The 57,671-nt window shown below is 53.1% G+C and carries 56 protein-coding genes, 1 riboswitch and 1 other annotated feature (1 of these 58 running past the window's edge); of the genes, 52 read left to right on the forward strand and 4 right to left on the reverse strand.

All coding sequences use genetic code 11. The annotated features are described in order from the left end of the window. Nucleotides 1-172 precede the first annotated feature (172 nt). The 7 genes from JUF11_RS08155 to JUF11_RS08185 all read left to right on the forward strand — a co-directional run bounded on the left by JUF11_RS08155 (nt 173) and on the right by JUF11_RS08185 (nt 8,911). The gene (locus tag JUF11_RS08155; RefSeq protein ID WP_204119162.1) at nt 173-1,021 is read left to right on the forward strand and encodes a glycosyltransferase; all 849 of its coding nucleotides are present in this window, start codon (nt 173-175) and stop codon (nt 1,019-1,021) included. Continuing rightward, nucleotides 1,014-1,277, forward strand: coding sequence for a hypothetical protein (locus tag JUF11_RS08160; protein WP_204119163.1), 264 nt, complete (start codon nt 1,014-1,016; stop codon nt 1,275-1,277). Before JUF11_RS08155 ends, JUF11_RS08160 begins: the two co-directional genes overlap by 8 nt. After that, nucleotides 1,274-2,233 (forward strand): glycosyltransferase, encoded by a 960-nt coding sequence (locus JUF11_RS08165; RefSeq protein ID WP_204119164.1) that lies wholly within the window; start codon nt 1,274-1,276, stop codon nt 2,231-2,233. The genes JUF11_RS08160 and JUF11_RS08165 overlap by 4 nt, the downstream gene beginning before the upstream one ends. Before the next feature lie 15 nt (nt 2,234-2,248). After that, the gene (gene asp1 / locus JUF11_RS08170; protein WP_204119165.1) at nt 2,249-3,109 is read left to right on the forward strand and encodes an accessory Sec system glycosyltransferase Asp1; all 861 of its coding nucleotides are present in this window, start codon (nt 2,249-2,251) and stop codon (nt 3,107-3,109) included. 202 nt (nt 3,110-3,311) lie between these two features. After that, nucleotides 3,312-6,059, forward strand: a complete 2,748-nt coding sequence (locus JUF11_RS08175; RefSeq protein WP_204119166.1) for a YfhO family protein — start codon at nt 3,312-3,314, stop codon at nt 6,057-6,059. Between the two features lie 9 nt (nt 6,060-6,068). After that, on the forward strand, nt 6,069-7,064 hold the full coding sequence (locus JUF11_RS08180; protein ID WP_204119167.1) for a hypothetical protein: 996 nt from the start codon (nt 6,069-6,071) through the stop codon (nt 7,062-7,064). A 74-nt stretch (nt 7,065-7,138) separates the two neighbouring features. Continuing rightward, nucleotides 7,139-8,911, forward strand: a complete 1,773-nt coding sequence (locus JUF11_RS08185) for a glycoside hydrolase family 2 protein (protein WP_204119168.1) — start codon at nt 7,139-7,141, stop codon at nt 8,909-8,911. A 124-nt stretch (nt 8,912-9,035) separates the two neighbouring features. Here JUF11_RS08185 and JUF11_RS08190 read toward each other — a convergent pair whose 3' ends face one another. Further along, nucleotides 9,036-9,593: a TetR/AcrR family transcriptional regulator gene (locus tag JUF11_RS08190; protein WP_204119169.1), complete on the reverse strand. Its 558-nt coding sequence runs from the start codon at nt 9,591-9,593 to the stop codon at nt 9,036-9,038. 122 nt (nt 9,594-9,715) lie between these two features. Here JUF11_RS08190 and JUF11_RS08195 point away from each other — a divergent pair, with 122 nt between their 5' ends. The 10 genes from JUF11_RS08195 to JUF11_RS08240 all read left to right on the forward strand — a co-directional run bounded on the left by JUF11_RS08195 (nt 9,716) and on the right by JUF11_RS08240 (nt 18,684). Continuing rightward, complete coding sequence (locus JUF11_RS08195) at nt 9,716-10,585, forward strand: SDR family oxidoreductase (protein ID WP_204119170.1); 870 nt, start codon at nt 9,716-9,718, stop codon at nt 10,583-10,585. A 337-nt stretch (nt 10,586-10,922) separates the two neighbouring features. Further along, nucleotides 10,923-11,792 (forward strand): NAD(P)H-binding protein, encoded by an 870-nt coding sequence (locus JUF11_RS08200; RefSeq protein ID WP_204119171.1) that lies wholly within the window; start codon nt 10,923-10,925, stop codon nt 11,790-11,792. Nucleotides 11,793-12,196: 404 nt separating this feature from the next. Beyond that, on the forward strand, nt 12,197-12,439 hold the full coding sequence (locus JUF11_RS08205) for a hypothetical protein (RefSeq protein ID WP_204119172.1): 243 nt from the start codon (nt 12,197-12,199) through the stop codon (nt 12,437-12,439). A 100-nt stretch (nt 12,440-12,539) separates the two neighbouring features. Then, nucleotides 12,540-13,445 carry an ABC transporter ATP-binding protein gene (locus JUF11_RS08210; protein ID WP_204119173.1) on the forward strand — a complete coding sequence of 302 codons (906 nt, stop codon included), beginning with the start codon at nt 12,540-12,542 and terminating at the stop codon, nt 13,443-13,445. 12 nt (nt 13,446-13,457) lie between these two features. After that, nucleotides 13,458-14,351: an ABC transporter ATP-binding protein gene (locus JUF11_RS08215; protein ID WP_204119174.1), complete on the forward strand. Its 894-nt coding sequence runs from the start codon at nt 13,458-13,460 to the stop codon at nt 14,349-14,351. A 37-nt stretch (nt 14,352-14,388) separates the two neighbouring features. Further along, nucleotides 14,389-15,108, forward strand: a complete 720-nt coding sequence (locus JUF11_RS08220) for an ABC transporter permease (RefSeq protein ID WP_236000495.1) — start codon at nt 14,389-14,391, stop codon at nt 15,106-15,108. Nucleotides 15,109-15,185: 77 nt separating this feature from the next. Then, nucleotides 15,186-16,394: a sensor histidine kinase gene (locus JUF11_RS08225; protein WP_204119175.1), complete on the forward strand. Its 1,209-nt coding sequence runs from the start codon at nt 15,186-15,188 to the stop codon at nt 16,392-16,394. After that, a complete protein-coding gene (locus tag JUF11_RS08230) occupies nt 16,391-17,014 on the forward strand; it encodes a response regulator transcription factor (RefSeq protein ID WP_204119176.1) in 624 nt (207 codons plus the stop codon). Before JUF11_RS08225 ends, JUF11_RS08230 begins: the two co-directional genes overlap by 4 nt. A 320-nt stretch (nt 17,015-17,334) precedes the next feature. Next, nucleotides 17,335-18,255, forward strand: coding sequence for an SDR family NAD(P)-dependent oxidoreductase (locus tag JUF11_RS08235; protein ID WP_204119177.1), 921 nt, complete (start codon nt 17,335-17,337; stop codon nt 18,253-18,255). Nucleotides 18,256-18,264: 9 nt separating this feature from the next. Then, nucleotides 18,265-18,684: a MarR family winged helix-turn-helix transcriptional regulator gene (locus JUF11_RS08240; RefSeq protein WP_204119178.1), complete on the forward strand. Its 420-nt coding sequence runs from the start codon at nt 18,265-18,267 to the stop codon at nt 18,682-18,684. Nucleotides 18,685-19,055: 371 nt separating this feature from the next. On the opposite strand, the gene rpsD is transcribed toward JUF11_RS08240, so the two are convergent. Both rpsD and msrC read right to left on the reverse strand, forming a co-directional pair. Beyond that, complete coding sequence (gene rpsD, locus JUF11_RS08245; protein ID WP_204119179.1) at nt 19,056-19,667, reverse strand: 30S ribosomal protein S4; 612 nt, start codon at nt 19,665-19,667, stop codon at nt 19,056-19,058. 174 nt (nt 19,668-19,841) lie between these two features. Beyond that, complete coding sequence (gene msrC, locus JUF11_RS08250; RefSeq protein WP_204119180.1) at nt 19,842-20,324, reverse strand: free L-methionine (R)-S-oxide reductase MsrC; 483 nt, start codon at nt 20,322-20,324, stop codon at nt 19,842-19,844. 194 nt (nt 20,325-20,518) lie between these two features. Between msrC and ezrA the strand changes: the two genes are divergently transcribed. From ezrA to thiT, 23 genes are all read left to right on the forward strand, one after another. Continuing rightward, nucleotides 20,519-22,222, forward strand: coding sequence for a septation ring formation regulator EzrA (gene ezrA / locus JUF11_RS08255; RefSeq protein WP_204119181.1), 1,704 nt, complete (start codon nt 20,519-20,521; stop codon nt 22,220-22,222). 103 nt (nt 22,223-22,325) lie between these two features. Continuing rightward, complete coding sequence (locus JUF11_RS08260) at nt 22,326-23,486, forward strand: cysteine desulfurase family protein (protein WP_204119182.1); 1,161 nt, start codon at nt 22,326-22,328, stop codon at nt 23,484-23,486. Nucleotides 23,487-23,498: 12 nt separating this feature from the next. Further along, nucleotides 23,499-24,716, forward strand: coding sequence for a tRNA uracil 4-sulfurtransferase ThiI (gene thiI / locus JUF11_RS08265; RefSeq protein ID WP_204119183.1), 1,218 nt, complete (start codon nt 23,499-23,501; stop codon nt 24,714-24,716). Nucleotides 24,717-24,729: 13 nt separating this feature from the next. After that, entirely contained in the window at nt 24,730-25,188 is a 459-nt protein-coding gene (locus tag JUF11_RS08270) for a GNAT family N-acetyltransferase (RefSeq protein ID WP_204119184.1), read from the forward strand. Nucleotides 25,189-25,310: 122 nt separating this feature from the next. Next, complete coding sequence (locus JUF11_RS08275) at nt 25,311-25,982, forward strand: redox-sensing transcriptional repressor Rex (protein ID WP_125581127.1); 672 nt, start codon at nt 25,311-25,313, stop codon at nt 25,980-25,982. A gap of 28 nt (nt 25,983-26,010) precedes the next feature. Then, nucleotides 26,011-26,216 (forward strand) — a binding site (T-box leader). 500 nt (nt 26,217-26,716) lie between these two features. Continuing rightward, nucleotides 26,717-29,359 (forward strand): valine--tRNA ligase, encoded by a 2,643-nt coding sequence (locus JUF11_RS08280; protein WP_204119185.1) that lies wholly within the window; start codon nt 26,717-26,719, stop codon nt 29,357-29,359. 117 nt (nt 29,360-29,476) lie between these two features. Further along, a complete protein-coding gene (locus tag JUF11_RS08285) occupies nt 29,477-30,013 on the forward strand; it encodes a TetR/AcrR family transcriptional regulator (RefSeq protein ID WP_204119186.1) in 537 nt (178 codons plus the stop codon). Continuing rightward, nucleotides 29,997-31,052, forward strand: a complete 1,056-nt coding sequence (locus JUF11_RS08290) for an ABC transporter permease (protein WP_204119187.1) — start codon at nt 29,997-29,999, stop codon at nt 31,050-31,052. The genes JUF11_RS08285 and JUF11_RS08290 overlap by 17 nt, the downstream gene beginning before the upstream one ends. A gap of 2 nt (nt 31,053-31,054) precedes the next feature. Further along, the gene (locus tag JUF11_RS08295; RefSeq protein WP_204119188.1) at nt 31,055-31,735 is read left to right on the forward strand and encodes an ABC transporter ATP-binding protein; all 681 of its coding nucleotides are present in this window, start codon (nt 31,055-31,057) and stop codon (nt 31,733-31,735) included. A 133-nt stretch (nt 31,736-31,868) separates the two neighbouring features. Further along, nucleotides 31,869-33,227: a L,D-transpeptidase family protein gene (locus JUF11_RS08300; protein WP_204119189.1), complete on the forward strand. Its 1,359-nt coding sequence runs from the start codon at nt 31,869-31,871 to the stop codon at nt 33,225-33,227. A 57-nt stretch (nt 33,228-33,284) separates the two neighbouring features. After that, nucleotides 33,285-34,580 (forward strand): bifunctional folylpolyglutamate synthase/dihydrofolate synthase, encoded by a 1,296-nt coding sequence (locus JUF11_RS08305; protein WP_204119190.1) that lies wholly within the window; start codon nt 33,285-33,287, stop codon nt 34,578-34,580. Then, nucleotides 34,573-35,193 (forward strand): HAD family hydrolase, encoded by a 621-nt coding sequence (locus JUF11_RS08310; protein ID WP_204119191.1) that lies wholly within the window; start codon nt 34,573-34,575, stop codon nt 35,191-35,193. Before JUF11_RS08305 ends, JUF11_RS08310 begins: the two co-directional genes overlap by 8 nt. Nucleotides 35,194-35,218: 25 nt before the next feature. Further along, nucleotides 35,219-35,866 carry a RadC family protein gene (gene radC, locus JUF11_RS08315; protein ID WP_204119192.1) on the forward strand — a complete coding sequence of 216 codons (648 nt, stop codon included), beginning with the start codon at nt 35,219-35,221 and terminating at the stop codon, nt 35,864-35,866. Nucleotides 35,867-36,066: 200 nt separating this feature from the next. Further along, nucleotides 36,067-37,071 (forward strand): rod shape-determining protein, encoded by a 1,005-nt coding sequence (locus JUF11_RS08320; RefSeq protein WP_125581107.1) that lies wholly within the window; start codon nt 36,067-36,069, stop codon nt 37,069-37,071. A 98-nt stretch (nt 37,072-37,169) separates the two neighbouring features. Beyond that, entirely contained in the window at nt 37,170-38,030 is an 861-nt protein-coding gene (gene mreC, locus JUF11_RS08325) for a rod shape-determining protein MreC (RefSeq protein WP_204119193.1), read from the forward strand. 1 nt (nt 38,031) lies between these two features. Beyond that, nucleotides 38,032-38,562 carry a rod shape-determining protein MreD gene (gene mreD, locus JUF11_RS08330; RefSeq protein ID WP_204119194.1) on the forward strand — a complete coding sequence of 177 codons (531 nt, stop codon included), beginning with the start codon at nt 38,032-38,034 and terminating at the stop codon, nt 38,560-38,562. Between the two features lie 16 nt (nt 38,563-38,578). After that, entirely contained in the window at nt 38,579-39,238 is a 660-nt protein-coding gene (locus JUF11_RS08335; RefSeq protein ID WP_204119195.1) for a septum site-determining protein MinC, read from the forward strand. Beyond that, a complete protein-coding gene (gene minD / locus JUF11_RS08340; RefSeq protein ID WP_204119196.1) occupies nt 39,238-40,029 on the forward strand; it encodes a septum site-determining protein MinD in 792 nt (263 codons plus the stop codon). The genes JUF11_RS08335 and minD overlap by 1 nt, the downstream gene beginning before the upstream one ends. A gap of 460 nt (nt 40,030-40,489) precedes the next feature. Further along, nucleotides 40,490-41,146, forward strand: coding sequence for an amino acid ABC transporter permease (locus JUF11_RS08345; RefSeq protein ID WP_204119197.1), 657 nt, complete (start codon nt 40,490-40,492; stop codon nt 41,144-41,146). Between the two features lie 12 nt (nt 41,147-41,158). Beyond that, nucleotides 41,159-41,800, forward strand: coding sequence for an amino acid ABC transporter ATP-binding protein (locus JUF11_RS08350; protein ID WP_204119198.1), 642 nt, complete (start codon nt 41,159-41,161; stop codon nt 41,798-41,800). Beyond that, a complete protein-coding gene (locus JUF11_RS08355; protein WP_204119199.1) occupies nt 41,797-42,606 on the forward strand; it encodes an amino acid ABC transporter substrate-binding protein in 810 nt (269 codons plus the stop codon). The genes JUF11_RS08350 and JUF11_RS08355 overlap by 4 nt, the downstream gene beginning before the upstream one ends. 226 nt (nt 42,607-42,832) lie before the next feature. Continuing rightward, nucleotides 42,833-44,266, forward strand: a complete 1,434-nt coding sequence (gene cls / locus JUF11_RS08360; RefSeq protein WP_204119200.1) for a cardiolipin synthase — start codon at nt 42,833-42,835, stop codon at nt 44,264-44,266. 380 nt (nt 44,267-44,646) lie between these two features. Next, nucleotides 44,647-44,745, forward strand: a riboswitch (TPP riboswitch). 48 nt (nt 44,746-44,793) lie between these two features. Next, entirely contained in the window at nt 44,794-45,402 is a 609-nt protein-coding gene (gene thiT / locus JUF11_RS08365; protein ID WP_204119201.1) for an energy-coupled thiamine transporter ThiT, read from the forward strand. Nucleotides 45,403-45,468: 66 nt separating this feature from the next. Here thiT and JUF11_RS08370 read toward each other — a convergent pair whose 3' ends face one another. Beyond that, nucleotides 45,469-45,585, reverse strand: a complete 117-nt coding sequence (locus JUF11_RS08370) for a DUF4044 domain-containing protein (protein ID WP_164507893.1) — start codon at nt 45,583-45,585, stop codon at nt 45,469-45,471. A gap of 194 nt (nt 45,586-45,779) precedes the next feature. Here JUF11_RS08370 and JUF11_RS08375 point away from each other — a divergent pair, with 194 nt between their 5' ends. The 12 genes from JUF11_RS08375 to JUF11_RS08430 form a co-directional block, all read left to right on the forward strand. Further along, a complete protein-coding gene (locus tag JUF11_RS08375) occupies nt 45,780-46,106 on the forward strand; it encodes a DUF3397 domain-containing protein (protein WP_125581084.1) in 327 nt (108 codons plus the stop codon). Nucleotides 46,107-46,305: 199 nt separating this feature from the next. After that, the gene (mraZ, locus tag JUF11_RS08380; RefSeq protein ID WP_125581168.1) at nt 46,306-46,737 is read left to right on the forward strand and encodes a division/cell wall cluster transcriptional repressor MraZ; all 432 of its coding nucleotides are present in this window, start codon (nt 46,306-46,308) and stop codon (nt 46,735-46,737) included. A 3-nt stretch (nt 46,738-46,740) separates the two neighbouring features. Continuing rightward, on the forward strand, nt 46,741-47,679 hold the full coding sequence (gene rsmH / locus JUF11_RS08385) for a 16S rRNA (cytosine(1402)-N(4))-methyltransferase RsmH (protein WP_204119202.1): 939 nt from the start codon (nt 46,741-46,743) through the stop codon (nt 47,677-47,679). 5 nt (nt 47,680-47,684) lie between these two features. Next, nucleotides 47,685-48,071: a cell division protein FtsL gene (locus JUF11_RS08390; RefSeq protein WP_204119203.1), complete on the forward strand. Its 387-nt coding sequence runs from the start codon at nt 47,685-47,687 to the stop codon at nt 48,069-48,071. Beyond that, a complete protein-coding gene (locus JUF11_RS08395) occupies nt 48,072-50,237 on the forward strand; it encodes a penicillin-binding protein (protein WP_204119204.1) in 2,166 nt (721 codons plus the stop codon). A gap of 20 nt (nt 50,238-50,257) precedes the next feature. Next, on the forward strand, nt 50,258-51,220 hold the full coding sequence (gene mraY, locus JUF11_RS08400) for a phospho-N-acetylmuramoyl-pentapeptide-transferase (RefSeq protein WP_204119205.1): 963 nt from the start codon (nt 50,258-50,260) through the stop codon (nt 51,218-51,220). A gap of 51 nt (nt 51,221-51,271) precedes the next feature. Then, nucleotides 51,272-52,645: a UDP-N-acetylmuramoyl-L-alanine--D-glutamate ligase gene (gene murD / locus JUF11_RS08405; protein WP_204119206.1), complete on the forward strand. Its 1,374-nt coding sequence runs from the start codon at nt 51,272-51,274 to the stop codon at nt 52,643-52,645. Continuing rightward, nucleotides 52,646-53,743, forward strand: coding sequence for an undecaprenyldiphospho-muramoylpentapeptide beta-N-acetylglucosaminyltransferase (murG, locus tag JUF11_RS08410; RefSeq protein WP_204119207.1), 1,098 nt, complete (start codon nt 52,646-52,648; stop codon nt 53,741-53,743). A 31-nt stretch (nt 53,744-53,774) separates the two neighbouring features. Next, nucleotides 53,775-54,608, forward strand: coding sequence for a cell division protein FtsQ/DivIB (locus JUF11_RS08415; protein ID WP_204119208.1), 834 nt, complete (start codon nt 53,775-53,777; stop codon nt 54,606-54,608). Between the two features lie 124 nt (nt 54,609-54,732). After that, on the forward strand, nt 54,733-56,025 hold the full coding sequence (ftsA, locus tag JUF11_RS08420; RefSeq protein ID WP_204119209.1) for a cell division protein FtsA: 1,293 nt from the start codon (nt 54,733-54,735) through the stop codon (nt 56,023-56,025). 22 nt (nt 56,026-56,047) lie between these two features. After that, nucleotides 56,048-57,262, forward strand: coding sequence for a cell division protein FtsZ (ftsZ, locus tag JUF11_RS08425; RefSeq protein ID WP_204119210.1), 1,215 nt, complete (start codon nt 56,048-56,050; stop codon nt 57,260-57,262). A 117-nt stretch (nt 57,263-57,379) separates the two neighbouring features. Further along, a protein-coding gene (locus JUF11_RS08430) for a cell division protein SepF (RefSeq protein ID WP_204119211.1) crosses the window boundary here: on the forward strand, nt 57,380-57,671 show its 5' portion. The gene runs 173 nt beyond the window's last position; only the first 292 of its 465 coding nucleotides appear in the window; it begins with the start codon at nt 57,380-57,382; its stop codon lies off the right edge, out of view.

The following is a 57,671-nucleotide window of genomic DNA, read 5'->3' on the forward strand; positions in this document are numbered from 1 at the left end:
CCGCACTGAACCATCGTCCCAGACGTATTCTGAACTATCTTCGCCCATGCGATTACTACCGATGCATGGCGTAACAGACTAGACCACTATCAAGAATTCGTTATCATCGTTGCACTTGACTTGAAAATTGAGGGATATTGAAGTCGCGCTTATCGGCGATGGCGTGGCGGCGATGCCAAATGATTTATTCCAAGCGCCACGCGGATTGGTCGTGCGTCAGCTGAACTATCAGCCCAGTCGTGGGGCTGGGGTGGCTCGGCAAGTCGGTATTGACCACACAGCAGGTAACTATTTTATGTTCATTGACGCCGACGATGAGCTTAGTGATGTTTTCGCGTTGAGAGACATGCTGGCGCCGACGCGTGAGCATGATCATGACCTGATCATTGCGCGCTATACCAAGCAACAATACCGGCGAGATGGGTTTAATTATGCGCTGTCAGCTAAATACGATTGGAAAGCGGCCTATGGCAAACTGTATCACCGCGAGTACATCAAGCGGATTGGGCTTACTTGGCACCCAGATTTGCGGATCTTCGAGGATACCTATTTTGTGGGATTGGCCTGTGAGCTGGCCCAGGATCGCTTTTATCTAGACAAACCGGTGTATGTCTGGCTGTGGAATCCTAAATCAACCGTGCGTAAAAATGGTCACGAATTCGATCATCAGCTGCATACTTGGGCGGAATCTAACCGCTATATTTTGGAAATATTGCGGCAGCAAAAGCCCTCGGTTTGGCCCCGTGATTTCTATGAATATATGGCCGATTTGTTTTACCGGGAAAAACAGCATCCAGCTGTCGATCCGGACGCCTTTATTGCCGAACACACGAAGCTCTTGGTTGAAAATCGCAGTTTGTGGACCGATGAAGGGCAAGAGCAAGTCAGAAAACTAATCATCAGAGACAGCGAACCTGGCGGTAGACGGGTCGGCTGGTCCACTGCTGGGATGGAAAAATATTTGTCAGTTCAGATAAAGCTGCTAAGGCATGCCTTTGATGAGGCGCAAAACCATGCATGAGGCCAACGTGAATATCGGCATTTTGTTTCAATTAGATGACGGTGCTGATTTTGACCGGAGGCTGGCTTCTGTCTGCAAGGCAATTGGAGTAAACTTAAATTGTGTGAAAGTGCTTGCAACAAATGACGGCAGCGCTGAGCTGGCCCAAATGGTGATTGCGAATCACCCGTGGTGGCAAGTAAGCATCAATAAAGGTAAGACACGGCTAGTCGAACTGGCCGCGGGCGATTTTAACAACTTGGAGGAACAGGTATGAACAAGCGGGTCAGTCTTATTATCGCTATGGAATCGGCTTCGGTGCATGATTTGGCTGTGCCGTTATCATCCATCAACAATCAGCTAGGGGTGGATTTTCGCGAGATTGAAGTGCTCTTGATTGATAACGGGCGCTATCAGTTGGAAGATTTGGAGCCGCTTCGGGTGTTCAACCACCTGACCTTCCGTTATATCAAGCCGGCAAAAATTTGGTCTTGGGCTAATGCCTTTCAGCAAGGCGTGATGCTGGCCACGGGCAAGTACGTCGCCTTTCTGGGGCCGAATTTTCAGTTCAATGCCGTCGATGTTTTGCAGCAAGTGCTGCAGACCATTACGGCCCATCCTGAAGCACAGCTGATTTCCGGCCTGTTGATGCGCCAAGAGATGAACGACGATCGCAGCTATGCCTATAAAGTTGAGTCAGCTAACCATCTATTGAGCGGCCGCTTCATCAACCGCAACTTATTGATGCAAAGCCAGATCAAATTCGAAGACTTTGGCGTCTATACCGAGCAGTACGTGGGCCAGCAGATTGAAGCCATCGCGCAAGCCCCACGCAAGCTGGAAAGTGTCGTGGCTGTGCAGTTTATGGGTCGGGCGCTACCGGAAACGGTGCTACCGCCGCAACCTGAAACCCTGCAGCTGGAATGGGTGCGGATGATGACCCGTTTTCTCACGCGCCTGCGGAGTTTAGCCCCTGATCAGTATGTGCCGACTTTGGCCAAAACCATCGTGCGGTTCTACTCACAAGCGGGAGGAGACGCCGCGATGACGGCACAGATGGCGGAGCTGACGGCAGTGCATGCGGAAAAATGGCCCCAAATTATGGCGTTTGTCGATGACCTGCGCGTTAGCGACCTGAACCCGGCCGCGCCGTGGAATGCCGCGCCGTCTCGATTCAATGCCTATTTGCAGCGGATTTCGCCGCTAACGGCGCATGTTTCCGTCAACGCATAGCAGGGAGGAAACGCGATGCAGGCGTTTTTTGTCACAGGCACGTTAGCGGCGCCGCCAGCGGCCGTCGAGGCGGCGCTGTACGAAAGAGTGAAGGTCTTTGCTACACTAGGTGTGCGCGCGACGATTGTCACCCTGGGCGATTCGCCGACTTGGCCACAGGTCGTCGGCGAGTATGGGGTGCAGCCGGAGCAAGTGGTTTCCGTCTTCGATCAAATTCAGCAGGTGCCGGCTTTAGCAGTTGCGCCTTTCATGGCGGCCAAGCTCGCTTTTCCGAGTGATTGGGCAAAACTGGGTCAAGCCGAGGGCGATGAGTATCACCGGCAGGATCAGTTGCGGGCGAAAGTGTGGCGCGATGAAGCCGGCCATGTCGACGCGGTGGATTACTTCGATGAAAGTGGGACCCGCTCCCGCCGCGACCTCTATGATTGCCGCGGCTTTCTCAGCCAGGTGCGCCATTATGCCGAAAGTCACTTGCGGCAAGTGACCTACTTAACGCCGCAGGGACAGACGGCGGCGACACAGGATTTTAATCAAGGCGGCCTGCTGACCCTTAATGCGACCGGTGCGCAGTACGCCTCCTTTGCCGGCTTTGTCCAAGCAATGTTGCAACCGTTGGCCAATACCGGCGCTTTGATTATGGCGGAACGGCGCGAGTACGATGCGGCTGTCGCGCAGCTCCAAGGCGTCAAGCATGGGTATCGACTGCGTGAGGGCAATTTGCGGATTACGCCTCAGGCGGATGATGTGATTATTACCAGCCAGTTTCATGCCGAGTTGCCGCAAGCCAAAGTCTTCGATGAAGATCGCGCTGATGTGCAGTTGCAGCGGGGTTGGCAGCGGATTCTTGAGGCTGAAGGAGTCATTGAGCAACAATGAGATTTAAAAAGTGGTCAGCAATGGCCACTTTTTGAATCTCGGTGAAACTGAGCCGCTCAGTGATTAAATTTTGTTGGCGTCAGGCCTAATAAAAGCGCTACATTGCGAGCCAAAAATGATAAAATTAATTTATAATAATTAATCAGTGATGATTAGGGGAAGACGTAGCGCGGTTGGGGGGCCGAGCTACGGAGGAGGACTTATGAAGGCGGTTCGGCGGGTTATTGGGCCAATAGGGTTGTATCTTTTCGTGATCGTGGCGGCGGTGGGCGTCGCAATCATCGGGCTAAAGGTTAACGGGATTGCCCCGTTTGGTCCGCACACGATTTTGCGGCAGGACTTGAACCAGCAATATGCCAGCTACTTTGCCTATTTGAAGCGGAACTTTGGCGACTGGCAGCAGTTTCTCTATTCGAGCAGTATGACCTTGGGCGGGAATATGTTTGGGCTGACCACCTACTACTTGCTGAGCCCATTCAATGTCTTGTTGTTCCTTTTTCCCTTTAGTCAACTCCCAATTGCGGTGGCCTGGATGGCCGTGGCGAAAAATGCCGCTGCTGCCGCCACGATGCTGGTGCTGGTGCGCTATTTCAACCGCCACTATGCGCTGAAGGTCAATGTCCCACTCCAGGTACTACTTGCGTTATCCTGGGCCTTTTCCGGATGGATGTTGCATTACTCCATGGATTTGATGTGGCAAGATACCGTGATTTTACTGCCACTGGTGGTGCTCGGGGTGGAGCGTTACATTACCCACACCAAGTGGGCCTTCTACTCGGTGATGCTGGGGTTGTCCTTGATTTTGAATTACTACATCGGCTACATGGTGGCTCTGTTTTTGGTGCACTATTTTGTGCTCCGCATGGTCATTCAGTGGCGCATTGCTGGGTGGCACCTCAAACAAATTCTGCTGAAACTCACTTATTTTGGCGCGATTTCGCTGGTGACGGTGGGGTTGGCATGGGTGATCATTTGGCCAACCTTGAAGACCCTGCAAGGCGTTAAAGGCACCACGGCCTATCATTTCACCTTGACGCATACGTGGACACTTTATCGGATGCTGAATAACCTCTTCAACCTGACCTATACGCCGATGAGTTGGAACAATCCTGGCCCGGAAATCTATACTGGGGTCATTGTGATGATTCTGCTGGCGGCCTTCTTCTTCGCTAATCGTATTCCTGCACTCATTCGGGTGGCGACCGGGGTGACGTTAGTGCTGCTGGCGCTGGAGTCATTGTTCGATGGGACGAATACCGCCTGGCATGGCTTCTCCAAACCAGTGGGATTTTTGCAACGCTGGTCCTTTGTGTTTGGGTTTTTGTTTATCTTGATGGCGCTGTTTACCTTTGGCCTCATGCGCGTGAGTGCCAGAGCGGCGCGCTATCTCTTCTTAGTCGTCGTGTTGGTCGCGATTATGGTAGCCTTTCATCAGGTCAGAATTTTCAGCTACCAAGGGGATTATGCGGTTAATCAATTTACCAATGTGACCTTCGGCTATAATGTGGCGATGATTGCGGTGGGGGCCTTAGTTTTGACCCTCTACTTTGCTCGGCCCAAATGGCAACGGGTGACGGGTGTGCTGGTGGCAGTGGTCGGGGTGACCGATTTAGCGGTGGCCACGGTTTGGAGTTATGGCCACCAGCCCACTTACTTCAACATGGCACGCTACTCGCGGGAAGTGAAGGGCACGAACGCGGCTGTGGCTTGGGTCAAGCAGCATGATCAAAACGACTTTTACCGGATGGAGTTGAACTATCAGCGCGATCGCACGACGCCAATGGAATTCGGGTTCAATGGGTTGACCCATTTCAGTTCTAGTCAGCCTCATGCCATTAATTTCATGATGCAAACGATGGGCTACCTTTCTAGTTCGCCTTGGACCTCCTATGATGGTGGCTCGACGCGCGCGGCCGATAGCTTGTTTGGCATCAAGTACCTTGTCGATGGCCCCGCTGGCGTGACGAACCAAGCCAGTCGCCTGGTGACCCAAGGCCTCAAGCCTTTGGCCAATGTGAATGGCTACCATATCTATCAGAACCCATTGGCGCAAAAAATTGGGCTAGTCGCTCCCACCACCGCCACCAAGGTGAAGTCAACCTATAAGTTCATCGGGGTCGCGAATGTGGGAATGGTTTACGGTGATTTAAGTGGCGTCGATAACATTTACATGCTGCGCGGTGGGGTGAAAGAAACCAAACGGGATTTGAAGACCCGCACCGTCAAGATTTCGGTGCCCGGTGGCGGGGTGAACCGACCGCTTTACCTCGAGCTGCGGCATGATAAGCTCTACACCCTGACACCGGAAACTCGGCCTGATGTCGTGGTTTTAGTTAATGGTAAGAAAATTGTGACCGATGGTACGGAAACTGAAAGTGGGGTCATTCCCCTGGGGACCTATCCCGAGGGCCAAACCATTACAGTGACGCTGAAGGTGCTAGACTACACCAAAACGCAAAAGAAATTCGATAAGAAAAAGCGCGTTACCCACCTGCCGAAATACAGTGTTCTCGTGGGTTATCAGGAGCGTTTTGATCAGGCGCTGAAGCAAATGAGCCAGCAACCGGTCAACCTCAAGCGGCTGAAAACCACCCACTGGCGAGGCACCGCCACCGCTACCAAAGCCAATCAGTCGCTGATTATGACCTTGCCTTACGATACGGACTGGCAAGTCACAGTGGATGGCAAACCGGTGAAAGCGCACAAGTATCTGGAGCTGATGAAAATCAACCTGAAGACCGCGGGTACGCACCACGTGGAACTGAAATATACCTTCCCCGAGTTGCGACAGGGCCTCAAGGTCAGCATGGCGGCCAGTGTTGGTTTGGTGATTTTGCTGATTATCCAAGCGATCACGGTTTGGGGCTGGCGCATTCGCAATCGGCACCTGGAACGAGTGGCGAGGGCCAAAGCACCGCTTTTTGACGCCCATTTCTTCGATTATCGTTAGGAGGCTACCATGAGTTTATTCAAGTCAAAACAGCCAGTGCAGGCGGCAACTAATGGCCCTGATTACTATTTTCTTGATCGCATTGCCCCAACCATTTCGATTGAGGCGGCGGCGCATTTGAAGGCCGTGAAGGCGGCGCTGGCTGAGCGGCCGGTGACTGTGTTGTCTGGGGGGCTGGATCCGCGAGCCAATGATAACTTCACGCTGTATCGCGACAAGGGTCATTTCTTTGCCAAGGGCACGCCGCATGAGAACTTCTTTGCCGAACTGCATGGCCATCGCGAACTGAAAAATCAGCCGCTGACTGCATTGCCGCTGGCAGGCTATCTGGGCGATTTGCAAACGTTTGAAGACTATGCGCGCAGCGCCACCGTTTACCATGACGGGGATGGCCAGCCAATTTACCGGGTGGATCGGGACGAACGCGGCCGGGTCTGTGCCATCAATTATTTTGCCGGCGGCCAGCCGGTGCGGGTGGACACTTACGACCAGCATCAACGACTTTTGATGTCCGAGCAGTTCGGGGCCACGGCCAATTCGGCGCAGCTGGTGGATGGCCGCGATGCGCCGACTGTGCACAGCATCATGAGTCGCACCTTGTATTCAGAGGCCGGGCGGCCAGTGTTTGCCCAAACTTTCTCGCCGTCGGAGTTGTGGTTGTTGGATGACCATGCAGTGCCGGTGCGGTTATTTCAAACCGAGGCGGCGTTGATGGCAGCGTGGCTGATGGATCATGTGGATTGCCACAACCATTTGTATGTCGCCGCGGACACGCCAATTTTTGCTCAGATGGCTAGCTACGATAAACTGCGTGAGCACCTGATTCCGATTGTGCAAGATAAGCTAGATTCTGCGGTGCTCGCGGGAACGCCATTCACGGAAATTCTGGTGAGTGAGGGCTTAAATGCCGGCGACTTCACGGAGTACGCTAACCAGATCACGACGATGCCCAACTGGATTGGGTTCAAACCCACTACCGGCTGGTCGGTATTCAAACATAACTAAATCATGGCCGCAAGCAAATTCGCTTGCGGTTTTTGGGTGCTGCTGGGGTACACTGGCATTAAGAGGTGATGACGATGTTAACGCCATGGGGGGAAAAGCTCAATCGAGATCAGCCACTGTCTGAATACCCGCGGCCGCAGCTGCGCCGGGAGCAGTGGCTTAATTTGAACGGCCAATGGGACTATGCGATTACGGCGACCCTGACGTTGCCCAAGCAGTGGGCGGGTCAGATTACTGTTCCTTTTTCACCAGAAAGTGAACTCGGTGGCGGCTTGCCACCGCTCCAGCCAACGCAAACCTTGTGGTATCGGCGGCAGGTCACGGTACCGGTAGGGGCTGAGGGCCATTGTTTATTACACTTTGGGGCGGTAGATCAGTACTGCCAGGTCTTTGTGGACCGGCAAAAGCTGGTCACGCATCGTGGCGGCTACTGGCCTTTTAGCTGTGAGCTACCGGCTAGTACTTGGGGCAAAACGGTTGAGCTGATCGTGGCGGTGCAAGATCACAGTGACCAAAGCGATGAAGCCACAGGTAAGCAGCGCCTGCAGCCCGGGGGCATTTGGTATCCGCCGCAAAGTGGCATTTGGCAAACGGTTTGGCTGGAACAGGTGCCTGCGACTTACATCTCCGACCTGACGTTATCGCCGGATTTGAGTAACGGGCAAGTGACGGTCAAGGTGACCTTGAATCACGCCACCACGGACACGTTAGCTGTGACCGTGTCCGCCCAGCAGCAAACTGTGGCCGCGGCGACGACTGCCGGCGTGGCCGTCACGTTGACTTTGCCGGACAAGCACCCATGGACACCCGAGGACCCGTTTCTCTATGAGGTGACGGTCCAAGTCGGACAGGATACCGTGACGTCGTATTTTGGCCTCCGTAGTTTTGGGCGCGGGGCTGATGCCAATGGCCAGACCGTCTTTTTGCTGAACGGTAAGCCTTATTATCAATCCGGGGTGCTGGATCAGGGTTATTGGAGCGATGGGCTTTACACTGCGCCCAGTGATGAGGCAATGGTGGCTGAGCTGAAGCGGATCAAGGCCTTGGGCTTCAACATGATTAGAAAACACATCAAAATCGAGCCGCTCCGCTGGTACTACCACTGCGACCAGCTGGGCCTGTTGGTGTGGCAAGATTTCGTGTCCGGTGGTGGTCCGTATTCGCCGTGGGTGATTCAGATTTTGCCGTTCATTGGCATCACTTTGAAGGATACGCATGCAGGCTTTGGCCGCCAGTCCCCAGCCGGCCGGGCCGTTTATCACCGCGACCTGCAGCGCACAGTTGCGTTGCTAAAGAATGTGGTCTCAATTTGTACCTGGGTCCCATTCAACGAAGGTTGGGGGCAATTCGCCACGCAGGCCATCACACAGGAACTGGCGGCGCTGGACCCCACGCGTTTAATCGATCAGGCTTCCGGCTGGCATGACCAACACGGCGGGGATTTTCGCTCTTGGCATATCTACTACAAGCCATTTCATCTCCATCGTGATCGATTCGGCCGGATTCAGGCCCTCACCGAATTCGGGGGTTACAGTTTGCCGTGGCCAGGGCATGCCCCGGAAAAGGCGTTTGGTTACCGGTATTACCATAGTCGGCAAAAGTTAACCGCTGCGCTGGTCAAGCTGTACCGCAAGCGGGTCCTGCCAGCCATTAAGCGCGGGCTAGCAGCCAGCATTTATACCCAAGTCAGTGATGTCCATGGCGAGGTGAACGGCTTATGGACCTTTGACCGCCGAGTGATGAAAGTGGATGCTGAGGCGGTGCGTCAGGTCAACCAAGCGCTGCAACGGCGCTTTGCTGATGTTCACTCACGACTAAGACCGGGGAGAAACAAAAAAAGCATTTGACCAAATGGCCAAATGCTTTTTTTGTCTGCCGAGGCAGGATAGGTGGCAACCACGGTAGGTTAATTGCGGGCAAACTCTTCCGAACAGAGCGCTTAAAGCTCAGCTGGACGAGCCTTAAGCCCTTCTAATCACGGCGCATAATGCCGTTCAGTAAGAGTTCGCGCACCTCATCGAAGTCGGTTTGGTCCCCATGCTGAACGCCGAGTACATACTGGCGAATAGCATTGTAGATGATGGCCATGATGATGGCCGGGCTAACCGGGCGCAAAATGCTAGCATCGATTGCGGCTTGTATCATCTGGGCCGGGTTCTGGGCATCAGTGATCGTGTGAGTCCACTCGGCATTGGGCAGCGCCTTGATCTGGTGCAACAGCTCAAACGTGTCGAAGTGTGTGCTGGCGAAGGCGTACATCGCGTCAATGTACTCGGGCACGGCGGTCGTCAGATCCGCATTCGGCGTCACGTGCTTGGCAAAATCCTGTTGGACTTCAGTCTGAGCATTGACATACAACTGGCGAAGCAGGTCGTCTTTGTTTTTGAAGTAGATGTAGAGGTTGGACTGAGCCATGCCGACCGCCTTGGCCACCTTGGTTGTGCTAATGGTTGCAGCGCCGTCGCGCAGAATCAGCGCCTTAGCAGCGGCGAGAATTTTGGCGTATTTTTCCGAATCTTTTGTTTTCATAGCATCATTTTAACTAAGAAAAGCTGAAAGAACAAGGTTGACAAAAGATAGAACTATCTTTAAACTGAAACTCGTCAATAAAGATAAGACTATCTTTTATAAAAACTGGAGGCTCTCACACAATGAAAATCACATTAACTGGCTCGCTGGGTCATATTAACCAAATTACGATTCCGGCGCTTGTCGCCGCCGGCCATCAGGTTCAGGTCATCACGCATAGTGAAGACCGAGTGGGCGCAATTCAAAAACTTGGCGCTACGGCACTAGTGGGGTCGATTGAGGATGTGTCTTTCTTGACCCAAGCGTTCAAAGGGAATGATGCGGTGTACGTGATGCTGACAGGCATGGGCCCAGCCGGTGGCGACCCGGTGGCGTTGGGGGAGATACAAGGCACGCGTTATCGGCAGGCACTAGAGGCTGCACAGGTACCATATGCGGTTAATCTGTCCAGTGTGGGGGCGGATCAAGGCCCAGAAGTTGGCGCACTTTATGCCTACCACCTGATCGAAAACGAATTGAAGCGTGCCTCACAAACACGCTTCAGCTTCATTCGGCCTGTGGGTTTCTTTGATAACTTACGCGCCAACTTGACCCAAATGCAGACGCAGCACATCTACACCAATAACTTTGGCCCGGACATCCAAAGCGCCTGGACCGATCCGCGTGATATTGCGACTGCTATGCTTGATGCGTTTAAGGTAGTGCCGCAGGCCAACGCAGTGCGCTATGTGATGAGTCAATGGTTAACCGGTAATGAGCTCATTGCTGGGCTCGCGGCCGGATTGGACCTGCCTGATTTACGGTGGGTGACCATCACGGATGATCAGAAAGAAGCAGCACTGGTCAAAGCAGGAATGCCAACGCTGATTGCGCACCAGATGACTCAGATGAGTGCGGCCCAAAAGACCGAGGCGTTTTACCGGGATTTGCGCGCCCACGAGCCAGTGCATGGAATCGTCACGTTGGCGGCTTTCCTACAGACGTTGAATTAAACGTGATGTGTTGGCAAAAGAGACTGTGATGGTCATTGAAAAATGTCGGTAAAGCTGGTTCCCAGTCTAGGGGGGACCGGCTTTTGTGATGGAAGAATGCTCGTGTTTTTAGGTTTTGGGTGCAATATAGTCAGTCAAATCCTGGGCTAGCGCTGGGCGTCATCGAGCCATCTTGTTTGGCTGGGCCGGCGTGTCTGAGTGAATATAGAGATCGTAATTGGTCGCCGTTAGTGGTAAGATTAAATCATCATGTTAATAATAAAGTAACAGGACGTGGCACTCTGTTGGTTCGCCATGTCCTGATGGTTTGAACGTAGCGATTAAGGAGGAACAGTTGATGAAATATCTTGTTACTGGTGCGACGGGTCATTTGGGCCAGCAGGTGGTCGCCGACTTGGGTGCCCGCGTTGGTGCCGCATCAATCACCGCGGCCGTACACACCCCAGCTAAGGCGGCGGGGCTTGCGGCGCAAGGCATCCACGTGGCCGCTTGTGATTATCGCGATGTCGCCATGATGACGCGCGCCTTCACCGGCCAAGACGTGGTGGTTTACATACCCAGCAAGACTTACGATGTTTTGCAGCGTATCACGGAATTCGAAAATTCACTTCAGGCGCTTAAGCAGGCGGGAGTGCCGGCAGTGGTGTTCGTCAGCTTTTACGCTGATCAGGAGCACAATCCTTTTGTGATGGCGCCATACTACGGCTACGCGCCGCGCCGGTTGGCCTCCAGCGGGTTGAATTATGCGGTCATCAAAAATGCTTTGTACGCAGATCCGTTGGTACCGTATCTCCCAGAGCTAATTGAACGCAAGGCGCTGATCTATCCCGTGGGCAACCAGGCGATGAGCTTTATCACCTCGGCGGATAGTGCAAAAGCCATCGCCACCTTAGCCACGCGGCCTGAGTTGCTCAATCAAGGGCAAACCTACACGCTGACGCAAACGCAAAGCCTAACGATGCCGGCCCTCGGCCAAATCATGACCACAGTGACGGGCCACGAAATCGGCTATGCACCGGTGACTACCCAAGAATTTGGAAGGATCTACGCGGCTGAAGGGGATGGGGCAGAACTGGCCAGCATGTATGCGGCTGGGGCCATGGGATTGTTAGACCAGGTCACCACCGATTTTCAGACCATCACTGGCTCCGAGCCCAAGAGTATGGCGGATTTCTTAACCCGCCGTTATCAGCCTACTCAGCAGTAGCCTTAGCTGACAAATCAAGACGCAAAAAAGCATTTGACCAAATGGCCAAATGCTTTTTTGTCTGCCGAGGCAGGATAATCGATTACAGCTTCTGGTGGTAGCTAGGCAAATATTGTCAATCCGTCTCAACATAAATCCAAACGTATCAAGGTATTTGAGCAAAACATCTTGATGTAGTGCTGTGAAAGTCGGTAAGAATTGATAACTTCTGCAACAAGGTGCAACACTTAAGCTCCCCGTAAATACTATTGGATAAATCGTACAATCGATTTATCTGCAATTAGTGATGTCTGAATTCTCAAAAGTGCCCGAATGGGCAACCAAAGTGTGCCCGTTTGGACGATGCCAAGGCGGTCAGTTCTCGGTATGCTGTATTCATCAAATGAAACGAGGAAAGAACCCTTATGACAAAACAATACCAGTTGAAAAGTACAAGGCGAGATGGCAACCCTACTACCACCAAGATTGGTCATTCATTGAAAAATACTAACGATCGAATTGCTGAAACTGTGGTTAACACTCACAAAAAAATTGAAAGAAATGTAGTTGGTGCATACAAACGAATTGAGGGCGCATTTATCGATCGCTTTTTAGAAGAAGTTCCCGAAGATACCGAAAAGAGAAAGACAAATGATGGTAAAGCGTGAAAACTGCCCGAACGGGCAATGAAAGTCTGCCCGTTCAGACGATGGCAACACGCACTATCCATAGTATGCTAGGTTCATCAGTTAATTGCAGGAGGAAAACATGACACAAGCAGCATTAAAAGTCGATCATCTTACGAAGGACTTTGGCCACGGCCGCGGTATCTTCGACGTCAGCTTCGAGATTCATCCCGGCGAAGTCTTCGGGTTCCTCGGCCCTAACGGTGCCGGCAAGACCACGACCATTCGCCATATCACTGGTTTCACCAAGCCGGGTTCCGGCTCCGTCAGCGTACTTGGCCTTGACGCCACCACTCAATATAACCAGGTGATGAAGCACATCGGTTACTTGCCAGGGGAGATCGCGTTGCCAGTGAACGTCAGCGGATGGCAATTCATTCACACCATGCAACAGATGCGCGGCGTCAAAGATGACACGTACTTGAATCAGTTGCTTGAGATGTTTGACCTCGACCCCAGCGGCAACACCAAGCGCATGAGCCTGGGCACCAAGCGTAAGCTTGCCGTGGTCACCGCCTTTTTGGCCGATCCGGAGATCTTGATTCTGGACGAACCGACAAGTGGGCTTGATCCGGCGATGCAGGCACAATTCATTCAGTTCATGGTGTCTGAGAAGCGGCGCGGTAAGACCATCTTGCTTTCCAGCCACATTTTCCCAGAAGTCGAAGCGACCTGTGACCGCATCGCGATCATCAAAGACGGTAAGATCGTGTCGCAAGTTGATGCCAATAAGCTCCAGAACAAAGACGTGAAGACTTACGAACTGTTCTTCAAAACGGTACACGACCGCGACTTGGCGGCCAACGAGCTTGGCGGCGCTAAGAGCAAAGTTGGCTTGAAGGTGAAGGTCAAAGCGGCGGAAGTCGGTGACTTCTTTGCCAATCAACTAAAAGGCCGCCACATCACGAAGTTGGTTGAAGACAAGTTCGACCTTGAATCCTACTTCATGAACTTCTACCGCACCGACAAGGTCTTCAAAACGATTTAGTGGAGGAACGCAATGTTAGCAATGGTTGAAACCAAGCAATTATCCAAGAACTACAAAAACAATCGCGGCGTACATGGCATGAACATGGCGATCCAACAAGGCGAGGTCGTCGGCATTGTCGGCAAGAACGGCGCTGGCAAGACCACCACCATGCGTATGCTAATGGGATTCATTCACCCGTCAGCAGGTTCCGCTGCGATCCGCGGCATGGACGCCTGGACTAAGGCCGCCAAGACCAAGCCGCTGATCGGCTATGTACCAGGCGAGATTGCCTTTCCAGACACCAAGTCCGGTGCAACTTTCTTGCAAAACGAACTGGCGCTGCTGCGCGCCAACAAAGACGAATACGTCAATGAGCTGATCCAGCGCTTCAAGATCGACCTTACCGCCGACTTGCGCCGCATGAGCAAAGGCATGAAGCAGAAAACCGCGCTGGTGTGCGCGTTCATGACCAAACCGCCGCTGTTGTTGCTAGATGAGCCGACCACCGGCTTAGATCCCGTGATGCGCGACGCGTTCATCGACCTCATTCTCCAAGTTAAAGCGCAAGGTACCACCGTGTTCTTGAGCAGTCATATGTTCAACGAACTGGAACGCACCTGCGATCGCATCATGTTCCTCAAAGACGGTCAGGTGATCGACGTGCTCGACGAGAGCAAGTTTGCCGAGATCCACGCCGCTCAACGGGTGACGATAGTTGCTGCGACCAATGACGGTTTCGAGCGCCTGTTGACTAGCGACTTTGAGCCGGTACGCCAAGACCCGTTGCACAACACGGTGGTGCTGTTGGTGCCCAATGACGACGAAGCAAGGCTGTTGCAACTATTGGGCGAAGTCAAACTCACCGACGTTAGCTTCGATACGCAGACACTGGACAATTACTTTGAGAAGGAACTGGAGCTGTAATACGGCTTCGTGTATAAGAAAGTGAGCAGATAAAATCATGAGTTTTCCATTACTGAAACAAACCTTTAAGTCAAACTTCGCCGTCTGGGGGCTGGTGACCTTGGTGATGAACGTCATCTTAGCCCAATTGATTGCGATGAAACAGACTCAGGCGTTGGTTGCGCCAATGTATTATGGCATGTTGGTGTCAACAATGGTCGCGTTATTAGTGGTGATTACCGGTAATAAGTTACTCGCCGGTCAAGTCGATCAAGGCTCGATGGCCTATATCCTCACCGCGCCGATCCGCCGGACTACCGTTGCGATCACGCAGCTGGTGTACATGGTGGGCAGTCTTGTGGTGACATACGGGGCGATGGTCGCTGTGTCACTTGTCACCAATAACATCGCCGATGCTGGCTTCAAAACACAGACGCTGATCAACTTGAATTTTGGTGCCTTCATGGTTGCTTTGGCTTTTGCTGGAATCATGTTTGCTGCTAGCGGCATTTTCAACCTGTCCAAGTATGCGTTTGGTACTGGGGGCTTGCTGATCATCTTGTTCATTCTCTTAGCAATCGTCGGCTCCTTTGCAGATTATGGTGTGGCTGGTTTGGAACATGTGCAACATTTGACCATCGTCAGCTTGTTCGACTACAAAAACATTGTGTCTGCCGGCTCCAAATGGTTGCCTAAGTTGGCTGCTTTAGGTGGTATTGCGGCCGCGACCTTTGGTATCGGCACCACGGCCTTTGCCAAGAAAGACTTACCACTTTAATCAACGACGATGTGTCTTTGTTGGACACATCGTTTTTTTCAATAAATGGCGTATCATTCAAAGCAGAGGACAGATGTATGAATAAGAAAACTCCTTATCATGTGTTGCGCCTTCCGTTGATGTTGTTCATGCTGATCATCGGCTTTGCCGCCTTGTATGTGGCACGCACCAGCACGGATATCACGTTATCTAGCGGTTGGCTCACGCATTATGTTGATATTCCTGTTGGTTGGCAGGAGCAAATTATTGTTGGCGGCTTATTGGCTGAAGAGGTATTACTGTGGTTTGGCGATTGGTTGATCCCCCGAGGGCGGCTGTGGTTATTACTACCTCAGTTGGGCTTTGCCGTCAGCACAACGCTTGCTTTGACGAATCAGATGCCGGTGATGTTTTTTGGTGTGATTCCAATTATGGCGATCGAGATGATCAACCTGTATTCGCGGCCTAAACAGCCATTGAGCTGGCTAGCCGGCGTCAGTCTTTTGATTTGGTTCACTTATGTGGCTTTCAATGGTTGGCTTCAAGGTGCGGCAGTATTAGTCGGATTGATCTTCATGGTGCTGATCGTGATGGCATACTGGCGCTTCTTCCAGGAACAACAAGCCGCCCGCCAGCGCGCCGAAGACCTGGTGTCTGAACTCAAGATTGCCTATTCGCAAGTCGAAGAATCGACGGTGCGCACCGAACGGCAGCGGGTGGCGCGTGAGTTACACGACACCTTGACGCAAGGTTTGGCTGGAACGGTTATGCAACTGGAAGCGGCACAGGCGTTTCTGCAAAGCGGCAAGAACGACCGGGCACTTGAAGTGATTCAAGGCGCTACCGGCATTGCCCGCGACACCTTGCGTGACACGCGGCTGACGTTGACGGATTTGCGCGCGACTTCGGAACAAAGTCTGACTGCGCGTCTGGAACTGCTGGCTGAAGCTTTCATGAAGAACTATCAGTTAGAGGTTTCCATCAAGATGAACTATGTGCCGGACTACTCCGGCGTCCAGCTCACTGAGATCAACCGGATCGTGTCAGAGGCCGTGATCAACGTGGTTAAACACACTGACACTAAGCAGGCAATCGTGCGTGGAGAATCGTATGAAGATGTTTTCCGCCTGCAGGTAATCGACTTCGGCGAAGGCACGGTCGTGAAGAAGAAGTCCGGACATTTCGGGATGCAAGGTATGCACGAGCGCGCCGCAGCGCTTGATGGTGCGTTGACCGTCGTCAGCACCCCAAACGAAGGCACCACCGTGACGTTGACGATGCCAGTAACTAAGAAGGAGCAATTATGAGCATTCGCGTTTTGATTGTAGACGATCACCAGATTTTACGTACTGGCTTGTCGCTTATTATGGAGACCACTGACGGGATGGAAGCCGTCGGTACTGCCGTTGACGGAAAGGACGGCTTGGCAAAAGTCGAGGAATTATCTCCAGACGTTGTGCTGACCGACATTCGTATGCCGAACATGGATGGTATCGCGATGTTGCGGGCTCTACGTCAAGACCATCCCAATTTACCAGTGGTTGTTTTGACGACGTTTGATGATCAAGAGCCGATCCAACAAGCGCTCAAATTGGGTGCTAAAGGCTTCCTGCTTAAGGATGCCGACAAGGACACCATTATCAAAACAATCCAAGGCGCCATCAGTGGTCAGATCTACGTCGAACCATCGTTAATGGGCAAGGCGTTCGCGATCTCTGCAGCAGAAAAACCAAAGCTGAATGAACGTGACACACTGATCCTAAAGATGGTAGCCGAAGGGTCGCGCAATATTGATATTGCCGACACGTTGCATTTAAGTGAACGAACGATCAAAGCACACCTCACCGAGATATACAATCAGCTTGGTGTGTTTACCCGTGCCGAAGCAGTGGCTGCGGCATTGCGCGATGGATTGATTGAATTGTAACTTACAATGACTTCTTTCAAGTCAGATCTAAGATGAAATGTTCCTACACGAATGGCCCACAACCTTTGAAGTGGGTCAATTTTGTCTAAAAATCTGGTACCTGACAGTAATTTAGATTTGATTTAAGTGCAAAAGTTGTAAATTCTTGAGTTTTGGCGGGAAACTCGTCTGTCCGGCCACATTAACCCAGTCATACCAAGGGGTACAGCAATTTATCTTGGCGGAGAAGATTACAATTTGGCGGGATTGTTTTGTCAAAAAGCTTGACGAGGGAATGGTTAAGCTCTAAACTGTAAACATCTTAACTAAGGAGAACTAATATGAGTGAACATACGATTATCGTAACTGGTGGTAATTCAGGTTTGGGTTATGAAGCCGCCAAGAACATTGCGCACACCAATCAAAATGACACCATCATTATCGCCAGCCGTAACCAACAAAAAGCGGAAACAGCTCGCGAGCGGATGGTGAACGAAACTGGCAATCAAAATATTTTTACGCGGCCATTAGATTTAGGGTCGCTACAATCAGTGCGTGATTTTGCAAGTGACTTTAAGCAGGCCGACTTTCCGCCGTTGTATGCACTGGTTTGCAATGCTGGCTTGAATCCGACCACATTGAGTTATACTAAAGAAGGCTTCGAAACCACCTTTGGCGTCAATTATCTGGGACACTTTCTGTTAGTCAACTTGTTGCTGAGCTCAGTGGTTGACAATGGGCGGATCGTCTTTGTTTCCAGTGACACCCACAATCCGCCGAAGCTGTTTCCATTCCCGGCGCCTCATTTTGAAGATATTGAACCATTAGCGCATCCAGCCGCTGACAGCAACGCCTTACTGCGCTACCCGACGTCTAAATTGTTGGACCTGATGGCAGCTTACATTATCTCGGATAAGGTGGCTGAAGAAACGAACAAGCACATCACCGTCAACGCCTTTAATCCAGGACTGATGACGGGGACTAACTTGAACGGTGATTCTGGTTCAAACCGTATGATGAAATTCACGATGAACGCCTTTTCATACTTGATTGGTCGCCACGGGAGTGCAGAAACATCTGGGCAAGCGCTGGCCGACATGGTAACTGAAAGCCGATATGCTGGCGTCACCGGTAAGTACATTGATCGCGGTAAAGATACCAAGTCATCACCAGCCTCTTATGACCGCGCAGCGCAAGCTAAGCTTTGGCAACAAAGCCTGGTATTGGCTGACATCCAGCCAGACGAGACGATTCTAAAATAGGAGTGGCCTATGACAGAAGATATCAAGATGAGCTACTTGAAAACAATTTTTCAGTTCAAGAATCTGATCAATACAGAATTTGGCCGTGGCAAGCAGCACGTGTTGAGCCTAACCGATTTGTTGATCTTGCAAGGTATTCAAGCTGGCAAGAGCTCGGTGGAAATCGCGACGGACTTAAGAATCACCAAAGCGGCAGTTTCCCAGTGTACGACTGGTTTGGCGAAGAAAGGGCTAATCACGCGCGCCACCGATCCGGATAATCGTAGGAATTTGAGCCTCGCTTTGACTGAGGAAGGCGTCGCGCAACTCAAATTGACAAACGCTGAATTTGATCAGGCTTTCAATGGTTTTGTTGATGAAATGGGTGAAACTGAACTTCGTCAGATGTTGATGCTCATGGCTAAGATGACAACAATCATCGGTGAGTGACACAGCACTTTAACCAGTTAAGAGGTATGGCATCATCAGTGATACTTACACGAAAATAGTTCAGTGACCGGAGTAAGGGCGATGTCTCAAATAGACGTCGCTTTTCCTTTGCTCAAAGGTTTCTTGGAATCATGAACGACGTGGGTGTCGATGTCAGCCATAAAATATTGGAACTAAATTTCAAAACCGTCCTTGCCAGTCATACGAGCTTGAGTATCACACAAGACTATTACATCTTGTTAATGCCCGAAAAAAAACACGCCCAGAATGGGCGTGCAATGGACTTACTATCCGAATTGTAAATTCTGCAACAATCTGCAACGGTTGAAGTCCGATAAACGTTGCGGTAACAGCGTTTGTGGTGGCGAATATTACAGCTTCTGGTTGTAGTATTCAACGACCAAGGCTTCGTCGATGTCTGGTTCCAGTTCGTCGCGAGTTGGGAGGCGAACCAAGGAACCTTCCTTCTTGTTATCATCGAAGGTCACGTAAGCAGGGCGGGAAACCGTTGCTTCCAGTGAGTCATTGATGATGGTCAGGTTCTGGCTCCGTTCGCGCAAGCCAATCACTTGGCCCGCAGCAACTTCGTAAGAAGGAATATCAACACGCTTGCCATCGACCGTGATGTGGCCGTGGTTGACAAGTTGACGAGCTTGCGGACGAGTGGAGGCCAAACCCAAACGGTAAACCAAGTTGTCCAGCCGGGTTTCGAGCAGGATCATGAAGTTATCACCATGGGTACCTTCTTTGATCTTGCCGGCGCGGATAAACAGGTTTTGGAATTGGCGTTCGTTCAAGCCGTACATCCAACGCAACTTCTGCTTTTCAGTGAGCTGTTGGCCGTATTCGGAAACTTTCCGACGGTTGTTAGCACCGTGATCACCAGGGGCGTAAGGACGACGAGCAAGTTCTTTACCAGTGCCGGAAAGGCTAAGCCCCAAACGACGGGACTGCTTCCAGCGAGGACCAGTATAACGAGACATAAGGTATTTCCTCCAAGAATTATATTTGGAGTAAAATAATGAATTGTGAATTCAAAACACGGGCAGTTAAGCTAAGCTGTTCGCTCTCGCAGCCGCGGTTACTAAGCTCTCCGCAAAGGGTTGCCAAACTGGAGCCGACCATTCCATTCACTGCTGCATTATTTTACACGCAGGCTAGTATACCGTAGCTAGCGCCTCGGCGTCAAGGTGTTTCGCTAGCGTCTGGGCAAAGTCCTGCAAGGTTTTCAGGTCGTTTTCACTAAAGCGGTCCAGCTCAGGCGAATCAATGTCCATGATACCGACAATCGTGCCGCTGACGACCAGCGGCACGACGACTTCGCTGTTGCTGGCCGCATCGCAGGCGATATGGCCGGCAAACTCATGGACATTCGGTACCCGCAGCGCTTTTTGTTGGGCGAAACTGGTCCCCACCACGCCGCTTCCTGGGGCGATATGCATGCACGCCACTTGACCTTGGAAAGGGCCAAGGTCAAGGCTGTTTTGTGCTTGGTGGTAAAGGTAAAAACCGGCCCAGTTGACGGCTGCCATGCCGTTGAACAACACGGCACTGGCGTTGGCTAAGTTAGTGATCACATTGGTTTCGCCGGTCAGCAAGGCATCAACTTGCGCGACCAGCAGCGGATCGATTGGGGCCATATTCAACACTCCTTGAGTGAAATTGCCTTCATTCCTTACGGAAACGGGGTTTTCCTATGAGAAAGCCTTTCATATTGCCGGCGTTTTTGAGATACTAGGAACCGAAGACGATTGTCGACTTGTAATAGGGACAGTTTAGTGGGCCCGCTGATAAATTGCAACTGCGGCTCTCGGATGGCGGAAGGTGTAATAACATGACTTGGATTATCATTGCATTGATTATTATCGTGCTGATTGGCCTAGGGGTTTGGGGGTATCAGGTGCGCAACGCGCGCGTGATCAAATCTTTGGACGAAGAAGTCGCTACGCTGGATACAGGTAGCGCGGCAGGGCTGATTCGCAGCATTCAACAGCTGAACTTGAGTGGCGATAGTCGCCAGGAATTCCAAAAGTGGGCCAAGGCTTATCAGGAGCTACTTGATGGCACGCTGACGGAATTGCAGACGGCGCTGCTTGATGTGGAACAGGCGAATAAGCAGTTCCACTTTGGCCAGGTGAAAGACGGTATCGCTAATATTGAAGCCCTGCAAATGGGCGCGGCCAAGCAGATGAATCAGATCAACAAGGCGCTGTCTGGCATTAAGATCAGCGAGGCTGAAAATGCCAAGCGCATCAACCAGCTGCGCGAAGGCTATCAGGAAGCGCGGAAGACGGTTTTGGCGAAGAGTTTTGCCTTTGGTGAGGCGTTGCCGGCGTTGGAAGATAGTCTCCAGCAAATTGCGGCGCGCCTGTCAGCCATCAACGAGCTGAATGCCGCCGGCGACCCAGCCAAGGCCAAAGGCGAACTCGGTCAGCTGAAAAATGAGGTTGCGGCCATCAAGCTGCAAGTGAAGACCTTGCCGCCGCTGGTCAATGAAGTCGTCAATGAATTCCCGGGTCAAGTGAAGGAAATTCAAAGCGGGTTTGAGCAGCTTACCGCTGAGCAGTTCCAGTTTACGGAAGATGTTCCGGCCGGTGTGGCTGAGGTCACAACGGCGCTGCAGGTCGCCGACCAGCAGATTAAAGATCTAGCGGTGACCGAACTGACCGCCAACACCGAAACCATTGCCAACAAAATTGATTCCCTTTACGCCGTGATGGAAAAAGAGCTGAAGGCCAAAACCGCGGTGGCTGATAGCCAAACCGACTTGCGGCAGTTTATCAATCATGCCTTGCAGCAGAACCATACCTTGGCGATTGAACTCGATCATCTGAATCAAAGCTATCAGCTGAATCATGATGAAATCAAAACCACCAATAACTTAAAGGTCCAACTGAACGATATCAACCAGGCCTATGATCAGGCGGTTGACCAACTGACCGCGCACCAGGCCGTGTACTCTGAAGTGCTGGGTCAATTTACCCAAGATCGTAGCGACCTGACCGCGATTGAAAAGCAGCAGGCGACGATCAACGACTCGGTCAGCGGCCTGCGCGAAACCGAGCAAAAGGCCATCGATCAGGTCGATGCCTTCGACCGCTCGGTGCGCGATATTCGCTATGAAGTTTCGCGTCACGATTTGCCTGGCCTGCCGAAAGCCTACCGCGACTTCTTCAAGGTGGTGACGAGCGAAATCACCAGCCTTAAGCAGGCGATGAATCAGGTTAAAATCGATTTGGACGCAATTGCCAAACAGCTCATCAAGGTGTCCAGTGACATTGATCAGCTCAAACAGCAAAGTCGCGATGTGATTGACGCTGCTGGCATGACCGAACAACTTTTGCAATATGCTAACCGCTACAAAGCTTCTCATGAAGCGGTCGCGCAGGCGATGGCCGAGGCCCAAGCGGCCTACGCCAAGTATGATTATCAAACCGCGGCGGATACGATTGCCACCGCGCTCGAGGCGGTTGAAGCCGGCAGCTACCAAAAAGTGGCCGACGACTATAACGCCCAGCAGCACAACAATCTGTTTTAAGCCCTGCACCAGCAGCTGAACCCTAGGGTTGCTGGTTTTTTTTTACGCTCGTTTTTGGTATACTGGCAAGCAGCTAAACTTACGAAAAGGAAGAATGACGGTCATGATATATTTTGACAATAGTGCCACCACCAAGGCGTTGCCGGTGGTGCTGGATACGTACCGCAAAGTCAGCGAGGACTTTTTCGGTAATCCGTCGAGCTTGCACGCGGTAGGCGGTAAGGCTGACGAAATGTTGCAAAGCGCCCGGGCCCAGATTGCCCAGTTGATGCAGGCCAAACCTGATGAAATCTACTTCACCAGTGGTGGCACGGAAGGCGACAACTGGATTATCAAAGGCACCGCCATCGAAAAGCGGCCCTTCGGCAAGCATCTGATCACCACCGCGGTGGAACATCCCGCGGTGATCAACACGATGAAGCAGCTGGAAAGTCTGGGTTTTGAAGTCACGTATCTGCCAGTGGATAAGCGCGGCTTTATCAACCCTGCCGATTTGAAGGCAGCGCTGCGCGATGACACGATTTTGGTGTCCATCATGGCCGTGAACAATGAAATCGGGGCCAAGCAGCCGATTGACGAGGTGGCCAAAATCCTGACCGCTTACCCGAATGTGCATTTTCACGTCGATGCGGTGCAGGCAATCGGCAAAGGCTTGATGCCTAGCCTGCGTAATCCGCGCATCGACTTCCTGACGTTCTCAGGTCACAAGTTCCACGCCCCACGTGGCACTGGCTTTATTTATATGAAGGAAGGCAAACACTTGGCGCCACTTTTGACCGGCGGCGGGCAGGAAAGTAACCTGCGCTCTGGCACCGAAAATGTGCCGGCCATTGCCGCGATGGCCAAGGCGCTGCGGCTGTTGCTGGATGACGAGGCGGGCAAGGTGGCGCATCAAGCCGCCATTCGCCACCGCATTTACGAGCATGTGGCCCAAGAGGACAATACCGTGATGTTCAGCCAGCTGACCCCTGATTTTGCCCCGCATATTTTGACCTTTGCCATTGCTGGCGTGCGCGGTGAAACCATTGTGCATGCCTTTGAGCAACACGACATTTATATTTCCACCACTAGTGCTTGCTCCAGCAAAAAAGGCACCGAAAGTAGTACGCTAGCCGCCATGCGCGTGCCGGACAACGTGGCCACCAGCGCGGTGCGGATCAGCTTAGATGAATACAACACATTGCAAGAAGCCGATGCCTTCAATCAGGCATTCGACCAAGTGTATGCTGGCTTCAAGAAGCTGATGCCGGCGCACGCTGAATAAGGAGGAAACCGAGTGAATTACAGTGAAATTATGGTGCGCTATGGCGAATTGTCCACCAAGGGCAAGAACCGCCAGGCGTTCATCGGCCGTTTGCACGGCAACATTACCAAAGCGCTCCACGAATTCCCAGCGTTGACCATTCGCCCCAAGCGCGATCGGCTCCACATTGAGCTGAATGGTGAGGATTCAACCGCCGTCATGGCGCGCTTAAGCAAGGTCTTTGGGATTCAAAGCTACTCACCAAGTGTGAAGGTCGCCAAAGAGATGGCTGCCGTGCACGAGGCGGCGCTAGCTTTGATGAATGAAACGGTGCCAGAGGGCAGTTCCTATAAGGTTTACACCCGGCGCTCTGATCACACCTTTGAACTGGACACCAACGAGATGAACCTGAACTTGGGCGACTTTTTCGTTGATCACCGACCTGATTTGAAGGTGCAAATGCGTCAGCCTGACTTCACCTTGCGGGTGGAAGTGCGGCGTGAGGCCATTTATCTGTCCACCCAAACCATTTTGGGGGCAGGCGGGATGCCAGTCGGTACCGCGGGCAAGGCGATGTTGATGCTGTCTGGCGGCATTGATTCGCCGGTTGCCGGTTATTATGCGCTCAAGCGCGGGGTCGATATTGAAATGGTTCACTTTTTTAGCCCGCCTTACACCAGCGACAGCGCCTTGAATAAAGCCAAGCAGTTGACCACGAAACTAGCGCCTTACGCCGGTTACATCAAGTTCATTCAGGTGCCATTCACCGAAATCCAGGAAACCATTAAGGCCACGGTGCCAGAAGGGTATCTGATGACGGTGCAGCGCCGGTTGATGCTCCGGCTGACCGCGGCACTGGCGGAAAAGCGCGGCGGCCTCGCCATCGTCAATGGCGAATCGATCGGTCAGGTCGCTTCACAAACCCTGGAAAGCATGGTCGCCATCAATGACGTCACCACGATGCCCATCATCCGGCCGGTGGCCACGATGGATAAGACGGAAATCATCAAAGTGGCGGAGGACATCGATACCTATGCTTTGTCCATCATGCCATTTGAAGATTGCTGTACCATTTTTGCGCCACCTTCACCGAAGACAAAGCCGAATTTGGATAAGTCGCGCTACTTCGAAAGCAAACTCGATGTCGCTGGCCTGATGGAACGGGCGCTGGCTGGGGTGAAAATCACTGAAATCAAGTCTTCTGATGAATTCATGAACCAAGATCAGGATTTGATTACTGAACTACTCTAGGAGGATGCTGGCAATGACAATTCGTTACATGAACCGGCCTGAAGCCTTGGCGTACTTGAATTGGGCTTACCCTGAACCCGATACGTTTTATAACACCCCAAAGGACGCCCAGCCGGCCGTGATGGATGAGATTTTTGCCGATGATGGCGCTGATTACTATTCAGTGCTTGAAGGCGGGGATGAAACCCTGATTGGCATGTATGAATTTTCCTTCCCTGATGGCATCATGAGCATCGGCCTGGGGCTGGCACCAGCGTACACTGGCCAAGGGCGTGGTCATCAGTTTGTGCTGGATGGGATTGCCTTTGGGCGCCAGCGGTATCACTATGCCGGGCCGGTCAGGTTAGAGGTGGCTGACTTTAACGCCCGCGCGCGCCACCTGTATGAAAGACTGGGATTCAAAACCACGGGCCAGCGGGCGGCAGAGGCGTTCGGGCAACCGGTGACGTTTATCCAAATGCAGTTAGATTAGCTTAGGTACCGTCGCTTCGCGGAGCGGCGGTTTTTTGCACCAAAGTTTGTTTGATGTTTCACAATCATTATGCTAGACTGATTGTGTGAAGTATTGAACTAAATTGAGGCGGAGGCGGCCGCATGCAAACGACAAAAACCCATGTTTCAAAAGCAACTATCAATCGGATTCCTTTATATTACCGGGCTGTACGGCAGCTTCAGCAAGAGGGGATTCGCCGAATTCGCTCACATCGTCTAAGTGAGATTATTCACATACCGTCAGCCACTATTCGGCGTGATTTCTCTAGTTTTGGTGAAATGGGTAAAAGCGGCTATGGCTACAGCATCGAAACCCTGGTGAAAGCCTTCGGGCAATTGCTTGACGTTGATTCTGCCGAGGCGATGATTTTGGTCGGCGTTGGCGGCCTCGGCGCCGCCTTGATGCAGAATAATTTTCGCCGCAATCCGGATTTGAACATTGTTATGGCCTTTGATTCTGACCCGGCTAAAGTTGGCCAACCAGTGGGCGGCATTCCGGTCTACGCGTTTGCGACTTTGGCGGCCCATTTGGAGTCGACAATTCACACCGCCATTGTGGCTGTGCCAAGCAGCGCCCAAACGGCGGTGATCAACCAGCTCGAAGCCGCCGGCATTTCCGCGATTTTAACCTTTGCGCCGCAACCCGTCGCCTGCCGGCCGGAAACGACGATTCGGTACATCGACCTGACTTCAGAGCTGCAAAGCTTGCTCTATACCGCACATCAAAAACAGCACGCCACCAAAATGACGCTACCAAAGCAAAAGGCGCGTTGACGCTGGGGGCTGGCTTGGTTATAATGGCCGTAACGCGATGACCAAGAGGCTCAAACAGAGGATTTTCAGCGACAAGGCGGCTGGTGCAAGCCTTGAACCTCTGTGCGAGAAGTAGCTTGCGAGCTGTTGACCTGAAGGCAGTAGGGCCAACCGGGACCACCCGTTACCAGGTCCGAGAGAAGTTAGCCTAGCTAGCTTAATTTAGGTGGTACCGCGAGCACGCTCGTCCTAGAAATAGGGCGGGCTTTTTTGTAGGCTGCGAACGAAGAAGGCTGCGGAGCTCGACGGGCTTAGCCTGACGAGTAGCCTAGCCAACTGGTTTGCTACCGCTTTTTGGTGGCGGACCAGGTGGCGTAGCTAATCGCTCAGGCGTCGTCGAGCGGAGCGCAACTAGATAGGCTGCGAACGAAGGCGCACTTAGTTTGATGATTAGCCTAGCAGTAGGCATTGCCGCGGCACGCGGCGAGGACTACTGCGTAGCTAATCACTCAAGCGTTGCGTTCGTGAGCGCAACTATGCAGGCTGCGGCGCCCCAATAGTCAGCCAATTAAGATAGTTGCGCTCCGCGGAGCCAACGCCCGAGCAAATAGCTACACTCAAGGCCTCACCGGCAGAAAACGCCGGCAATGCCTTGAGTTAGGCTATTTGTCGGGCTAAATGCGGCTCCGCTCTGCAGCCTGCGCTCGCCCAATCTCACCCAAACTAAGGTCACACCAAATATAGGAGGAAACAGCATGAAAGAGGAATTAGCCCCAAAATTCGACCCCAAAGCCGTTGAAGCAGGCCGGTATGAGAAATGGCTCGAACAAGGCGTTTTCAAGCCTAACGGCGACAAAAAGGCCAAGCCGTATTCAATCGTGATCCCGCCGCCCAACGTCACTGGGAAGCTGCACATGGGCCATGCCTGGGATACCACGTTGCAGGATATGATTATTCGCCAAAAGCGGATGCAAGGTTATGACACGCTGTACCTGCCAGGGATGGACCATGCCGGGATCGCCACTCAGGCCAAAGTTGAGGCCAAGCTGCGTAAGCAAGGTGTGACGCGCTATGATTTGGGCCGCGAAAAATTCATTCAACAGGTCTGGGACTGGAAGGATGAATACGCCGCTATCATCCACAAGCAATGGGCCAAAATGGGCCTGTCCCTGGATTATGACCGGGAACGCTTTACTTTGGATGATGGTTTGTCCAAGGCGGTGCGTAAAGTCTTCGTTGATTTGTACAACAAAGGCTTGATCTATCGCGGCGAATACATTGTTAACTGGGATCCGCAGGCGCGCACGGCGTTGTCCGATATTGAAGTGATTCACCAAGATGATAAAGGTGCCTTTTATCATTTGATTTATCCTTATGCGGATGGCACTGAAGGCGGAATCGAGATTGCTACCACGCGGCCGGAAACCATGTTTGGTGATACTGCCATTGCCGTGAATGCCAAAGATCCGCGTTATAAAGATCAAATCGGCAAAGAAGTCATCGTTCCTGGCGTGGGGCGCAAGATTCCGATTATTGCGGATGAACATGCCGACATGGACTTCGGGACTGGCGCCGTTAAAATTACGCCGGCGCATGACCCCAATGACTTCCAGGTGGGCTTGCGGCATGATTTGCCACGCATCAACTGCATGAATGATGACGGCACCATGAACGAAAACGCCGGCAAGTATCAAGGCATGGACCGCTTTGAATGCCGCGAAGCGCTGGTCAAGGACCTGCAGGCATCTGGCGATTTGATCAAGATTGTGCCGATTGTGCACAGTGTTGGGCACTCCGAGCGTACCGGCGTGCAGGTGGAAGCACGCCTGTCCACCCAGTGGTTCGTCAAGATGAAGCCACTGGCAGAAGCGTCCATCAAAAACCAGCAAGGTCCCGACAAGGTCAGCTTTGTGCCGGACCGCTTCGAACACACCTTCTTGAACTGGATGGAAAACATTCATGATTGGGTCATTTCTCGTCAGCTCTGGTGGGGACACCGGATTCCAGCCTGGTATAACAAGCAAACCGGTGAAGTTTATGTGGGCATGGAAGACCCGCAGGATCCAGAGAACTGGGAGCAAGACCCTGATGTTCTGGACACCTGGTTCTCCAGCGCCTTGTGGCCATTTTCAACCATGGGCTGGCCAGATACCGACGCGCCTGATTACAAGCGCTACTACCCAACCAACACGCTGGTCACCGGCTACGACATCATTCCGTTCTGGGTCGCCCGCATGATTTTCCAAGGCCTCGAGTTTACCGACCAGCGGCCATTCCAGTACACCTTGATTCACGGCTTGATGCGCGATGAGCAAGGCCGCAAAATGAGCAAGTCGCTGGGCAACGGGATTGACCCGATGGACGTCATTGAAAAATACGGCGCCGATGCGTTGCGCTGGTTCCTGACCCAAGGCAATAAGCCTGGTCAGGATGCGCGTTTCTCCTACACCCAGATGGATGCCGCCTGGAACTTTATCAACAAAATCTGGAACATGAGCCGGTTTGTGCTGATGAACCTCGGTGATACCACCGCGGACCAACAGCCAGACCCGAGCCAGTTTGATCTGTCCGATCAGTGGATCTTTGCCCGTTTGAACGACACCGTCCAAACCGTCACCACCTTATTCGACAAGTTCGAATTCGGGGAAGCCGACCGCGCGTTGTATAACTTCATCTGGAATGAATTGGCCGACTGGTACTTGGAAATGGCCAAGGAAGTCTTGTACGGCGATGATGAAGCGGCTAAAGTGCAAAAGCGCATCAACTTGCGCTATGTGCTGGATCAGACGCTGCGCTTATTGCAGCCCATCATGCCATTTGTTACGGAAAAGATTTGGCTGACGATGCCGCATGATGGCGAATCACTGGTCACTGCCGCCTATCCGACGGTTAACCCGGCGTTTGCCAATGATGCAGCGGTGAGTCAAATGGAAGCCATCATCGAAGTCATCCGCGGCGTCCGCAACATTCGGGCGGAAGTCAATGCGCCACTGGCGAGTCCCATTGACTTGGTCATTAAGTTGCAGGATGCCAGCCTGGCTGAGGTGTTCCAAACCAACCGCGACTTTATTGACCGTTTTGTCCACAGCAAGAGCATGACCATTGGCAGTGATGTGGCGGCTCCAGCTTTGGCGGCCAGTGCCGTGACGACCGGTGCGACTTTGTATGTGCCGCTGCAAGAATTGATTGACTTGGACGAAGAAATTGCTAAGTTGACCAAGGAAGCAAAGAAATTGGAACAAGAAATTACCCGCGTTGATAAGAAGCTGAGCAACCAAGGCTTCTTGGCCAAGGCCCCAGCTGCGGTGATTGACGAGCAAAAAGCTAAGCAAGCGGATTACGCGGCGAAGCTTGAAGCCACGAATGCTCGCATCAAGGAACTGCAAGCAGCCAAATAAGCACGAACTAGCAGAGTGGCCACGTGTCACTCTGTTTTTTTAAGTTTAAGTTGACACGGTGTCACTTTGTGGTAGACTAATCAAATTGACACGGTGTCACTTTGAAGGGAGACAATCATGGTATCCGCAACCTTTATGCATCTGAATGCCGCCAAACAAGCCCGGATTCGGGCTGCACTTAATCAAGAATTCAGTACTTATCCCGTGGCAGACGCCCAGGTGGCGCGAATTGTGGCCAGTGCCGGCATTGCCCGGGGGGCTTTTTACAAATACTTCACCGATCTGACCGATGCTTATCGATATCTGTTCGGCAGTGCGATGCAAACGATTCACGCTGGCCTTCATGTCGCCACTGCTGGCGGTTTTGATGCGGCCAATTATCTGGCCAATACCCGCCAGTTTCTGGTGGGGGTGCAGGTGAGTCCGTATCGGGCTTTGATGGTGATGCATTTCAAGGCCAATGAGGCGGTGCTACCGGCTCGGCCCACGCCGCCAACACCGGATGCTGCGGCCTGGGCGGCTGAGGTTCTGTGCCATCAAACCATCAAAGACGTCCTGTTAGCACCAGATACTGCGACCGTCCGCCTAGACCAGCTGGCAGCCGCCCTGCAAATTTTAGAAAATCGAGGCCCTGTGAATGTTTCTCGCGATTAAAGAAATTCGAAAAGAAAAGCTCCGCTCATCACTGATTGTGGCGATGATTGTGTTGATCAGTTATTTGATTTTTATCCTCACCAGCCTGGCCTTGGGCTTGGCTCAGCAAAACACGGATGCCATTGATTCCTGGCACGTTAAAACTGTGGTGCTGAATGCCAATGCCAATGTCGACATGCGGCAGTCGCTGCTAACCACGGACCAGGTAGGCACCTTGCCCAAGGATACCGCGGTGGTCGGTCAGGCCTCAGTCGCGGTGAAAGCCAAAGGCCACGAGCAGGTTTCGGCGACTTTCCTGGGGTTAAAAGCCAGTCAGTTCATCGCCAAAAATTTGACGGTGACCAGCGGCCGCAAGCCGACCAAAGCCAGTGAAGTGTTAGCCGATGATTCGCTGAAGCTCAAAGGCTACAAGCTCGGCAGTACCATCACGCTGAACGGCCTGGCCAAGCACTACACCATTGTCGGATTTACCAGTGGGGCGAAAATGAATATTGCGCCGGTGCTGTATGGCACTATGAGCGCTTGGCAAACCTTGAAAGGTGGCATGCCAAACCTTGCAGCCAGCGCAGTGGTGGCGCAGTCCGCCACCTTTAAGCTGGGTACCAGTGGCACTAAGGCCTATTCAACCGCCGCTTTCATTCAAAAATTACCCGGCTATTCCGCCCAGAATATGACCTTTGAGCTCATGATTGGCTTTTTGATGGTGATTTCGCTCATCATCATCGCGGTGTTCATGTACATCCTCACGATGCAAAAGTTGCCGAATTATGCCGTCTTGCGCGTGCAAGGCGTGCCGAGCCGCGTGCTGGTGCAAGCTACCTTGGCGCAGTCCTTGCTGCTGGTAGCAGCCGGGCTAGTTGGTGGCACCGTGCTCCTGATCATCACTGCGGTGGCGATGCCGGCAGTAGTGCCAATGGCCTTTTCCATGCCGCTGCTGTCCGCAGTGGGGGTCGGGCTGTTTGCAATGGGCCTGATTGGCGGGCTAATTCCCGTGCGGCGCGTGGTTAAGGTCGATCCGTTGACCGTGATAGGAGGTTAAACATGCCAGCATTAGCAGTTGAACAAGTGAATCAGATTTTTGGTCAAGGCACAGCGCGGGTGCAGGTGTTGCACGATGTGAATTTTGCCGCGGAATCCGGGCAACTCACGCTGATTGTGGGGCCTTCTGGCTCAGGCAAAACCACACTGTTGACGATTGCCGGGGGGCTCTTGACACCGACTAGTGGTCAGGTGCAAGTGGCTGGTGAAAGCTATCAGCAGCGCTCACCGAAGGAAAAAGAACAACTACGCTTGAATCAAATTGGCTTTGTGTTGCAGGCTTATCATTTACTGCCGTACTTGATGGTAGCAGATCAATTCAAACTGGTGGACCGCATTCGGCCTCAGGGCAACCTGGCACCGGCTGCGCTGACCCAGTTATTAACTGAGCTCGGCATCGCTGAGCTGTTAAATAAGTTCCCGAATGAGTTATCTGGCGGCCAGCAGCAGCGCGTCGCCATCGCTCGGGCGCTCTACCCCGATCCGGCCATCGTTTTGGCAGATGAACCCACGGCGGCGCTGGACAGTCCACGGGTGCAAGCGGTGGGGCAAATGCTTCATGATTTGGCCCATAACCGCAAAAAAGCGATTGTGGTGGTAACGCATGACGAACGCTTGCTGGGCTTTGCTGATGCCGTTTACAAAATGGAAGATGGCCGTTTGACCCAAATCAAGCAAGCTTAAATGGTTGCCCTTCTGCGACTTGGTTGCGGTATAATCAATCTGCATTGCAAGGCCTCTACGTACTTTTAGTAAGTATGTTATAATTGAGCCGGATTGAAAGTACCAAGTAAAAGTAACAAGTAGGGAGATTTCAATGAAGAAAAAAGGATGGATTATCACTTCTGTTATTGCCGTAGCGGTAGTCGCGGTTGCTGCCTTTTTCGGCGTCCGCAGCTCACACTATCGCGATCACTTTTTGCCTAAAACCGAGGTGATGGGGGTCACCATCGGCGGCAAAACCGTGAAAGCGGCCAATCAGACGTTAAAAGCCAAGCTAGGCAACGTCAATTATCAGTTGACGGATCAAGGCAAGACGGTGGCGACGGTGTCAGGTCAGGAATTGGGCCTCAATCGTGACTACACGGCGCTTTTGAATAAACTGATCAAAAAGCAAAATCCGTGGGGCTTTACCACCGTGGTGTTGGCTAAAGGCGAGCAGTCGGCCTTGGCCAGCAGCGCTGATCAAACGGCCATCAAGGCTTATGCCACCAGCGAAGCGCAAAGTCTGAACACCAATCGCACGGCGCCAGAAGATGCCAAAGTCACTGTGGAAAATGGCGATTACGTCATCCAAAAGGAAAAAGCCGGCAATCAGATTGACGCGACGAAGCTGGCCAATGAAATTGCCAGCACGATTCAAGCCAATCAGACCAAGGTGCAAGTGGCGAAAAGTTATGCGAAGCCTAAGGTCGTTAGCTCGGATTCCGAGCTCAAAGACGCGGTCACCAAGCTGAAAGCCATTAGCAAGATCAAAGCCGTGATCACCATCACCAATCACAAGGAAACCATCCCGACGGCCACGCTGCAGAGTTGGCTGAGTTATCAAGACGGCGCTGTAACAGTGAGTGAGTCAGGCGTGGCCAAGTATGTGGCAAGTCTGGCCACCAAGTACAACACCTACGACAAGTCGCGTCAGTTCCAGTCCACCAAGCGCGGCACTGTGACCGTGCCAGCCGGGATTTACGGCTGGAGTATTCGCCAGTCGGCCGAAACCAAAGCCTTGATTGAACTCATCAAAAAAGGCGCCGACTTCGACCAAACCGTGTTGTATCAAGGTACCGGCTATCATGCTGATGGCACTGATATCGGCAACACCTACATTGAAGTGGATAAAGTCAACCAGCACGAATGGTTCTACAAGAATGGTCAACTCGTGATGGAATCTGACGTGGTCACCGGGAAGCCTTCGACGCCAACGCCGAGTGGGGTCTTCGATATCTGGTCCAAGCAGCGTAATGCCACTTTGGTCGGTGAGGACTATAAGACGCCAGTCAGTTACTGGATGCCCATTGACAACACCGGCGTGGGTCTGCATGACGCCTCGTGGCAGCCAACGTTTGGCGGGGACTGGTACTTGAAACACGGCTCACATGGCTGTGTCAACCAGCCGCCAGCCTTCATCGCTAAGCTCTGGAATGTCGTTTCCGTCGGCACACCAGTCGTGGTATTCTAAATTTAAGCAAAAGCCGTTTGCGCAGGCAGGCGGCTTTTTTGGTAGGGAGGTTTATTCGTGAAGACATACGAAGCAACGGTGGCGGCGATTCATGCGCTGCCCCGCTTGGCTAAAACCGGCGATCATGAGCGGTTGCTCACGCTGCTGGCGGCGTTGGGTAATCCGCAAACCGGCCGGTATGTGCATGTGACCGGCACCAATGGCAAAGGCTCCACCAGTTCAGCCATTGCCCATATTTTGGAAGCCAGTGGGTTGACCGTGGGCTTATTTACCTCGCCGTTTATTATGCGGTTCAACGAGCGCATCATGATTAATCATCAACCCATTGCCGATGCGGCGTTGGTCGAGGCGGCGGCGACAGTGGATGCGGCGCTGAAGCAAGTCCGGCTGCAGCAACCGAATTTTGCCGTCACGGAATTCGAATACATCACAGCGCTGGCGTTTTGGTATTTTCACGCGCAACACGTTGATCTGGCGGTAATCGAAGTCGGAATCGGCGGCGACACCGACTCGACGAATGTCATCGATCCCCTAGTGTCCGTGATTACCAGCGTAGGTTTGGATCATGCCGCGCTGCTTGGACCGACCCTGACCAGTGTGGCGCGCCATAAAGCGGGCATCATCAAACCCCAGCGGCCGGTAGTTACCGCCGCTTTACCAGCCGAGGCGATGGTTGAGGTCAAAAAGCGCGTTGCCCTGACCGGCAGTCGGTGGCTGGTGGAAGGCCAAGATTTTGCCGCTCCTCATGCGCAGCTTGAGGGCTGGGGCCAACGGTTTGATTTTTCAAGGCCAGGGCAGGCGGTTTTGCGCCATCTGCACATTCCGTTGGTCGGCGCGTATCAGGTTAACAATGCCAGTTTGGCGATTGTCGCCAGTCAACTCGCGGCGACGGCCGTTGAGTGGCCATTGCCTGCCAATGCCATCAGGGCCGGCCTGATCGCCAGCACCTGGCCGGCGCGGATGGAAAAAATCAGTGATGACCCGCTGATCGTAATTGATGGCGCCCATAATCCGCAAGGCATCAAAGCGATGCTCAGCGCGGCGAAGCTGGTGTTTGGGGCGCAGCGTGTGACACTGATCATCGGCGTTTTGAAAGACAAAGATGTGCCTACCATGGTGCGGGAGTTGGAATCCGCGCATGTCCGGCTGTGGCTAGTGCCGGTGCCAGATAACCCGCGCGCTAGCGCCATCAGTGACTACCCCGATGCTGACCGGTTGCGGAGCTTTACGAGCTGGCAGGCAGCCTTAGCCGCACATTTGGACGAGGAGCCAGATGAACCGGTTATCATTGCCGGTTCTTTGTACCTGGCCAGTGCAGTGCGGCAGACGCTGCTAGGGGCCGCGCATGCTTAAGGCGGTTTTATTTGATTTGGATGGCACCTTGGTGGATACCGAGCGGTTGTATTTGCAGGCGAATGCCGCGGCTTCCGCACAACTGGGCCAGCCGCTGCCAGCGGCGGCTTTTCAGCGCTTGGTGGGCACGGGTGACCTGCGGCAGAATGCTTGGCTTCAGCAACAGTTCGGCGCCGGGCTAGAAGCTTTTATTCGCCTTAGCGATGAGCTGTTTGAGCAACAGCTTGGGTCGGTGTCAGCGCTCCCAGGGGCCACTCAACTGCTGAACCACCTGCACCAGCGTGGGATTCAGTTGGGATTGGTGACGGTCAGCCCCAGCACTTATGTGAACAATATCGTCACGCAGCAGCCTTGGCCCCAGTTTGACGTGACCGTCACCGGTGAGGTTGGGGCGAGTAAACCAGCGCCGGATTTATACCAGCGTGCTTTAAGCCAGCTGGCCTTGCCCACTCCCGCAGTGGTGGCAGTGGAGGATACCCCAGCAGGCGTGACTGCTGCTAATGCCGCAGGGCTGCGCTGTCTGCAAGTGCACGATTTGGCGCCGGCCAGTGCAAAGGCGACCGCCGTTTTACCAGATTTGGTGGCGGTGGCGGCTTGGCTGCGGAACGCGTAATCTCTTCGTGAGAGGGGATGAGGGCATGCAGCCACGAGAGCTGATGTTGGCGCATGGGGCACAGGTACTTTCGGATGTGCAGTTGCTAGAGGTGTTGATTGGCGCTGGCGGACGCGGACACTCCAAAACGGTGATTGCCGAGGCCTTGCTGGGGACCTTCCCCCGGTTAAAAGACATGGGTAGCGCCAGTTTGGAAGAGCTGATGGCGATCAGTGGCATTGGGCTGAGCAAGGCCAGTTTATTGGCCGCGAGTATCGAATTGGGCCAACGGGTGCAGCAGCGCCAATCGCTACGCTTTGGCCAGATTTTGGGGGCCGAAGCGCTGGGTCAGGAAATGATGGCCCGGCTGGCTGGAGCCAAAGAAGAGTACCTTTTGGTGATTTTTCTTGATGTCAAAAACGCCATTATCCAAGAGCTGGAGCTTAGTCATGGCGGCGTCGACAAATCAGTGGCCGATCCCCGGGTGGTGTTTCGCCTGGCTCTGCGGATGAATGCTTCCAAGCTGATTTTGGTGCACAATCACCCCAGCGGCGATTCCCATCCTAGCGCCATGGATATTGACCTCACCCAGCGTTTTGCCGCGGCTGGTGCTTTGATTGGCATCGCGGTGGTGGATCACCTCATTGTCGGAGCGCAAAATTTTTACTCCTTCAGCATGGAGCATCAGCTCTAAGCGTGAGTGTTTGAATAAAGGTAAAGAAACGCGACCTTGGTTAAGGCAAGGCGGGTTAAAGGGTACAATCTAAAGTGATCACAGCGGGCATTTTTTAAACGCTGCCGCGCATTTCTGCGGAGCGCCCGGTGCGAGGGTTAGGCGTTATATGCTATAATGCCTAGGACTAGAAAAACGGATCACTTTAAGGAGAGAACGTCTTGCTTGGATTAGGATCGAAAAACATCGGAATTGACTTGGGGACCGCAAACACCTTGGTGTATGTGGATGGCAAAGGCATTGTCACCAATGAGCCTTCTGTCGTGGCTAAGAATACCCAAACTGAAGAAATCATTGCCGTGGGTGAAGAAGCCCGGGCCATGATTGGCCGCACGCCGGCCAATATTGCAGCGATCCGGCCCATGAAAGATGGCGTCATCGCGGATTATGACACGACGGCAGCAATGCTGAAGTACTTCATGAATAAAGCGCTCGGTGGGAAGGCCAACCATCCGCAAGTGATGATTTGTGTGCCAAGCGGCGTGACCGAAGTGGAAAAGCGCGCCGTGATTGATGCGGCCAAAGTGGCTGGCGCCAAGGATGCTTTTGTGATTGAGGAACCTTACGCCGCGGCGATTGGTGCCGGTTTGCCGGTGATGGATCCAACCGGGAGCATGGTCGTGGATATCGGCGGTGGGACCACCGATGTTGCCACTATCTCCTTAGGTGGGATTGTGTCCAGCCGTTCAATTCGCATGGCTGGCGATAAAATCGACGAAGCTATCATTACTTACATTCGGCAGCACTTCAACTTGCTGATTGGTGAACGCACCGCGGAAGAAATCAAGATTCAAATTGGTTGTGCTTCTCCTGAAGCTGCCAAGGAACTTGACGATATGTCTATTCGTGGGCGCGATTTGCTGACGGGTTTGCCGAAGACAGAAAACATCGCGGCGCTGGACGTGGCCAAGGCCATCAGCGAAATTGTGCAGGCCATCATCGATGCCATCAAGGATACGCTGGAAGAAACGTCGCCAGAAATTGCGGCGGACGTGATCGATCACGGCATCGTGCTTACCGGTGGCGGTGCCCAGTTGAAGCATCTCGCTGAGGTCATTTCTGATGCCACCAAAGTGCCGGTCTTCATCGCGCAAGACCCGCTGGAATGTGTGGCCATTGGGACTGGCGAATCACTGAAGAATATTGATGTCTTAAAGAAACACTGATCCTCGCCCGCAGCTGCAGGCACCCGTGGCCGGTCCGATCGTCTTATTGGGGCCGGCTTTTTGAGTGATAGGCGTGAACTGGAACGAAGGAGCGACTCATGCAAAAGTTCTTCTCAAACAAAAAATTAATCGTGTTGATGATCGCACTGCTCCTGAGCGTCGGCTTGATGTTCACCTCCATGGCGGTTCGCAACAATCGTAGCGCCCCGCCGTTGGTGCAACAAATTGGCAATGACATTGTCGGCATTGGCGGTCGGATTGTGTCAGGCCCGGCGAATTTTGTCAAAGGCGGGCTGGATGACGTGAACGATTTGCTCAACGCGTATCAGGAAAACAAGCAACTGAAAACTAAACTGACCAGCTTAGCCCAAACCAAGGTCCGCAACCAAACCTTGAGCCGAGAAAATCAGGCGCTGAAAAAGCAACTGAAATTGAACGCCACTTTGACCGATTACGATCAAATTTCGGCCACGGTGATGATGCGCAGTCCTAGCGACTGGCAAAACATCATCATCATCAACAAAGGCTCCGGGGCTGGCGTGACCAAGGGGATGCCGGTGATGGCCGGGGCCGGTCTGGCCGGCCGGGTGGTGGAAGTGGCTAAGACAAATGCCAAGGTCGAAATGCTTTCCACTGATAATAAATCCGCTGACCGCTTTGCCGCGCAGATTACCACCGGCTCTGGCCAGGTGGTCAATGGCGTGATTACCGGCTATTCCGTGAAGAAAAATCAGCTGATTTTAGGGCAAATCAACACGGAAGAAAACGTCAAAAAAGGCCAAAAGGTCATTACTTCTGGCTTAGGTGCCAGCACCCCCAAAGGGCTCTTGATTGGGACCGTGGCCAGTGTCAAGAAGGATGATTTCGGTTTGGCCAACACGGTGTATGTCAAACCGGCGGCGAACTTCAATGATCTCTCGGTGGTCACCGTGATTAATCGCACGATTTCAGGTGAGTAACATGATCACAGAGAAGAAGTTCAGGGGTCATGGCTGGATTATCCTGTTGCTGTTTGTGTGCTTATTGATCGATGGCACCCTGGCTCAGACGTTGGCACAGTTCATCATGACGGGGACCTTTTATGGCGTCCCGCATTTGACGTTGATGGCGCTAGTGATGACGGCGTTGCTGCTCCCGGAAGAGGTCTATATCGTGCCGATGGCCATCGGCTTCGGTTTGATTTTCGATAGCTATTACACCGGCATGCTTGGGGTCAATACCTTGCTTTGGCCGCTGATTGTCTATGTGGTGCGGCAGGTGGAACCGGTGATTCCGAAAAAGCCGTTTTACCTGGGTAGTGTGATGGTGATTGTGCTGACGGTGGCGGCAGTGGCCGATTATGCCATTAATCAGTTTCTGGGGGTGGCCAACGGGTCGGTGATTATTCTGATTGCCAACCACATTGGCCCAGGGCTGATGGTGAATGTGATTCTTTTCGCCGTCGCATATTTGCCTTTGCACCGAATATTGATAAACTTAAGGATAGATTAACGTTGGGGGTGGCGTCTTGGAGGCTGTCACATTAAAAGGCCGCAAAAGCGGCTTTGAGCTGCAATTTAGAGCAGCATCGAGTATTGAGGAAATCACCGCGCAGCTGGCAACCTTGCTGGCGCGCCTCTCCGCTGATACAGAAAATACTGGCGAAGTCGAATTTGTGATTGAAACTGGCGACCGGCTCCTGGACGAAAGTCAGGCCCAAGCCATTCAGCAGGTCTTTGCCCAGTATCCGCATTTCACCATTGGCGCCATTCATGCTGACGTGGCCGCCATTGCGCCGCTGAAGGCGCGCTTGGCGGCCCAGGCCACGCATTTAGTGGGTGGAGTTTTGCGGTCAGGGCAAGAGGCCAATTACAGCGGCGATGTGCTGTTTCTGGGGACGTTGCACCAAGGCGCGACGCTACGCACCACCGGGAGCATTTTTGTGATGGGCACGGTGGAAGGCCTGCTGATTGCCGGGGCTGATGGGGCGCAGGACGCGGTGATTGCCGGTGATATCAGCAAGGCCGGTCAAATTCGCATTGCTGATACCATCGAAATTATCGATAAGAACACTTATGGCCCTGAAACGACCAGCTACATCAACGACCTGCATGTGCTCACCCATGGGCAAACCGCCGGCCTCAGTGAGTTGCGGCCAAAACTGTTCCGTAAACTGGAGGAATTGTAATGGGAAAGTCATTAGTTATTACCTCGGGTAAAGGCGGTGTCGGCAAAACGACCACCACTGCCAACATCGGGACGGCCTTGGCCCTGCAAGGTAAACGGGTGGTGCTCATGGATCTCGACATCGGGCTGCGCAACTTGGATGTCGTGCTGGGGTTATCTAACCGCATTATTTACGATATCGTCGATGTGGCCACCGGCCGGGCGAAAATTCACCAGGCGTTGATCAAGGACAAGCGCTTCGACGATAAACTTTACATACTGCCGGCCGCTCAAAATGCAGAAAAAGATTCGCTGGAGCCGGAGCAGGTGAAGGCGATTGTGGAAGAACTGCGCCCAGAATTTGACTACCTGATTCTCGATTCCCCAGCCGGCATTGAACAAGGCTTCCGCAATGCGGTGGAAGGGGCAGATGGCGCGATTGTGGTCACCACCCCAGAAATCAGCGCCGTGTCCGACGCCGACCGCGTTGTGGGGCTGCTTGAGCAGCGCGATATGGTCTATCCGCCTAGGTTGGTGATCAATCGGATTCGCCAGCACATGATGGCCGATGGCCGCGCGATGGATATCGATGAAATCACGCAGCACCTTGGCATTGATTTACTTGGCATCATTTTGGATGATGATGGCGTCATTGAAACTTCGAACAAAGGCGAAACTGTGGTGATGGATCCCGATGACCCGGCCAGCCAGGGCTACCGCAATATTGCGCGCCGGTTGCTGGGCGAAAGTGTGCCACTGATGAACATTGAACAGAAAAAAGTGGGCTTTTGGCATCGCCTTTTTCATCGTTAGGCTTGACAAGCGGCAAAAACAAGGTATGATAAGCACAATCATTTAAAAACGTTGAGTGGAAATGGTGCATTGGTCGACGATCAGCGACTCTGGGAGAGTGGAAGCCAGAGACGTCGCCTTGCATCTCACATCCATGAGTGCCTGGTTGAAAGTAGTAGGTCAGGTCGGTTGGGCTCGTTATCGCCGTGGTTGAAAAACGACATGAGGTTGGCTTGGTGACAGGTCAACGAGCATGAGGTGGCACCGCGGCATTCAAGTCGCCCTCATTCAGGCAATTCGCCTGAGTGGGGGCTTTTTTGTTCCCGGTGGATTTTTCAACCACGTGAGGTCTTGTTGGTGACAGCAAGGCGAAGTGAGGTGGCACCACGCAGAAGCGTCCTCTTGTACAAACGTACAGGAGGGCGCTTTTTGCGCTCATTCAACGATTAACCTGCTGCAGAAGCGGCAAAAGGAGGACATTATGGATTATGTGATTTCGATCTTACCAGCATTACTTTCCGGGGTTCAAATGACCTTGGCTGTGTTTGCCATCACTCTGCTGGGGGCCATTCCGCTGGGCATGATTGTGGCCGTCGGGTTGCTGTATCGCGGCAAAAATCCACTGGCGGTTGCCGGTAAAGGCTTGCTTAACGGCTATATCTGGTTATTCCGCGGCACACCACTGTTGCTGCAATTGATTTTCGTGTTTTACGGGTTGCCGCTGGTTCACATTGTCTTCGATCGCTTCTCGGCGGTGATTTTCACCTTCATTCTCAACTACGCCGCTTATTTCGCGGAAATATACCGCGGCGGGTTCGGCGCTATTGAAGAAGGGCAGTTCGAAGCCGCTAGCGTGCTGAACCTGACCCGCTGGCAAACCTTGCGTTATGTCGTCATTCCCCAAGTCCTGAAAGTGGTGCTCCCTTCCATGGGGAATGAAGTGATCAACCTGGTCAAAGACTCTAGCTTGGTCTACGTGATTGGCCTAGGTGACTTGCTCCGCGCCGGGGAAGTGGCGACGGCGCGCGATGTCACCCTGGTGCCGCTGGTGCTGGTGGCGCTGCTTTACTTGATCATGACGCTGGTGTTAACCCTGCTTCAGCGCCGCGTTGAAAAAGCCTTTAGCTACTACAAATAAGGAGGTCATCACATGTTAGAACTCAAAAATATCACGAAAAAATTTGGTGACCAAACCGTTTTGGGCGGCGTTGATGTTACCATTGCGGACCAGAAAACCCTCGCCATCGTTGGCCCCAGTGGCGCCGGGAAAACCACGCTGCTGCGCATCATCGCTGGGCTGACGCCAGCGGATAGCGGCGAGATGATTTGGAACGGTGAACCCACCACCGCCGCCAAAATGCGGCAAGCGGGCTTGATCGGCGTTGTGTTCCAGGGTTTTGAATTATTCCCCAATCTGACGGTCCGGCGCAATTTGACCCTGGCGCCTACCTTGCAAGGCACCAGCGCTGCGGCCGCAACGGCGCAGGCGGATCAATTGCTCGCCGAGCTCGATTTAACGGCCCAGGCGGATGCTTACCCGTTTTCCTTGTCAGGGGGGCAAAAGCAGCGGGTCGCCATTGCCCGCGCCTTGGCCTTGAAGCCGAAGATTTTGCTCTATGACGAACCCACTTCGGCGCTGGATCCTAACTTGCGCCAATCAGTGGCGGATCTGATTAACAGCGTGAAGGCGCAAGGGATGACCCAAGTGGTGGTGACCCACGATATGGACTTTGCGCAGGCGGTGGCGGATGAAACACTGACGGTGGCCAAACTTGGAGGTGGGGAAGCGTGAAAAAGCGAATAGTTGCCCTGCTGGTGCTCGTGCTGGCTGTCGTGAGTGCTGCTGGCTGCGCCCGCACCGTGGTGAAAAATAGTTGGCCGCGTATTCAGCAAACCAAAAAAGTTGTGATCGGACTTGATGATAGTTTTGTGCCGATGGGTTTTCGCCAAAAAGACGGCACGCTTAGTGGTTACGATATTGACCTGGCCAAAGCCGTGTTCAAGCTGTACGGCATCACGCCGAGCTTTCAAACCATCGATTGGTCAATGAAGGAAACCGAATTGCGTAATCAGACGATTGATTTGATTTGGAATGGCTACACGGTCACCCCAGAGCGGGCCAAACAAGTGGGCTTTTCCAAGGCCTATCTGCTGAACCACCAGGTGCTGGTCACGAAGGCCAATGCCAATATCAAGTCCTTTGCTGATATGAAAGGCAAAACGCTGGGGGTCCAAACCAGCTCCAGCGGCGCCGCGGATCTGGATGGTGAGCCGAAGAAGCTGAAGAATTTGATTGCCAAACAAACGCCAGTGCTTTACGACACCTTCGATGATGCGTTCTTGGATCTCAACGCTGGACGGATTCAAGGTATTTTGATCGACCAGGTGTATGCTGACTACTATGTCAAACACCAAAGCGACCCGAGCGCTTATCGCGTGGTCGCCGGCGACTTCCCGCCGGAAGATTTCGCTGTGGGCTTGCGTAAAACCGATACCACCCTGCAAGCGAAGATCAATGATGGGTTAAAGGTTTTGGCCAAAAATGGCACGCTGGAAAAGATCAACGAGAAATGGTTCGGCGAGAAATCGGTGGATTAGGGAGGAATGGCCTGGTGCCATTCTTTTTTTGATTCAGAGGCGCTCGCCCTTGCTAGCACGATATTGGCTGCGATTGCCGGATCGATGTTATTTAACTTGTGATGATTTTTATTGCCCCGGCTGCCAGATGAATTGAAACGTTATTCGCCACTTGTTTTAATCAACGTCTGGATGGGCTTGCCCTGTGGTATTATGAATAAAACGATAAGTGGAGGAGGGATGCCGGATGTGGCTGGAGACACTTCTGGTTGTCATCGTGGTCGTCAATGCGGCATCAGCCATCGTGACGGTGTTTCGGCAGCCGCGCGATATTGCAGCGACTTGGGCATGGCTGCTGGTTTTGATGTTGATTCCGGTGCTCGGCTTTGTGCTGTACTGGTTATTTGGGCGGAAGTTGTCGACCAACAAACTGAATGCCCTGGCCACGCAGCAACGGCTCGGGATTGATCAAATGGTGGCGGCCCAGCAAGAAGCGGTTGAGTTGAGCCAAGACCAAGGCGCTAATTCGCCGTTTGCTGGCGCGCCGGAGTTGGTGCGGACCCTGCTGAAGGCAGATGGAGCCTTGATCACGACGATGAATGACGTGCAGTTGATTTTTGATCGCACTGAATTTAGTCGCCGGTTATTTGCCGATTTGGAAGCCGCGCAGCACCATATCCATATTGAGGCTTACACCATTGCCCCTGATGCCCATGGCCAGGCGTTGGTGCAGTTGTTGGTCAAAAAAGTCGAAGCTGGCGTGCGGGTGCGCGTCATTTACGATACCTTTGGTTCCCATCGGCTTAATCGAAATTTTTGGCGGCCTTTGATCGCGGCTGGCGGCATGGTGGAGCCATTTATTGCCACTAAGCTCGGCCGGGCCAATTTGCGGATCAACTTTCGCAATCACCGCAAAATCACGGTGATTGATGGCCGGGTAGGGTACATGGGGGGGTTTGATATTGGCTCGTCTTCGCGCAAATATCTCATCACCCAAGACACGCAGTTGCGCATCAGCGGTCAGGCGGTGGCGTCGTTGCAGGCGCGGTTCTTCATGGATTGGAACACCACCGCGCGCATTAAAAAAGTGCATTTCCAGCGCGCTTATTTTCCGGAATCACATGATACCGGCCGGACCACCATGCAGATTGTCAGTGGCGGGCCAGAGCAGGATCTAGAAGCCATCAAGTTGGGAGATCTGCGGCTTTTGGCTTTAGCTAAGCGCCGGATCTGGGTGCAATCACCATTCTTCGTGCCAGATGATAGCTTATTGGACGGGTTAATTCTTGCCGCCCAAAGTGGCATGGACGTGCGGCTGATGGTGCCCAAACAAACCAACCAACCGCTAATGGCCAAAGCCACGGCCTTTTATTTGAACCGTTTGGCGAAGCACGGTGTGAAAGTTTACCGCTATGATGCCGGCTTTTTGCACCGGAAAGTCATCATTGTCGACAGTCAGTATCTCATGACCGGGTCGCCTAATCTGGATGTTCGCAGTTTCAAGTTGAATTTTGAAATTGCGGCCTTCATCTATGACCAGGCGCTGGCTGAACGCGCCGAGCGCCAGTTCAAGCTCGATTTGCAGCAGGCGACCGCCTATACTTACGCCGAGGTCAAGAGCCAGACCCGGTGGCATCAAATGGGCACCGAATTGGCTCGGTTGTTTGCCCCGATTCTATAAGCTTGAGTGCTGCCTGTCAGGCTAAAAGCGGTCACCCTCCGTAGCCTTTAGTTGCGCTGCGCTGGGCAACGCCCGAGCAGCTAGCTACAGCCAGGGCTTCGAAGTCAAAGTGCGACTTCAACGCGCTGGCTTAGGCTACCTGTCGGGCTAAGGGCGCCCAGCTCCGCAGCCTGTAGTTGCGCTGCGGGTGGCCAACGCCTGAGCAGCTAGCTACGCCGGAAGCCTCACCGCCAAAAATCGGCGGCAATGCTTCCGGCTAGGCTAACTGTCAGGCTAAAAGCGGCCACCCTCCGCAGCCTGCTCTGCAGCCTGGTGCTTTTTCTTGACTTTGGTAAGCGGTCCCTTATAATGGGTTTTGCACAAGTAAATAGTTGTCCGGGACCAACGCAAAGGGGAGCCATTGGCTGAGAGTGGGCATTTGCCCAGACCCTTCGAACCTGTTCGTTAATACGAGCGTAGGAATTGCGGTGTCGATATTTATCGACCTTCTTTGTGGCTGGCTCCCAGCACACGAAGGAGGTTTTTTGATGTCTAAAACGATGTCACGTTTGATTGTTCTAATGGAAATTGCGGTGATTGCCGCTTTCGCGATGGCGCTGGAATATGTGCCTCACAAAACGGGGATTTCTAGCGTGGAAATGAGCTACGGCTTGATTCCGATTACCGTGCTGGCGCTGCGTCGGGGGTTAGGCGCGGGGATGGCCGCGGGGCTCACCTGGGGCGTGCTCGACGTCTTTTTGATCGGCTTCAGCGAAGGTTCAGTGCTGAATCCGCTTCAAGGCTTTTTGGAATATCCGATTGCTTTTGCGGTGGCCGGCTTGGGCGGGTTGCTTTATCCGCAATTTCAAAAGGCACTGCATGAGAATAAGCCCAAAACCATCCTGGCGACGGCTTGGCTGGCGGTGCTGATCGGTACGGCGGCCAAGTATTTCTGCCATTTCTTAGCCGGTTGGGTATTCTGGGGTTCTTACGCGCCTAAAGGCATGCCGGCTTGGCTCTATTCGCTGGCCATCAATGGTGGCTCAGCGATTGCGACCGGCCTGGTGACCTTGATTGTGGTGACTGTGCTACTGCGAACCGTGCGCAAGGCGTTGTTCCAGCCCAAAACCGCGACCCAGTTTCAACCCCAACATTAGCTAGCAAAAAAGCGTTGTCCTCGGCCATGTGCAGGCTGGGGGCAACGCTTTTTTGATATGAATGGGTTAAAGGCTGCCCATTGCTTGCAGGGCTAAAACCAAAACCCCAAAGACGGTGACGATCAGCATGGCCCATGTTGCGATATGGGTAATATACCAAAACTTAGAACGCTTTTGCTTCACCAGTATCACCACCTTTTCCAGTCTGCGCCTGCACGACTTGCTATTTATTCCCTTGTAGTTTACCCGTTTTGCCAGGCTAGGGCAACTGAAATTGTCGGTTTAGGTCAGGGCGAATGTGGGGGAGTAGCTAGCCGCAGAACAATTCGATGCGAGCGGCCGCAGAATCGGGTATAGTGGAACTTGGAGGAATGCTTATGTACACGTTGTTCGGCTATCTATTACCCCTTGTAGGTCTGGCGCTGCTGATCGCCAGTCGCGCCTTTCAATTTCGCTCACGGCTACTGCCATTAGTGGCCACGCTGCTGAATTTAGGCGGGTTGGCGATGCTCTTGGCCAACCCGCTCCCCAATGCAATCTGGGTCGCTTTGTTTGCGGCTTGCGCGATTGCCCTGCTCTTGGTCGTCCTGCTGGTTGACCGAGATTATGATTTAGTGCTCAAACGTTATTTTTCAACTTTGGGCGGCGTCCTCACTTTAGCCACAACTTTATGGTGGCTTGGGGCGATTTTAATCACCCTTTAAAGCAAAAATAGGGCGCATCTCCCACCCAGAATCCACCGTTCCCCACCTGCTGCAAACCGCGGCCGGTGGGGATTTTTTGTACATCGTGGGAAACGTTGGTCAAAAACCAGATTTGTCAAGCCATTTTTTGATACTTGAGTGGTGGATAGTGGGGGATTGTGGTAGACTGAATTTAACGTCAGGAAAGGAGGGGTCTGTCATGCTAATGGGTGAATTTCATCACAGCATTGATGCGAAAGGACGCTTGATTATTCCAGCCAAATTTCGTGAAACACTGGGCGGTGATTTTGTGCTTACCCGGGGCATGGACGGCTGCCTCTTTGGTTATCCCATGGCGCAATGGGAGAAGTTGCAGGCACAAGTTGAGACCCTCCCGTTGACAAAAAAAGACGCCCGGACCTTTAGCCGCTTTTTGTACTCGGCGGCCACGGAATGCGAGCTTGATAAGCAAGGCCGCGTGAATATTCCTAAGCCTTTGATCGAGCACGCAGGGCTAGAGAAGGCCTGCGTTTTAGTTGGTGTTTCTGATCGCATTGAAGTTTGGAGTGAAGCGCGGTGGAACGCCTTCACTGCCTCTGCTGAAGAGAGCTTTGATGATATCTCTGAAAATCTGACAGACTTTGGACTGTAGCCGATGACATTTACCCACGAAACCGTCTTATTAAAAGAGGCCACTGATGAGTTGGCCGTCAATCCTGCCGGTATCTACGTTGACGCCACTTTGGGCCGCGCCGGTCATACCAAACGCATTTTGAGCCAGCTCACCTCGGGCCAGCTCTACGCGTTTGATCAAGACCAGGCCGCCATTGATGCCGTGAGTGCTGCTTTGCAGCCCATGCCAGCGAACTTGCATTTGATTCATCGCAACTTCCGCGACTTAACCGCCGCCTTGCAAGAAGCCGGGGTCACGCAGGTAGATGGCATTCTGTACGATCTCGGGGTGTCATCACCGCAGTTCGACGACTCAAAGCGCGGTTTTAGCTACCGCTTCGATGCCCCGCTAGATATGCGGATGGATCAAAGCCAAAGCTTAACGGCGCGCACGGTAGTCAACGAGTGGGCCTTCCAAGACCTAGTACGGATTTTTACTCGCTACGGTGAAGAACGGTTTGCCAAGTCGATTGCCCGCCAAATTGAACGGGCTCGCGCCGAACAGCCCATTGAAACCACCTTTGAACTCGTTGAGCTGATCAAGGCCGGTATTCCAGCTAAGGCCCGGCGCACTGGCGGTCATCCCGCTAAGAAGGTGTTCCAGGCCATCCGCATCGCCGTGAACGACGAATTAGGGGCGCTGGAAGATTCCTTGACCCAGGCCTTCACGCTGTTGGCGCCGGTTGGCCGCATTAGTGTCATTACCTTCCAGTCCTTGGAAGATCGGCTCGTCAAAACCATGTTCAATGAAAAAACAAAAATCAAAGATCTCCCGCGCGATTTGCCGGTGATTCCGGCAGACGCGGTGCCAGACTTCAGTTTGGTTAATCGCAAACCGATCTTGCCAAGCGAAGAAGAACTGGCCGCCAATCATCGTGCCCATAGCGCGAAGTTGCGGGTCATCATGCGGAAAGCGAAGTGAACGACATGCTTGATAACACAGCAAGACAGTTAGATATGATGCAGCCTGAGCCGACGCCGGCTGCGCCGAAAGTCGCCCCGACGCCGCAGCAGGCGCCGCAAGCGGCCCCCAAGCATGTGCCGTTTTCGCCGCTTGAGCGGTTGGCCACGGTGGCACTGGGTTTAATCATGGTGGGCTTTTGTTTGTTCTACCTGACCGGCCAAATGACTTTGGCCAATATGGATCGCAGTTATCAGCAGGTCCAGCGCAACATCACCACTTCGAAACAAGATATCGCCGATGCCAAGCAAAATATCGGTGAGTTATCCAATTCCAATCGCTTGACCAGTTACGCCAAGGCGCACGGCTTCACAGTGATCGAGGGAAATATCAAACGTGCGGTGAATAAGTAGATGAAAAAGAAACAGCAATCACGACAAATGAGCGTTAGGCATCCTGAGCGCAATCGCAAGATCTTCGGCATTATTCTGATCTTTGGGGTTGGGGCCATCTTGCTTGCGTTCATTTGTCGTTTTTGGTACGTCGCTGCTGGTGGCTCCGTGGACAATCAAAATCTCGCTGCTTTTCGCCAGAAGCTGTACTATCGGGAAGCCAAACTCCAAGCTGATCGCGGGAATATCTACGATCGCAATGGCAGCGTGATTGCCGAAGACGCCAATACCTACACGCTTTATGCTGTTTTGGACAAAACCCAAGTGGTTGATGGCAAGAAGCAATACGTTTACGACAAAGAGAAAACCGCCACCGTTTTGGCCAAGTACCTGCCGTTGGCCAAAGAGAAGATTTTGGCCTATTTGAATCCCAAGCAAGGCACCAATCAAGTCGAATTTGGCACGGCCGGCACGAACTTGTCGCTGGCGACGCGCAATCAAATTATGAAGGAAAAGCTCCCGGGCATTGCCTTGACAGCTAGTCCTTCGCGCTTGTACCCAAATGGGGTCTTCGCTAGTTACACGGTTGGCCTGGCCCAGGCCAATAAAGCCACCGACTCGGATCAATCCCTAGTGGGCGTGATGGGGCTGGAAAAGACTTTCGACAAGCTGTTGGCCGGACATAATGGCTATCGCACCGCGCAAGGCGACAATTACGGTTACCGGATTCCGCAAGCCAAGGTGAAAACCAAGGCGGCGAAAAACGGGAGCAATGTCTACACGACCTTGGACAGTAGTCTGCAATCCTATTTGGAAACGCTTATGACCCAGGTGCAAAACACGTATCAGCAACAATCACTGACGGCGGTGGTGATGAACGCCAAAACCGGCGAAATTTTAGCCGCGAGTCAGCGGCCGACCTTTGATCCCAGCACCTTGGACGGTCTGGGGGCCGGCGCCTCTTGGCAAAACAGCCTCGTGGAAGATGCCTACGAACCTGGATCCGTCATGAAAGTGTTCAATCTGGCCGGGGCGATTCAAAGTGGCACCTTCAATCCTAATCAGTATTACGATTCCAGTAAGATTAAAGTCGGCGATACCACCATTCGTGACTGGAACCACGTGGGGTTCGGCGAAATTCCACTCAGCCAGGCCCTGCCGCGCTCGAGTAACGTCGGCTTTGTGCATATCGTGCAGGCCATGGGTGAGGCCAATCAGGCCAAAACCTTAAAGGACTTTGGTTTTGGTCAAAAAACTGGCATCGCGCTGCCCAATGAAAGTGCCGGTAGTTACAACCTGAACAGTGCGGTGACGCGCGCGGTTATGGCTTATGGGCAAAGTATCAACGTGACGCAAATGCAAATTCTGCAGGCTGCCACTGCGCTTGCCAATGGTGGGACCATGGTGCGCCCACGCATTGTCAGCAAGATCAAGTCTGCCAGTGGGAAAACCACAACTTATTCGCGGCAAGTGGTGGGCAAGCCGATCAGTGCCAGCACGGCGAGTCAGGTGCTGGATGAGATGCGCGATACCATCAATCAAAGCTATGGTACCGGGACGATGTACAAAATCGCCGGCGCCGATATTGCCGCCAAAACTGGGACGGCCAATGTGCCGAATCCCAAGGGCGGTTACCTCGACGGCGCCACTAATCAGTTGCATAGTCTGCTGGCGATTGCCCCGGCTAATGATCCGCAATTCATCGTTTACATTACGTTCAAGCAAAATAAGGTGATGAAAAAACCTGCCACCACCGCGATCAATGATTTGTTCCATCCGCTCATGACCCGGCTGCTGGCGTTGAATGCTGGCAGTAGTGTCAGCGCCTCGGCGCAAACCTTGGCCATTCCTGCCGTGACCAATGACACACTGACGGCGGCGCAAACGGCTCTGACTGCAAAGAAGTTAGTCGTGTCCACAGTGGGGACTGGGAACCGGATTGTGCAACAGATGCCGGCGGCAGATTCCGCGGCGCTGATTGGTTCACGGGTGATTCTGCTGACCAATGGGGCGATGACCATGCCTGACGTTTCTGGCTGGTCGAAGAGCGATGTGTTAAAATTAGCCCAGCTTACAGGCAAGAAATTCAAGCTCCAAGGGGAAGGTTACGCCACGAAACAGAGCCTAGCGAGTGGTTCACTGCTGGGCAGCGAAACAGTGACGGTAGCTTTTCAGAAAACTCAGTAAATCATGAAGGTAGGAGTATCATGCAATTCACACAGATGTTGATCCCGATGGTGGCCGCGTTTTCGCTGACCATCATCATCATGCCCTTGTTTATTGGCTACATGCGCATGAAAAAGGAAGGCCAAACCATTCGGGAAATCGGGCCGAAGTGGCACGAGAAGAAAAACGGCACCCCAACCATGGGCGGGGTCGTGTTCATTTTCGCCATTGTGGTAGCAGCGTTGCTGTGCGCTTGGTGGCAACACGCCTTGACGGTCAGCGTATGGGTTGGCTTGTTTATCCTGGTTCTGTATGGGTTGTTAGGCTTTTTGGATGATTTCATTAAGATTTCGCATCATCGCAATCTTGGCTTACGAGCTTGGCAAAAGCTGTTGGGCCAGATTCTCGGGGCCGCAGTGTTCCTGATTGCCTACTTCCACGAAGGCTTTCCGGCCAGCTTGCCGTTGTTTGGCTTCACCTTGGCTATTCCGGCGCTGTTTGCGGCCTTTGCGGTGGTTTGGTTGGTTGGCTTTTCCAACGCGGTCAATTTGTCTGACGGCATCGACGGGCTGGTGGCTGGTTTGGCCACCATTAGTTTCATTGCCTATGCCGTGCTGGCGGCGCATGATGGGCGCGTCGATGTGTTGATTTTGTGCCTGGTGACCATTGGCGCGATGGTGGGCTTTTTCCTATTCAACCACAAGCCGGCCAAAATTTTCATGGGCGACGCTGGGAGCCTGGCGTTAGGGGGACTTTTGGCCGTGATCTCACTTTTGTTGAATCGGCCTTGGTCCTTGCTGCTGATTGGTATCGTTTATGTGGGTGAAACCGCGAGCGTGATTTTGCAGGTGGCTAGCTTTAAGTTGACCGGTAAGCGCATTTTCAAAATGTCGCCGATTCATCACCATTTTGAGATGCTGGGCTGGTCGGAATGGCGGGTGGATTTGACGTTTTGGTTGGTGGCCATTTTGGGCAGTGGCTTGTACTTGATTCTTTTTTGGTAAGACAGTGCCTCTTCCATTGAAGAGAGCAAAGATAGGGGAGCGTTTTGGCGCATGCGTGTAAATACAGCATATCGAAACAAAAAAGTGTTAGTGCTCGGGTTAGCCAAAAGTGGGGTCAATGCGGCCAAATTGCTGCACCGGCTCGGCGCGTTGGTGACCGTTAATGATAAGCAAAAGTTCGATGACAACAAGGAAGCGCAAGCGCTGCTGGACGAAGGCATCACGGTGATTACTGGGAGCCATCCGGTGGAGCTGCTCGATGAAGGCTTCGAACTGATGGTGAAAAACCCTGGCATTCCTTACAGTAATCCCATGGTGCAGCGCGCCGAGGCGCTCGACATTCCGGTGATTACTGAACCCGAGTTAGCCTACTCAGTCTCTGATTCGACTTGGATCGGCGTGACCGGCAGTAATGGTAAAACCACGACCACGACCTTAATTGGCCTCATGCTGAACGAAGGCGAGGGTGCCGGGCATGCCTATGATGCCGGCAATATTGGTATTCCGGTGTCTGGCGTCGTCCAAAAAGCCACCGCGGCTGATACGATTGTCGCCGAATTGTCCAGTTTCATGCTGGTAGGCATTCAAACCTTACACCCCCATATTGCGGTTTTGACCAATATCTATGAGGCGCACTTGGACTGGCATGGCAGTCGCGAAAACTACGTGAAGGCCAAAATGCGCATCACCATGAACCAAACCGCCGATGATTATTTCATCATGAATTGGGATTTACCGGAGATGCATGAGCTGGCCAAGCAAAGCCAAGCCACCATCGTGCCATTTTCCCGCCAAGGCGCTGCTGGCGCCCGGGCCACATTAACGGATGGTTGGCTGTGCTTTGACGGTGAGCGCATTATCGAAGCTGACGCGTTGCAAATTCCTGGGGCGCACAACATCGAGAATGCCTTGGCTGCCATTGCCGCCGCCAAACTCAGTGGTGTGGCCAACACCGCCATTGTCGCCGTATTAAGCCGGTTCACCGGCGTGAAGCACCGGATTCAATATGTGCAAACCATTGCGGGCCGCAAATTCTACAACGATAGCAAAGCCACCAATGTTGAGGCGAGCACCGTGGCTTTAAGCGCCTTTCACCAGCCCATCGTCCTACTCGCCGGTGGGCTCGATCGACATCTGCCCATGGATGATTTGCTGCCGCTGATTCAGGCCCATGTTCATGCCATGATTACCTTCGGCGAAACAGCACCGTTGATGGAAACTCTGGCGCAGCAAGCTGGCATTCCATACCAACGCACCGAAAATGTGAAAACCGCGGTGCCGCTGGCGTTTGCGCAAAGCAACCCGGGGGATGTCGTGCTGTTGTCGCCAGCTGCTGCCAGCTGGGATCAATATCCGAATTTTGAAATCCGAGGGGATGAATTCATTGCCGCGGTCCAAGCACTAGCCGAAAGCGAGGAAGCTTAAATGCGCTTGATGATTTCTGGTGGCGGCACTGGCGGCCACATTTATCCGGCCTTGGCCTTAATTCAGCGCCTGCAAGAGCGAGGCATGCTGGACGCGGTGATGTATGTGGGCACCGAAAAAGGCTTGGAAAGTCGTATTGTGCCTAATGCCAAGATCCCGTTTGAAACTTTGCCGCTGCAGGGCTTCAAGCGCAAGCTAAACTTGGACGGGGTCAAAACCAATGCCAAAACCTTGGGCCTGTTTGTGGGCTCCATGAATAAAGCGACCAAAATGGTCAAGACTTTCAAGCCCGATGTGGTGGTAGGGACCGGTGGTTATGTCTCAGCCGGGGTGCTGTTTGCGGCCGCGACGCATCATGTACCGACGGTGATTCACGAGCAGAACTCGGTAGCGGGCGTCACCAATAAGTTCCTGGCTCGCTTTGTCGATCGCATTGCCATCACCTTTCCGGAAGTGGCCAGTGCGTTTCCAGCCAAAAAAGTGGTACTGACTGGTAATCCGAGGGCCCAACAAGTCGCAGGGCTGCAGCCCAATGAGCGCTTGGCGGACTTTGGCTTAGACCCGCACAAGCGGACGCTGCTGATTTTTGGCGGCTCGCGCGGGGCCCCGAAAATCAACGCGGCGGCGGTGCAGGCCATACCGGCTTTTGGCCAGGCTGATTTCCAGACGCTGTTTGTCACTGGCAATCGCCATTATGGGCGGATCAAGAACCAACTCAAGCAAGTGCCAGCTAACGTCAAGGTGGTGCCTTATGTTGATGACATGCCGGCGATTTTGCCTGATGTCAGTCTAGTCATTGGGCGTAGCGGCGCCACGAGCCTCGCGGAATTAACCGCCTTAGGCTTGCCAAGTGTGCTCATTCCTAGTCCGAATGTCACGCATAACCACCAGTATGTGAACGCCAAGAGTTTGGCCGATGGTGGGGCGGCGCTGATGATTACCGAACCCGAATTAGATAGCGACTTTGCCAGTCAAATCACAGCGCTGATGGCTGATGACACGCGGCTGCAAGCCATGGCTAAAGCCGCCAAAAACATGGGGGTGCCTGACGCCGCGGATCAGTTGATTGCGGTGCTGCAGGCAGCCATCGCCCGTTAAACTTTCATTCACAGTTAGGAGGTGACTCACAGTGGCATGGTTTCATTCTTCACGCAAAAAAGCTGATCCCTTGACGCCGTGGGAAGCCTACCAAGCCAAACAGGCCAAAAAAAGGCGGCATCCCAAGCAGCGCAATCTGCCGCTGCCGACGCTCACCAGTTTCAGAAGGCACCAACGCACCCGCAACATCATCCTGATAACCGCGCCGTTAGTGCTGCTCCTTGTGGGGTTTGGCTATCTGATGTCCCCAGTGGCCAAGGTGCAACAAGTCAGCGTCAATGGCACCGACAATGTCCCGATTCAGCAGGTCATCGATGCCAGCACGCTGTCTAATCGTGTGCTGATTCCCAGCGTGCTGCTGCATCCGCAGCGCTATATCACCCGCATCAAGCAGGCGCTGCCACAAATCGCCTCGGCGCAGGTCAAGGTGCAGGCGGTCGATCAGGTGACTATCACGGTAAAAGAACATGAGCCCATTGGCTATCGCCTGGCTAACAAGCGCTATCAAATGATTTTGGCCAATGGCACCTTGATTAAAACTAAGACCAAAACGCCGCTGGCCAATTACCCGGTTTTTTCTGGCTTTACGGTCAAAGAGGCGGCAGCGTTGGCCAAGGCCGTGGCGCAATTCCCGCCGGCGGTGCGGCGCGCGACCTCTGAAGTGGATGCGAGTCGTGGCGATGGCAATCCCTATCAAATTACGCTGACGATGACCGATGGCAACACGGTGGTGGCTGATAGCCGCACGGTGGCCAAGAAGATTGCTTACTACCCAAGCATCGTGGCGCAGGTGACGACCAAAGGCACGGTGGACTTGGAAGTGGGCGCATTTTTCACCCCTTATCCGGCCAAAACGGCAAAATAGCCGAAAAACGCCGGCTTTTGCCGATATGGCGGCGCAAATGACGGGTTCGTGTGGTAAGATAAATTCAGCGTTATGTTTTCTCATCTAATTATTAAAAAACAGGTAGCAAGGAGGTTCCGTGGTCATGGAAAATCAAGACATCTATGTAGGGCTTGATATCGGGACCACCTCAATAAAAGTGATTGTGGCCGAGCTTGTGCAAGGTCAGCTGAACATTATTGGCGTGGGCAGTTCCAGGTCGCAAGGATTATCGCGCGGCGTGATCGTGGATATTGACAAGGCCGCTGAAGCAATTCGGCAAGCTGTCAGTCAAGCGGAAGAAAAAGCAAGTATCAAGATCCAACAAGTCGTCGTTGGCGTGCCAGCGAACATGCTGCAAATCGAAAGTGTCACCGGCATGATTGCGGTCGGCGATCAAAGCAAAGAAATCACTGACAACGATGTGCGCGCTGTGGCGGCCGCGGCCTTGGTCCGGAACCTACCGCCAGAGCGGGAAATGTTATCACTCACCCCAACCGAGTTTATTGTTGACGGGTTTGACGACATTAAAGATCCCCGCGGCATGATCGGGGTCCGCTTGGAAATGCACGGCATCTTGTTCACCGCGCCGAAAACGGTGTTACATAACACGAAAAAGGCGATTGAAAAAGCCGGCTTGACGCTACGCAATGTGGTTGTTTCCCCGCTGGCGCAAGCGCAAGTGGCCTTGAGCGACGGCGAAGCGGATTTTGGCACCATTTTGATCGACTTAGGCGGCGGTCAGTCCACTGCCGCAGTCATTCATGACCATAAGCTGAAGTTCACCGATGTTGACCAAGAAGGTGGCGAGTACGTCACCAAGGACATTTCCGTGGTGCTAAACACTGGTTACGCCGATGCGGAAAAGCTCAAGCGAGATTATGGGACCGCCGACTCCTTAGCCACGCATGAAGACAACACATTCCCAGTGGCAGTGGTAGGCAAAACCGAACCCATCATGGTGTCAGAGAAGTATTTGGCCGAAATCATTGAGGCGCGGCTGACGCAAATCTTGACCCGTTTGAATGAAGCCTTGCAGGCTGTTGATGCCTTCGCGTTGCCTGGTGGCATCGTCATCACTGGGGGCAATGCGGCGCTGCCTGGGATTACCGAACTGGCGCAGGATGTGTTCCAGCATCCGGTGAAGCGGTATATTCCAGATGAAATGGGTTTACGGCATCCGGCCTTCACCGCCGCGCTGGGGCTCATCACCTACGCTTCGCAGATGACGGACATCGACTTGTTGGTCGCCAGCGTCTTGCCTAATCCGCCAGCTGCCAATGAGCGGCCAGCGGCACAGGCGCCAACGAAGGTGCCGGCTAAACCCGCTGAACCCACCAGCGATGAACCGAAAAAGGCTTCAGCTTTGAAACGCTTCTTCGGCAATTTCTTCGAATAAACCCTATTTAGGAGGAACGACAATGGAATTCTCACTTGATACAGATAAAGATACCGGTGCAGTGATCAAGGTCATCGGGGTTGGCGGCGCCGGCGGCAATGCCGTGAACCGCATGATCTCCGAAGACGTCAAAGGCGTTGAATTTATCGCCGCTAACACCGACGTGCAGGCCTTGTCCAACTCGGATGCTGAAACCAAGATTCAGCTCGGCCCGAAATTGACCCGCGGCCTCGGCGCTGGTTCCACTCCTGATGTGGGCCAAAAAGCGGCGGAAGAAAGCGAAGAGGCCATCCAAAATGCCTTGACCGGCGCCGACATGATTTTTGTCACCTGCGGGATGGGCGGCGGCACCGGTACCGGTGCAGCGCCAGTGGTCGCCAAAGTCGCCAAGGACCTTGGCGCTTTGACCGTTGGCGTGGTGACTCGGCCTTTCACCTTTGAAGGCCCGAAGCGCGCTAAAAACGCTGCTGAAGGGATTGCCCAGTTGAAAGAGCAAGTGGACACCTTGGTGATTATCGCCAACAACCGCTTGCTGGAAATCGTGGACAAGAAGACGCCAATGCTGGAAGCCTTCCATGCCGCTGATAATGTGCTTCGCCAAGGGGTGCAAGGGATTTCCGATTTGATCACCAGCCCTGGCTATGTCAACTTGGACTTCGCCGATGTCAAAACTGTGATGGCCAACCAAGGCACTGCGCTGATGGGCATTGGTTCCGCCACTGGCGAAACCCGCACCGTCGAGGCGACGAAGAAGGCCATTTCTAGCCCCCTGCTGGAAGTTTCCATCGATGGCGCCAAGAACGTCCTCCTCAACATCACGGGCGGCCCAGACTTGTCCTTGTTTGAAGCGCAGGATGCTTCCGACATTGTGGCCCAAGCAGCTTCTAGCGATGTCAACATCATCTTCGGGACTTCCATCAACGAAGACCTCGGCGATGAAGTGGTGGTCACGGTGATTGCCACCGGCATCGATGAAGGTGGGGCGCAGGATAACAATCGCCGTCGCCCAGCTGCGCGCCCGGCAACGGAAGCACCAGCCAAGAGTGCCGATGATCCTTTCGTGCATTGGGACCTGCGCCGCGAACCGAAAGCTAGCGATAAGCCAGCTGAGAAAGATGCGGACTTTGATCATGTGAAGAAGCAGGAATTCGATATCTTCGAAAGCCAGCCAGATGATCAGGCCAAGCCTGATGAAGGCGACGACCAGCCGCCATTCTTCAAGTTGCGGCGTCAATAATCACCAGCCTAAGCTCTAGGCGCTTGCGCCAAGCCGATCACCAGCGACACGCTTAGGCGGCTGCTGGTATCGGTTTTTGTCTATCTGGTGCAGAACGCCAGGTCAGGAGGAAAGCATATGGTGCTTGAAAAAATCGGCAACAAATTTAGTCAATTCTTTGCGATGGATCCCGATGAAGATGATTTGACCAGTGCGCCAGCGGAAACGGCCGCCCCGGCCAGTCCCGCTCCGCAGGCGAAACCTGCGGCCAAGCCCAACTATCGCACGAACAAGGTGGTGGCGATGGGTGAACCAACAGAAAAAACCGCCAAAATCGTGGTGTATGAACCACGCATTTATTCTGACGCCAAAGAAATCGGGAACCACTTAATGAACAACCGGGCCGTTGTGGTCAACTTTGACCAGATTG

It is taken from the genome of Lacticaseibacillus suilingensis, from assembly GCF_016861845.1.
Classification (GTDB): Bacteria; Bacillota; Bacilli; order Lactobacillales; family Lactobacillaceae; genus Lacticaseibacillus; species Lacticaseibacillus suilingensis.

Bases quoted from the DNA above. Each gene is read 5' to 3' on its own strand.
- JUF11_RS08155 (WP_204119162.1), top strand. From the start codon at position 173: ATGCCAAATGATTTATTCCAAGCGCCACGCGGATTGGTCGTGCGTCAG.
- JUF11_RS08160 (WP_204119163.1), top strand. From the start codon at position 1,014: ATGCATGAGGCCAACGTGAATATCGGCATTTTGTTTCAATTAGATGAC.
- JUF11_RS08165 (WP_204119164.1), top strand. From the start codon at position 1,274: ATGAACAAGCGGGTCAGTCTTATTATCGCTATGGAATCGGCTTCGGTG.
- asp1 (WP_204119165.1), top strand. From the start codon at position 2,249: ATGCAGGCGTTTTTTGTCACAGGCACGTTAGCGGCGCCGCCAGCGGCC.
- JUF11_RS08175 (WP_204119166.1), top strand. From the start codon at position 3,312: ATGAAGGCGGTTCGGCGGGTTATTGGGCCAATAGGGTTGTATCTTTTC.
- JUF11_RS08180 (WP_204119167.1), top strand. From the start codon at position 6,069: ATGAGTTTATTCAAGTCAAAACAGCCAGTGCAGGCGGCAACTAATGGC.
- JUF11_RS08185 (WP_204119168.1), top strand. From the start codon at position 7,139: ATGTTAACGCCATGGGGGGAAAAGCTCAATCGAGATCAGCCACTGTCT.
- JUF11_RS08190 (WP_204119169.1), bottom strand. From the start codon at position 9,593: ATGAAAACAAAAGATTCGGAAAAATACGCCAAAATTCTCGCCGCTGCT.
- JUF11_RS08195 (WP_204119170.1), top strand. From the start codon at position 9,716: ATGAAAATCACATTAACTGGCTCGCTGGGTCATATTAACCAAATTACG.
- JUF11_RS08200 (WP_204119171.1), top strand. From the start codon at position 10,923: ATGAAATATCTTGTTACTGGTGCGACGGGTCATTTGGGCCAGCAGGTG.
- JUF11_RS08205 (WP_204119172.1), top strand. From the start codon at position 12,197: ATGACAAAACAATACCAGTTGAAAAGTACAAGGCGAGATGGCAACCCT.
- JUF11_RS08210 (WP_204119173.1), top strand. From the start codon at position 12,540: ATGACACAAGCAGCATTAAAAGTCGATCATCTTACGAAGGACTTTGGC.
- JUF11_RS08215 (WP_204119174.1), top strand. From the start codon at position 13,458: ATGTTAGCAATGGTTGAAACCAAGCAATTATCCAAGAACTACAAAAAC.
- JUF11_RS08220 (WP_236000495.1), top strand. From the start codon at position 14,389: ATGAGTTTTCCATTACTGAAACAAACCTTTAAGTCAAACTTCGCCGTC.
- JUF11_RS08225 (WP_204119175.1), top strand. From the start codon at position 15,186: ATGAATAAGAAAACTCCTTATCATGTGTTGCGCCTTCCGTTGATGTTG.
- JUF11_RS08230 (WP_204119176.1), top strand. From the start codon at position 16,391: ATGAGCATTCGCGTTTTGATTGTAGACGATCACCAGATTTTACGTACT.
- JUF11_RS08235 (WP_204119177.1), top strand. From the start codon at position 17,335: ATGAGTGAACATACGATTATCGTAACTGGTGGTAATTCAGGTTTGGGT.
- JUF11_RS08240 (WP_204119178.1), top strand. From the start codon at position 18,265: ATGACAGAAGATATCAAGATGAGCTACTTGAAAACAATTTTTCAGTTC.
- rpsD (WP_204119179.1), bottom strand. From the start codon at position 19,667: ATGTCTCGTTATACTGGTCCTCGCTGGAAGCAGTCCCGTCGTTTGGGG.
- msrC (WP_204119180.1), bottom strand. From the start codon at position 20,324: ATGGCCCCAATCGATCCGCTGCTGGTCGCGCAAGTTGATGCCTTGCTG.
- ezrA (WP_204119181.1), top strand. From the start codon at position 20,519: ATGACTTGGATTATCATTGCATTGATTATTATCGTGCTGATTGGCCTA.
- JUF11_RS08260 (WP_204119182.1), top strand. From the start codon at position 22,326: ATGATATATTTTGACAATAGTGCCACCACCAAGGCGTTGCCGGTGGTG.
- JUF11_RS08270 (WP_204119184.1), top strand. From the start codon at position 24,730: ATGACAATTCGTTACATGAACCGGCCTGAAGCCTTGGCGTACTTGAAT.
- JUF11_RS08275 (WP_125581127.1), top strand. From the start codon at position 25,311: ATGCAAACGACAAAAACCCATGTTTCAAAAGCAACTATCAATCGGATT.
- JUF11_RS08280 (WP_204119185.1), top strand. From the start codon at position 26,717: ATGAAAGAGGAATTAGCCCCAAAATTCGACCCCAAAGCCGTTGAAGCA.
- JUF11_RS08285 (WP_204119186.1), top strand. From the start codon at position 29,477: ATGGTATCCGCAACCTTTATGCATCTGAATGCCGCCAAACAAGCCCGG.
- JUF11_RS08290 (WP_204119187.1), top strand. From the start codon at position 29,997: ATGTTTCTCGCGATTAAAGAAATTCGAAAAGAAAAGCTCCGCTCATCA.
- JUF11_RS08295 (WP_204119188.1), top strand. From the start codon at position 31,055: ATGCCAGCATTAGCAGTTGAACAAGTGAATCAGATTTTTGGTCAAGGC.
- JUF11_RS08300 (WP_204119189.1), top strand. From the start codon at position 31,869: ATGAAGAAAAAAGGATGGATTATCACTTCTGTTATTGCCGTAGCGGTA.
- JUF11_RS08310 (WP_204119191.1), top strand. From the start codon at position 34,573: ATGCTTAAGGCGGTTTTATTTGATTTGGATGGCACCTTGGTGGATACC.
- radC (WP_204119192.1), top strand. From the start codon at position 35,219: ATGCAGCCACGAGAGCTGATGTTGGCGCATGGGGCACAGGTACTTTCG.
- mreC (WP_204119193.1), top strand. From the start codon at position 37,170: ATGCAAAAGTTCTTCTCAAACAAAAAATTAATCGTGTTGATGATCGCA.
- mreD (WP_204119194.1), top strand. From the start codon at position 38,032: ATGATCACAGAGAAGAAGTTCAGGGGTCATGGCTGGATTATCCTGTTG.
- minD (WP_204119196.1), top strand. From the start codon at position 39,238: ATGGGAAAGTCATTAGTTATTACCTCGGGTAAAGGCGGTGTCGGCAAA.
- JUF11_RS08345 (WP_204119197.1), top strand. From the start codon at position 40,490: ATGGATTATGTGATTTCGATCTTACCAGCATTACTTTCCGGGGTTCAA.
- JUF11_RS08350 (WP_204119198.1), top strand. From the start codon at position 41,159: ATGTTAGAACTCAAAAATATCACGAAAAAATTTGGTGACCAAACCGTT.
- cls (WP_204119200.1), top strand. From the start codon at position 42,833: ATGTGGCTGGAGACACTTCTGGTTGTCATCGTGGTCGTCAATGCGGCA.
- thiT (WP_204119201.1), top strand. From the start codon at position 44,794: ATGTCTAAAACGATGTCACGTTTGATTGTTCTAATGGAAATTGCGGTG.
- JUF11_RS08375 (WP_125581084.1), top strand. From the start codon at position 45,780: ATGTACACGTTGTTCGGCTATCTATTACCCCTTGTAGGTCTGGCGCTG.
- mraZ (WP_125581168.1), top strand. From the start codon at position 46,306: ATGCTAATGGGTGAATTTCATCACAGCATTGATGCGAAAGGACGCTTG.
- rsmH (WP_204119202.1), top strand. From the start codon at position 46,741: ATGACATTTACCCACGAAACCGTCTTATTAAAAGAGGCCACTGATGAG.
- JUF11_RS08390 (WP_204119203.1), top strand. From the start codon at position 47,685: ATGCTTGATAACACAGCAAGACAGTTAGATATGATGCAGCCTGAGCCG.
- JUF11_RS08395 (WP_204119204.1), top strand. From the start codon at position 48,072: ATGAAAAAGAAACAGCAATCACGACAAATGAGCGTTAGGCATCCTGAG.
- mraY (WP_204119205.1), top strand. From the start codon at position 50,258: ATGCAATTCACACAGATGTTGATCCCGATGGTGGCCGCGTTTTCGCTG.
- murD (WP_204119206.1), top strand. From the start codon at position 51,272: ATGCGTGTAAATACAGCATATCGAAACAAAAAAGTGTTAGTGCTCGGG.
- murG (WP_204119207.1), top strand. From the start codon at position 52,646: ATGCGCTTGATGATTTCTGGTGGCGGCACTGGCGGCCACATTTATCCG.
- ftsA (WP_204119209.1), top strand. From the start codon at position 54,733: ATGGAAAATCAAGACATCTATGTAGGGCTTGATATCGGGACCACCTCA.
- ftsZ (WP_204119210.1), top strand. From the start codon at position 56,048: ATGGAATTCTCACTTGATACAGATAAAGATACCGGTGCAGTGATCAAG.